The 57,671-nt window shown below is 56.6% G+C and carries 51 protein-coding genes (1 of these 51 running past the window's edge); 25 read left to right on the forward strand and 26 right to left on the reverse strand.

Features of this window, described 5'->3' with window-relative positions; translation table 11 throughout:
• Positions 1–41: 41 nt before the first annotated feature.
• Positions 42–2,747 (reverse strand): HTH-type transcriptional regulator MalT, encoded by a 2,706-nt coding sequence (gene malT / locus C5687_RS12295; protein WP_045285989.1) that lies wholly within the window; start codon positions 2,745–2,747, stop codon positions 42–44.
• A gap of 584 nt (positions 2,748–3,331) precedes the next feature.
• On the opposite strand from malT, the gene malP reads away from it, so the two are divergent.
• Both malP and malQ read left to right on the forward strand, forming a co-directional pair.
• Positions 3,332–5,725, forward strand: a complete 2,394-nt coding sequence (gene malP, locus C5687_RS12300) for a maltodextrin phosphorylase (RefSeq protein WP_045285988.1) — start codon at positions 3,332–3,334, stop codon at positions 5,723–5,725.
• A gap of 9 nt (positions 5,726–5,734) precedes the next feature.
• Positions 5,735–7,816: a 4-alpha-glucanotransferase gene (gene malQ / locus C5687_RS12305; protein ID WP_104557021.1), complete on the forward strand. Its 2,082-nt coding sequence runs from the start codon at positions 5,735–5,737 to the stop codon at positions 7,814–7,816.
• Between the two features lie 86 nt (positions 7,817–7,902).
• On the opposite strand, the gene gntT is transcribed toward malQ, so the two are convergent.
• The 3 genes from gntT to gntX form a co-directional block, all read right to left on the reverse strand.
• Complete coding sequence (gene gntT, locus C5687_RS12310; RefSeq protein WP_024907902.1) at positions 7,903–9,219, reverse strand: gluconate transporter; 1,317 nt, start codon at positions 9,217–9,219, stop codon at positions 7,903–7,905.
• 362 nt (positions 9,220–9,581) lie between these two features.
• On the reverse strand, positions 9,582–10,157 hold the full coding sequence (gene nfuA / locus C5687_RS12315; RefSeq protein ID WP_008503055.1) for a Fe-S biogenesis protein NfuA: 576 nt from the start codon (positions 10,155–10,157) through the stop codon (positions 9,582–9,584).
• 61 nt (positions 10,158–10,218) lie between these two features.
• A complete protein-coding gene (gntX, locus tag C5687_RS12320; protein ID WP_047959620.1) occupies positions 10,219–10,902 on the reverse strand; it encodes a DNA utilization protein GntX in 684 nt (227 codons plus the stop codon).
• 36 nt (positions 10,903–10,938) lie between these two features.
• On the opposite strand from gntX, the gene bioH reads away from it, so the two are divergent.
• Positions 10,939–11,712 carry a pimeloyl-ACP methyl ester esterase BioH gene (gene bioH / locus C5687_RS12325; RefSeq protein WP_045285985.1) on the forward strand — a complete coding sequence of 258 codons (774 nt, stop codon included), beginning with the start codon at positions 10,939–10,941 and terminating at the stop codon, positions 11,710–11,712.
• Positions 11,713–11,823: 111 nt separating this feature from the next.
• On the forward strand, positions 11,824–12,093 hold the full coding sequence (locus tag C5687_RS12330) for a YdgH/BhsA/McbA-like domain containing protein (RefSeq protein ID WP_025758113.1): 270 nt from the start codon (positions 11,824–11,826) through the stop codon (positions 12,091–12,093).
• Between the two features lie 33 nt (positions 12,094–12,126).
• On the opposite strand, the gene feoC is transcribed toward C5687_RS12330, so the two are convergent.
• The 5 genes from feoC to greB form a co-directional block, all read right to left on the reverse strand.
• The gene (gene feoC, locus C5687_RS12335; protein WP_025758111.1) at positions 12,127–12,363 is read right to left on the reverse strand and encodes a [Fe-S]-dependent transcriptional repressor FeoC; all 237 of its coding nucleotides are present in this window, start codon (positions 12,361–12,363) and stop codon (positions 12,127–12,129) included.
• 10 nt (positions 12,364–12,373) lie between these two features.
• Entirely contained in the window at positions 12,374–14,692 is a 2,319-nt protein-coding gene (gene feoB, locus C5687_RS12340) for a Fe(2+) transporter permease subunit FeoB (protein ID WP_045285983.1), read from the reverse strand.
• 31 nt (positions 14,693–14,723) lie between these two features.
• Complete coding sequence (feoA, locus tag C5687_RS12345; RefSeq protein ID WP_008503050.1) at positions 14,724–14,951, reverse strand: ferrous iron transporter A; 228 nt, start codon at positions 14,949–14,951, stop codon at positions 14,724–14,726.
• A gap of 280 nt (positions 14,952–15,231) precedes the next feature.
• The gene (locus C5687_RS12350; protein ID WP_104557022.1) at positions 15,232–17,562 is read right to left on the reverse strand and encodes a Tex family protein; all 2,331 of its coding nucleotides are present in this window, start codon (positions 17,560–17,562) and stop codon (positions 15,232–15,234) included.
• An 86-nt stretch (positions 17,563–17,648) separates the two neighbouring features.
• On the reverse strand, positions 17,649–18,122 hold the full coding sequence (greB, locus tag C5687_RS12355) for a transcription elongation factor GreB (protein WP_045285981.1): 474 nt from the start codon (positions 18,120–18,122) through the stop codon (positions 17,649–17,651).
• Positions 18,123–18,354: 232 nt separating this feature from the next.
• On the opposite strand from greB, the gene ompR reads away from it, so the two are divergent.
• Both ompR and envZ read left to right on the forward strand, forming a co-directional pair.
• Positions 18,355–19,074, forward strand: coding sequence for an osmolarity response regulator transcription factor OmpR (gene ompR, locus C5687_RS12360; protein ID WP_044347751.1), 720 nt, complete (start codon positions 18,355–18,357; stop codon positions 19,072–19,074).
• Positions 19,071–20,417: a two-component system sensor histidine kinase EnvZ gene (gene envZ / locus C5687_RS12365; protein ID WP_029882169.1), complete on the forward strand. Its 1,347-nt coding sequence runs from the start codon at positions 19,071–19,073 to the stop codon at positions 20,415–20,417. Before ompR ends, envZ begins: the two co-directional genes overlap by 4 nt.
• Before the next feature lie 90 nt (positions 20,418–20,507).
• Here envZ and pckA read toward each other — a convergent pair whose 3' ends face one another.
• The 5 genes from pckA to C5687_RS12390 form a co-directional block, all read right to left on the reverse strand.
• Positions 20,508–22,127, reverse strand: a complete 1,620-nt coding sequence (gene pckA, locus C5687_RS12370) for a phosphoenolpyruvate carboxykinase (ATP) (RefSeq protein ID WP_104557023.1) — start codon at positions 22,125–22,127, stop codon at positions 20,508–20,510.
• Between the two features lie 348 nt (positions 22,128–22,475).
• On the reverse strand, positions 22,476–23,354 hold the full coding sequence (hslO, locus tag C5687_RS12375; protein WP_025758104.1) for an Hsp33 family molecular chaperone HslO: 879 nt from the start codon (positions 23,352–23,354) through the stop codon (positions 22,476–22,478).
• 23 nt (positions 23,355–23,377) lie between these two features.
• On the reverse strand, positions 23,378–23,779 hold the full coding sequence (gene hslR, locus C5687_RS12380) for a ribosome-associated heat shock protein Hsp15 (protein WP_094919407.1): 402 nt from the start codon (positions 23,777–23,779) through the stop codon (positions 23,378–23,380).
• Positions 23,760–24,461 carry a GMP/IMP nucleotidase gene (yrfG, locus tag C5687_RS12385; RefSeq protein ID WP_025758101.1) on the reverse strand — a complete coding sequence of 234 codons (702 nt, stop codon included), beginning with the start codon at positions 24,459–24,461 and terminating at the stop codon, positions 23,760–23,762. Before yrfG ends, hslR begins: the two co-directional genes overlap by 20 nt.
• Positions 24,462–24,528: 67 nt before the next feature.
• Positions 24,529–26,664 (reverse strand): intracellular growth attenuator family protein, encoded by a 2,136-nt coding sequence (locus C5687_RS12390; RefSeq protein ID WP_045285980.1) that lies wholly within the window; start codon positions 26,662–26,664, stop codon positions 24,529–24,531.
• A gap of 324 nt (positions 26,665–26,988) precedes the next feature.
• Here C5687_RS12390 and nudE point away from each other — a divergent pair, with 324 nt between their 5' ends.
• The gene (gene nudE / locus C5687_RS12400; RefSeq protein WP_008503041.1) at positions 26,989–27,549 is read left to right on the forward strand and encodes an ADP compounds hydrolase NudE; all 561 of its coding nucleotides are present in this window, start codon (positions 26,989–26,991) and stop codon (positions 27,547–27,549) included.
• A gap of 79 nt (positions 27,550–27,628) precedes the next feature.
• Here nudE and mrcA read toward each other — a convergent pair whose 3' ends face one another.
• Positions 27,629–30,181: a peptidoglycan glycosyltransferase/peptidoglycan DD-transpeptidase MrcA gene (gene mrcA, locus C5687_RS12405; protein WP_045285979.1), complete on the reverse strand. Its 2,553-nt coding sequence runs from the start codon at positions 30,179–30,181 to the stop codon at positions 27,629–27,631.
• Between the two features lie 120 nt (positions 30,182–30,301).
• On the opposite strand from mrcA, the gene C5687_RS12410 reads away from it, so the two are divergent.
• From C5687_RS12410 to trpS, 12 genes are all read left to right on the forward strand, one after another.
• Complete coding sequence (locus tag C5687_RS12410) at positions 30,302–31,078, forward strand: DNA utilization protein HofM (protein ID WP_104557024.1); 777 nt, start codon at positions 30,302–30,304, stop codon at positions 31,076–31,078.
• On the forward strand, positions 31,075–31,560 hold the full coding sequence (locus tag C5687_RS12415) for a PilN domain-containing protein (RefSeq protein ID WP_104557025.1): 486 nt from the start codon (positions 31,075–31,077) through the stop codon (positions 31,558–31,560). Before C5687_RS12410 ends, C5687_RS12415 begins: the two co-directional genes overlap by 4 nt.
• A gap of 3 nt (positions 31,561–31,563) precedes the next feature.
• A complete protein-coding gene (locus C5687_RS12420; protein WP_104557026.1) occupies positions 31,564–32,019 on the forward strand; it encodes a HofO family protein in 456 nt (151 codons plus the stop codon).
• Positions 32,009–32,413 carry a HofP DNA utilization family protein gene (locus C5687_RS12425; protein ID WP_104557027.1) on the forward strand — a complete coding sequence of 135 codons (405 nt, stop codon included), beginning with the start codon at positions 32,009–32,011 and terminating at the stop codon, positions 32,411–32,413. Before C5687_RS12420 ends, C5687_RS12425 begins: the two co-directional genes overlap by 11 nt.
• Entirely contained in the window at positions 32,325–33,563 is a 1,239-nt protein-coding gene (hofQ, locus tag C5687_RS12430) for a DNA uptake porin HofQ (RefSeq protein ID WP_104557028.1), read from the forward strand. Before C5687_RS12425 ends, hofQ begins: the two co-directional genes overlap by 89 nt.
• A gap of 286 nt (positions 33,564–33,849) precedes the next feature.
• Positions 33,850–34,371 carry a shikimate kinase AroK gene (gene aroK, locus C5687_RS12440; RefSeq protein ID WP_003861630.1) on the forward strand — a complete coding sequence of 174 codons (522 nt, stop codon included), beginning with the start codon at positions 33,850–33,852 and terminating at the stop codon, positions 34,369–34,371.
• A 57-nt stretch (positions 34,372–34,428) separates the two neighbouring features.
• Complete coding sequence (gene aroB, locus C5687_RS12445; RefSeq protein ID WP_059386636.1) at positions 34,429–35,517, forward strand: 3-dehydroquinate synthase; 1,089 nt, start codon at positions 34,429–34,431, stop codon at positions 35,515–35,517.
• A gap of 92 nt (positions 35,518–35,609) precedes the next feature.
• Entirely contained in the window at positions 35,610–36,911 is a 1,302-nt protein-coding gene (gene damX / locus C5687_RS12450) for a cell division protein DamX (RefSeq protein ID WP_095452480.1), read from the forward strand.
• Positions 36,912–36,978: 67 nt separating this feature from the next.
• Positions 36,979–37,791 (forward strand): adenine-specific DNA-methyltransferase, encoded by an 813-nt coding sequence (gene dam, locus C5687_RS12455; RefSeq protein WP_025758088.1) that lies wholly within the window; start codon positions 36,979–36,981, stop codon positions 37,789–37,791.
• A gap of 41 nt (positions 37,792–37,832) precedes the next feature.
• Entirely contained in the window at positions 37,833–38,510 is a 678-nt protein-coding gene (rpe, locus tag C5687_RS12460) for a ribulose-phosphate 3-epimerase (RefSeq protein WP_014885523.1), read from the forward strand.
• Entirely contained in the window at positions 38,503–39,264 is a 762-nt protein-coding gene (gph, locus tag C5687_RS12465; RefSeq protein WP_104557029.1) for a phosphoglycolate phosphatase, read from the forward strand. The genes rpe and gph overlap by 8 nt, the downstream gene beginning before the upstream one ends.
• Positions 39,257–40,261 carry a tryptophan--tRNA ligase gene (trpS, locus tag C5687_RS12470; protein WP_020687783.1) on the forward strand — a complete coding sequence of 335 codons (1,005 nt, stop codon included), beginning with the start codon at positions 39,257–39,259 and terminating at the stop codon, positions 40,259–40,261. Before gph ends, trpS begins: the two co-directional genes overlap by 8 nt.
• Positions 40,262–40,358: 97 nt before the next feature.
• Here trpS and C5687_RS12475 read toward each other — a convergent pair whose 3' ends face one another.
• The 4 genes from C5687_RS12475 to nirB all read right to left on the reverse strand — a co-directional run bounded on the left by C5687_RS12475 (position 40,359) and on the right by nirB (position 45,048).
• Entirely contained in the window at positions 40,359–40,529 is a 171-nt protein-coding gene (locus C5687_RS12475) for a YhfL family protein (protein WP_003861638.1), read from the reverse strand.
• 143 nt (positions 40,530–40,672) lie between these two features.
• Complete coding sequence (cysG, locus tag C5687_RS12480; protein WP_047959609.1) at positions 40,673–42,046, reverse strand: siroheme synthase CysG; 1,374 nt, start codon at positions 42,044–42,046, stop codon at positions 40,673–40,675.
• A 135-nt stretch (positions 42,047–42,181) separates the two neighbouring features.
• The gene (nirD, locus tag C5687_RS12485; protein WP_025758081.1) at positions 42,182–42,508 is read right to left on the reverse strand and encodes a nitrite reductase small subunit NirD; all 327 of its coding nucleotides are present in this window, start codon (positions 42,506–42,508) and stop codon (positions 42,182–42,184) included.
• On the reverse strand, positions 42,505–45,048 hold the full coding sequence (gene nirB, locus C5687_RS12490) for a nitrite reductase large subunit NirB (protein WP_045285971.1): 2,544 nt from the start codon (positions 45,046–45,048) through the stop codon (positions 42,505–42,507). The genes nirD and nirB overlap by 4 nt, the downstream gene beginning before the upstream one ends.
• A 238-nt stretch (positions 45,049–45,286) precedes the next feature.
• Between nirB and C5687_RS12495 the strand changes: the two genes are divergently transcribed.
• Positions 45,287–46,588 (forward strand): cytosine deaminase, encoded by a 1,302-nt coding sequence (locus C5687_RS12495; RefSeq protein WP_104557030.1) that lies wholly within the window; start codon positions 45,287–45,289, stop codon positions 46,586–46,588.
• Between the two features lie 17 nt (positions 46,589–46,605).
• Here C5687_RS12495 and tsgA read toward each other — a convergent pair whose 3' ends face one another.
• The gene (gene tsgA / locus C5687_RS12500; protein ID WP_047959606.1) at positions 46,606–47,790 is read right to left on the reverse strand and encodes an MFS transporter TsgA; all 1,185 of its coding nucleotides are present in this window, start codon (positions 47,788–47,790) and stop codon (positions 46,606–46,608) included.
• A 278-nt stretch (positions 47,791–48,068) separates the two neighbouring features.
• On the opposite strand from tsgA, the gene ppiA reads away from it, so the two are divergent.
• The 4 genes from ppiA to argD all read left to right on the forward strand — a co-directional run bounded on the left by ppiA (position 48,069) and on the right by argD (position 51,233).
• Positions 48,069–48,641, forward strand: coding sequence for a peptidylprolyl isomerase A (gene ppiA, locus C5687_RS12505; RefSeq protein WP_025758075.1), 573 nt, complete (start codon positions 48,069–48,071; stop codon positions 48,639–48,641).
• 106 nt (positions 48,642–48,747) lie between these two features.
• The gene (locus tag C5687_RS12510) at positions 48,748–49,332 is read left to right on the forward strand and encodes a putative adenosine monophosphate-protein transferase Fic (protein ID WP_104557031.1); all 585 of its coding nucleotides are present in this window, start codon (positions 48,748–48,750) and stop codon (positions 49,330–49,332) included.
• Between the two features lie 30 nt (positions 49,333–49,362).
• A complete protein-coding gene (gene pabA / locus C5687_RS12515) occupies positions 49,363–49,926 on the forward strand; it encodes an aminodeoxychorismate synthase component 2 (RefSeq protein ID WP_104557032.1) in 564 nt (187 codons plus the stop codon).
• Positions 49,927–50,012: 86 nt separating this feature from the next.
• Complete coding sequence (gene argD, locus C5687_RS12520) at positions 50,013–51,233, forward strand: bifunctional acetylornithine/succinyldiaminopimelate transaminase (protein WP_104557033.1); 1,221 nt, start codon at positions 50,013–50,015, stop codon at positions 51,231–51,233.
• On the opposite strand, the gene C5687_RS12525 is transcribed toward argD, so the two are convergent.
• Together C5687_RS12525 and crp are read right to left on the reverse strand one after the other, a co-directional pair.
• Positions 51,230–53,317: a YccS/YhfK family putative transporter gene (locus C5687_RS12525; RefSeq protein WP_104557034.1), complete on the reverse strand. Its 2,088-nt coding sequence runs from the start codon at positions 53,315–53,317 to the stop codon at positions 51,230–51,232. The genes argD and C5687_RS12525 overlap by 4 nt on opposite strands.
• A gap of 57 nt (positions 53,318–53,374) precedes the next feature.
• Positions 53,375–54,007: a cAMP-activated global transcriptional regulator CRP gene (gene crp, locus C5687_RS12530; RefSeq protein ID WP_000242758.1), complete on the reverse strand. Its 633-nt coding sequence runs from the start codon at positions 54,005–54,007 to the stop codon at positions 53,375–53,377.
• A gap of 311 nt (positions 54,008–54,318) precedes the next feature.
• Here crp and C5687_RS12535 point away from each other — a divergent pair, with 311 nt between their 5' ends.
• On the forward strand, positions 54,319–54,723 hold the full coding sequence (locus C5687_RS12535) for an OsmC family protein (RefSeq protein WP_014885509.1): 405 nt from the start codon (positions 54,319–54,321) through the stop codon (positions 54,721–54,723).
• Positions 54,724–54,789: 66 nt separating this feature from the next.
• On the opposite strand, the gene C5687_RS12540 is transcribed toward C5687_RS12535, so the two are convergent.
• The 4 genes from C5687_RS12540 to C5687_RS12555 all read right to left on the reverse strand — a co-directional run.
• Positions 54,790–55,659: a phosphoribulokinase gene (locus C5687_RS12540; RefSeq protein WP_095452488.1), complete on the reverse strand. Its 870-nt coding sequence runs from the start codon at positions 55,657–55,659 to the stop codon at positions 54,790–54,792.
• A gap of 30 nt (positions 55,660–55,689) precedes the next feature.
• Positions 55,690–55,908: a YheU family protein gene (locus tag C5687_RS12545; protein ID WP_013099053.1), complete on the reverse strand. Its 219-nt coding sequence runs from the start codon at positions 55,906–55,908 to the stop codon at positions 55,690–55,692.
• Positions 55,905–56,927, reverse strand: a complete 1,023-nt coding sequence (locus C5687_RS12550; RefSeq protein WP_045285963.1) for a hydrolase — start codon at positions 56,925–56,927, stop codon at positions 55,905–55,907. The genes C5687_RS12545 and C5687_RS12550 overlap by 4 nt, the downstream gene beginning before the upstream one ends.
• Before the next feature lie 111 nt (positions 56,928–57,038).
• Positions 57,039–57,671, reverse strand: partial view of an ABC transporter ATP-binding protein gene (locus tag C5687_RS12555; RefSeq protein ID WP_059386645.1) — the end only. The gene runs 1,272 nt beyond the window's last position; the window shows 633 of its 1,905 coding nt (coding positions 1,273–1,905); its start codon lies off the right edge, out of view; the stop codon is at positions 57,039–57,041.

The raw sequence follows: 57,671 nt of genomic DNA on the forward strand, positions 1-57,671 counted from the left end.
GTGGGAGAGGGCCGGGGTGAGGGCATCAGACCGCAAAGGACTTATACTCCGTATCCCATCATCTTCAACAATTGCTGCGCATGCTGCACCGCATCCTGACGATGCGCCACCCCCAGCTTCTGATACAGATTGCGGATATGCGTTTTGATGGTGGTCGCCGCCACCGCCAGCTCACCGGCAATCTGCTCATTGCTGTAACCGGAATAGATCAGCCCCAGAACCTGCCATTCGCGCTGAGTCAGCGGGCTGGTACGGATCAGTTCCGGCACTTCCGGGTGGTTCAGCAGACGTTCAACGAAGTTCTCGTCGAAATGGGCAAACTTGTGGCGATGATGCTGGTTAATCTCGCGCAGAATGCGCTGGGCGCGATGCTGATCCAGCTCCGGCAGCGTATTGAGCTGAATCAGCTGACGCAGCTGCTGCGCCATCACTTCACCTTCAATCACAAAGTGGCTGATAAACCCGGTGCGGTTAGCCAGCTGTAGCGCTTCCAGCAGCACGCGCTGCGCATCGTTTTTACGGCCCGCCTGCCAGTAGAGCTGGTTTTGCAGGAGCAGGTTGCGGTTGAGGTCGCTCATCAGACGCAGGCTGCGCGCGTTCTCGTTCAACTCCTCCAGCACAATCTCTGCGGGCTCTAATTCACCAAGCAGGATCTGCGCGCGGGCAATGTTGCGCCACTGACTCTGCAGGAAGTGGTTATTGGCAAATTCCGGTTTTGGCGTCTGGCGTAACCAGTTGGCGGCGGATTTTTTATCGCCGGTCATCTGCCAGTAAATCACCCGGACCTTATCGGCGTTTGAAACCCAGTCGCTATGATACTGACCGTTGCCGAGCAGGTTTTCCAGGCGGTTAAGATGGTTGCGGGCGTTATCGAGATCGCCGCGCGCCAGCGAGCACTGCACCAGCAGCGCCAGACACTGCAGCTGCTGCTGAGGCTGGAAGCTGGAGAGGACGTCCACACCCTGGCGGGCGCAGCTTTCGGCTTCATCCAGACGCGACCATGCCCACAGGAGCTGAGCGCGAATACGCAGCAGGAACTCGTGCATCGGCAGCTGTTCAAGATGCTGTTCACGAATCAGCTGGAACGCTTTTTCCTGGTTTTCCCAGGCGGCCTGCAGGAACCCCTGCGCGAACAAAATTTCGCTTTGCTGGATCAGGCTCCACAGCGCGTAATGCCAGACATCATGGCGACGCGCCATCTGCTCGGTTTGTTGCATTAGCGACAGGGAGCGCGTCAGCTCGCCTTTGCAGTGCAGCACTTCACCGTGTACCGACGTGGCAACAATCCGGCTGTAGAAGTTAGCGAGCGGCAGTTCATCCAGGGCAACCATCGCCAGGCGTTCAGCCTCATCCGGGTCGCCGTCGTTAATTGCTACCTGGGCCCGCAGGGCGTTAAATTCACCGTGCAGGGGCGTATCCATGTTGCTTTCCATCTCCTGCTCCGCGCGGGCCAGTAGGGTGTTCACTTCGCTGTAGCGATGCTGGCTCTGCATCAACCAGGCCTGAAGCAGGACCAGACGCGGGTTCTCCAGCAGGCTTTCCCACGGCAGGGCTTTAAGCGACTCTTCCAGCAGCGTCAGTTCGCTGTGGTTAAACAGGCCCCACGCATGGTTGAGAAGGATATCGCGCAGCATGCTGGCATCACCCGCCGCCAGGGCGTGGTGAATGGCTTCGCTCGGGAAGCCCTGCGCCATCCAGCTTTCGGCGGCGGCGCGGTGAATTTCCGGCAGTTCAACCGCCAGCTCCCACTGGCAACGCTGGCGCAGGAAGCTGCCAAACAGCGGGTGATAGCTAAACCACTCGCCGGGGTCGTCCATGCGGGTCAGGAACAGGCCCTGACGTTCAATCTCTTCAAGCTGTAGCTGACCGTTTTCACACCCCGTCACGCGCACGATTAACGCATCGTTCATGGAGCGTAGCAGCGAGCTTTTCAGCAGGAAATTGCGGGTCGCCGGATCAACGCTGTTCAGCACCTCGTCCACGAGGTAATCCGAAAGGTGGCTGGCGTTGATGCCCGCCAGGCGGCGCGCAGACTGATGTGCCGGGCTGTTGTTTTGTCGGGCTGAGAGGGCGATGAGCTGCAGCGCCGTCGCCCAGCCGGCGACGTCGTCGCACAGGCGGCTGCTTTCGGCGGCCTCAATCGGTGACGTCAGGCGGCAGTCAAAGAACTGTTTTGCTTCCTGGTGGGTAAAGGCCAGCTGCTGGCTGCCCACTTCGAGAAGCTGATCGCGCACGCGCAGGTTTGCAATCCCCAGCTGTGGCAGATTGCGTGACAGCACCACTAAGGTCAGGTTTTCCGGCTGATGGCGCAGGAAGAAACGCATCGATTCATGAATCACCGGGTTGGTAATGAGGTGGTAATCATCAATCACCACGTATAGCGGGCGATGCCATTCGGCCAGCTCGATAAAGAGCTGGGAGAAAAGGGAGGACAGGCTGGCGTACTGGCGCTTTTGCACCATCACCTCGCTGGCGACGCAGTGTCCATTGGTTGCCTGCTGAATAGCGGCAATCAGATAGCTGGCAAAACGCTCTTGCTGGTTATCGCCCTCATCAAGGGAGTACCAGCCAAGATCGCTCTTACCTGCTGCCCATTGCGAAATGAGCGTTGTTTTTCCATAACCTGCAGGGCTCGTAACCAGCGCCAGTCGGAAATTATGTGCGCCGGAAAGTTTAGCCAACAGACGCTCGCGGACCACGGTATGGTCAAGGCGAACCGGGCGACTTAATTTTGACGGAATCAACATAGGTTTCACTTCACTGTGGGGACGAGAGATTTTATTTTTTTTGCGCTTCGTAATTAATAGATATATGGTCGGCCAATAAGTTAACTATTGCAAGTTATGTCTGAATTTGGTGGCTCTGAATTTGCACTCTGTCACAAAACATTCAGGCGGATGGCGGAACTTTCTGGAAAGGGCTTTGATGCCTTGTCAGTGCTGGCTTGTATGGCTGTGCTGCGGCTGCGCTGAAACTGGTTTCAGAAAGGGATAGTGACGGAAAATTTAATATACCCGGTGTAAAGTTAAGGGGGATTAATAATCTCCTTAGTAATGACCTGATTGCAGAAATATTATTCTACGTAAGTAATCATTTCAGCGCGTTTTAATTTCAGCCGAAACCGCATTTCATTTCTTTGACATTCTCCACGGTGACGATTTCCTCTTCCGGGCACACTCGAACTATGCTCTGAGAGTGGCCTCGATCACACTTTTCTGCTCATCCCCGCTACTCCTCCCTGTCTAATCCCCCGCGGGAGGAGGAAGAGGTGAAATGAGCCAGGCACACTAGCGCCAACTTGTGTTTTCTTTCTAAAGGATGCCGATCCCCTATGTCACAGCCTACCTTCAACAAAGCTCAATTCCAGGCTGCCCTGACGCGTCAGTGGCAGCGTTTTGGCCTTCATGCTGCTAACGAAATGACGCCTCACCAGTGGTGGCAGGCAGTGAGCGGTGCGCTCGCAGAGCAGCTGGATGCTCAACCTCTGGCAAAACCGGTAAAAGGTCAGCGCCATGTCAACTACATCTCAATGGAGTTCCTGATTGGCCGTCTGACGGGCAACAACCTGTTGAACCTCGGCTGGTATCAGGAGGTGGGGGACGTGTTGAAAGAGCACGATATTAACCTTACCGACCTGCTGGAAGAAGAGATTGACCCTGCGCTGGGTAACGGTGGCCTGGGGCGTCTGGCGGCCTGTTTCCTGGACTCCATGGCAACCGTCGGCCAGTCGGCGATTGGCTATGGCCTGAACTATCAGTACGGCCTGTTCCGTCAGTCATTTGCCGATGGCCATCAGATGGAAGCGCCGGACGACTGGCACCGTAACACCTATCCGTGGTTCCGCCATAACGCGCAGCTGGATGTGCAGGTCGGGATTGGCGGGAAAGTCACGAAGCAGGGGCGCTGGGAACCGGCGTTCACCATCACCGGCGAAGCCTGGGACCTGCCGGTACTCGGCTACCGTAACGGCGTGGCGCAGCCGCTGCGTCTGTGGCAGGCGAAGCATGCGCATCCGTTTAACCTGACCAAATTCAACGACGGTGATTTCCTGCGCGCCGAGCAGCAGGGCATCGACGCCGAGAAACTGACCAAAGTGCTCTACCCGAACGACAACCACCTGGCGGGTAAAAAACTGCGTCTGATGCAGCAGTATTTCCAGTGCGCCTGCTCTGTGGCGGACATTCTGCGCCGCCATCATCTGGCGGGTCGCAAGCTGGCGCAGCTGCCGGACTTCGAAGTGATTCAGCTCAACGACACGCACCCGACCATTGCCATTCCTGAACTGCTGCGGGTGCTGATCGACGAGCATCAGCTGAGCTGGGATGACGCCTGGGCGATTACCAGCCGTACCTTCGCTTACACCAACCACACCCTGATGCCAGAAGCGCTGGAGTGCTGGGATGAGAAGCTGGTGAAAAACCTTCTGCCGCGCCACATGCAGATCATCAACAAGATTAACGACCAGTTTAAAACGCTGGTGGATAAAACCTGGCCGGGCAACAAAGCGGTCTGGGCGAAGCTGGCGGTGGTCCACGATAAGCAGGTTCGCATGGCGAACATGTGCGTGGTGAGCGGCTTCGCGGTGAACGGCGTGGCGGCGCTGCACTCGGATCTGGTGGTGAAAGACCTCTTCCCGGAATATCACCAGCTGTGGCCGACCAAATTCCATAACGTGACCAACGGCATTACGCCGCGTCGCTGGATCAAGCAGTGCAATCCGCTGCTGGCCGGTCTGCTGGACAAAACCCTGAAGAAAGAGTGGGCCAACGATCTGGACCAGCTCATCAATCTGGAAAAATATGCGGACGACGCAAAATTCCGCGAGCAGTACCGCGCCATTAAGCAGGAGAACAAAGTCCGTCTGGCGGCGTTTGTTAAAGCGCGTACCGGGATTGAGATCAACCCGCATGCTATTTTCGATATCCAGATCAAACGTCTGCACGAGTACAAACGCCAGCACCTGAACCTGCTGCACATTCTGGCGCTGTACAAAGAGATCCGCGAGAACCCGCAGGCCGACCGCGTACCGCGCGTGTTCCTGTTCGGTGCGAAAGCGGCGCCGGGCTACTATCTGGCGAAAAACATCATCCTCGCCATCAACAAAGTGGCGGCGGCGATCAACAACGATCCGAAAGTGGGCGACAAGCTGAAGGTGGTGTTCCTGCCGGACTACTGCGTCTCTGCGGCTGAAATGCTGATCCCGGCGGCGGATATTTCCGAGCAGATCTCGACTGCGGGTAAAGAAGCCTCCGGCACCGGCAACATGAAGCTGGCGCTGAATGGCGCGCTGACCGTCGGTACGCTCGACGGGGCCAACGTCGAAATCGCCGAGAAGGTGGGTGAAGAGAATATCTTTATCTTCGGCCACACCGTGGAAGAGGTGAAAGCCATTAAGGCCAAAGGCTACGATCCGGTGAAGTGGCGCAAGAAAGACAAAGTGCTGGATGCGGTACTGAAAGAGCTGGAAAGCGGTAAATACAGCGACGGCGATAAGCACGCGTTTGACCAGATGCTGCACAGCATGGACAAACACGGCGGTGACCCGTATCTGGTGATGGCCGATTTCACAGCCTATGTGGACGCGCAAAAACAGGTCGACGTGCTGTATCGCGACCAGGAAGCGTGGACCCGGGCGTGCATTCTGAACACTGCCCGCTGCGGTATGTTCAGCTCTGACCGCTCAATCCGTGATTATCAGGCCCGTATCTGGCAGGCAAAACGCTAAGGAAGCGCGATGGAGAGTAAACGTCTGGACAGCGCCGCGCAGGCGGCGGGGATCAGCCTCAGTTACATTAATGCTCACGGCAAACCGCAGTCTATTGGCGCCGACACCAAAAGACGTTTGCTGGATGCCATGCACAAAACCGACGCGAAAGCGTCGGCTGCACCGGTGCCGAACGTGAAGGTTTTCACCTCGGGGAAAAAGATGCTGCTGACGGTGGAGGGGCGCGGCGAGTTTACCTGGCTGCTTACCACCGAAGACGGCCAGCAGCATAAAGGCCACGCCACCGGCGGTAAGACCCTTAACCTTCCGGCAAAGCTGCCGGAGGGTTACCACTCCTTAACGCTCACCCAGGATGACCAGCGCTTCCATTGCCGGGTGATCGTCGCGCCAAAACGCTGCTATGAGCCGCAGGCGTTGCTTGAGGGTAAAAAGCTGTGGGGCGCCTGCGTGCAGCTCTACACCCTGCGTTCAGAGAGCAACTGGGGTATCGGTGATTTTGGCGATCTGAAGAAAATGCTGGCCTCCGTGGGGGAACGCGGCGGCGCGTTTATCGGCCTCAACCCGATCCATGCGCTTTATCCGGCCAACCCGGAGAGCGCCAGCCCGTACAGCCCGTCATCCCGCCGCTGGCTGAACGTGATTTATATCGATGTTAATGCGTTAGACGACTTCAAAAACAGCCAGGAGGCGCAGGCGTGGTGGAAACTCAGCACCACCCAGCAGGCGCTGAAGCAGGCGCGTGACGCGGACTGGGTGGACTATTCTACCGTCACGGCGCTGAAAATGGCCGCGTTGCGTCTGGCGTGGAAAAGCTTTTCGCAGCGCGATGACGAGCAGATGGCGGCCTTCCGTCAGTTTGTCACTCAGGAGGGCGAGAGCCTGTACTGGCAGGCAGCATTTGATGCGCTGCACGCATATCAGGTGAAAGAGGACGAAATGCGCTGGGGCTGGCCGGTGTGGCCGGAAGCGTATCAGTCCGTCGACACGCCGGAAGTGAAAGCCTTCTGTAAAAAACACGCGGATGAAGTGGACTTCTACCTGTGGCTGCAGTGGCTGGCGTACAGCCAGTTTGCCGCCTGCTGGCAGGTGAGCCAGGGCTATAAGATGCCGATCGGCCTGTATCGTGACCTGGCCGTCGGCGTCGCAGAGGGCGGTGCGGAAACCTGGTGCGACCGTGAACTCTACTGCCTGAAAGCCTCCGTCGGCGCGCCACCGGATATCCTTGGCCCGCTCGGCCAGAACTGGGGCCTGCCGCCGATGGATCCGCACGTGATGGCGGCGCGCGCGTACGAGCCGTTTATCGACCTGCTGCGCGCCAACATGCAGAACTGCGGGGCATTGCGTATCGACCACGTGATGTCTGTGCTGCGCCTGTGGTGGATCCCGTACGGTGAAACGGCAGATCACGGGGCCTATGTGCAGTATCCGGTTGACGATCTGCTGTCGATCCTGGCGCTGGAAAGCAAGCGTCACCAGTGCATGGTGATCGGCGAAGATCTTGGCACCGTACCGGTGGAAATTGTCAGCAAACTCCGCGACAGCGGCGTTTACTCCTATAAAGTGCTCTATTTTGAAAACGACCATGAGAAAACCTTCCGCGCGCCGAAAGCGTACCCTGAACAGTCAATGGCAGTCGCGACGACGCATGACCTTCCTACGCTTCGTGGCTATTGGGAAAGCGGCGATCTGACGCTCGGTAAAACGCTGGGTCTCTATCCGGATGAGGATGTGCTTCGCGGCCTGTATCAGGATCGCGAGCTGGCAAAGCAGGGCCTGCTGGATGCGCTGCATAAGCATGGCTGTCTGCCGAAACGTGCCGGGCATAAGGCATCGCTGATGGCGATGACTCCGACGCTCAACCGTGGTCTGCAGCGTTACATTGCCGACAGCAACAGTGCCCTGCTGGGCCTGCAGCCGGAAGACTGGATTGATATGGCGGAACCGGTCAACATCCCGGGCACCAGCTATCAGTACAAGAACTGGCGTCGCAAGCTTTCCACCACGCTTGAGAAGATGTTTGCCGATGACGGGGTGAACAGGCTGATTAAGGATTTGGATAAGCGCAGAAGGGGGGTGGGCAAGAAGCGGTAGTTCCACCCTCACCCTAACCCTCTCCCTGGGGGAGAGGGAATGGAATGTAGGCCGGGTAAGCGTCAGCGCCACCCGGCTTTTTTACATCAAACCACCATATTCAACAGCAGCACCCCGACCAGACCGCACACCGAAATAATGGTTTCCAGCGCGGACCAGGACTTGATGGTTTCACCGATTGTCAGGTTAAAGTACTCCTTGAACAGCCAGAAGCCCGGGTCATTAACGTGAGAGAAAATCACGCTACCGGAACCGACGGCAATAACCATCAGCTCAGGGCTCACGCCCGTGGTCGCAATCAGCGGGGCAACGATACCACCTGCGGTGATCGCCGCAACGGTCGCAGAGCCCAGCGCAATACGCAGAACCGCGGCGATGGACCAGGCCATCAGGAGCGGGGAGACATTGGTTTCATGCATCATTGCGGCGATGTATTTGTCCACGCCGCTGTCGACCAGAACCTGTTTGAACGCACCGCCACCGCCGATGATCAGCAGCATCATGGCAATGATTTTGATGGACGAGGTCAGCGTGTCGTTGATCTGATCCATTGAACGGCCGCGGTTCAGACCGAAGGTGAACATCGCAATCAGGACCGCAATCAGGGTTGCCATCACCGGGTCACCCAGGAATTCGGCCACGGACAGGAATGCATGACCTTTTGGCAGGATCATTTCCGCCACGGCGCGCATCGCCATCAGGATCACCGGTACCAGAGAGGTCCAGACGCTGACGCCAAAGCCAGGCATCTCTTCTTCGGTGAAGGTTTTCGCGCTGTACAGACCTTCCGGAATCGGCTTATCAATGCCTTTCAGGAAGCGGGCATAGACCGGACCGGCCAGAATAACGGTTGGGATCGCCAGAATGGTACCGAACAGCAGGGTTTTACCCATATCCGCGTGGAAGATGGTCGCAATAGCGGTTGGACCCGGGTGCGGCGGCAGGAAGCCGTGGGTAACGGACAGCGCCGCAGCCATTGGCACACCGACATACAGCAGCGGGATGCTCGCCGCAGCCGCGATGGTAAATACCAGCGGCAGCATCAGCACGAAGCCCACTTCATAGAACAGCGCGAAACCGACGGTAAAACCGGTTAACACCACCGCCCACTGGATGTTCTTCTTACCAAATTTGTCGATAAGCGTGGTGGCAATACGCTGGGCGCCCCCGCAGTCCGCCAGCATTTTACCGAGCATAGCGCCGAAGCCCATGATCAACGCCAGGCTGCCGAGCGTGCCGCCAACGCCGGCTTTAATCGAGCTGATGACTTTTACCAGCGGCATCCCCTGCATCAGACCGACTGCAAGCGCCACCAGAACCAGAGCGATAAATCCGTTCATTTTGAAACGGATCATCAAGAGCAGTAATAACACAACACCGATAGCAACGATGACTAATGGCATGATTTACCTGGCCTTTGAATTGTTATGGGTAACGTCATTGTTTCAACGACAAGTTCCGATTGTCCCAACTGGGAACAGAGTGTTTACGGCACTCATACTGATGCCTTCGAAACCATTAAGTTTAGTCGGCTGTTATAGGGATGCTGAGTGCCCACGAGAATGATACGGGTAACATGACGAGATTGAGAATCACCCTGGGAGGCTAAATTTGAATTATGAGACGCAGGTCAACATATAGAGGGGGGCGGGATAACAAAAGCCGGGTGGCGGCTTCGCCGTACCCGGCCTGGGATTCGGATGCAGTAACTGTTTCGTATGCCCGGTAAGCGCAGCGCCACCGGGCAATACGGGCGGGCAAAGAATCAGTAGTATGAGTGCTCGCCGCGCTGGTGTTCAGTCAGGTCGCGCACGCCTTTCAGTTCCGGGAATTCGTTCAGCAGCTGCTTCTCGATCCCTTCTTTCAGGGTCACATCTACCATGGAACAACCGTTACAGCCGCCGCCAAACTGCAGGATGGCGAAGCCTTCATCGGTGATCTCCATCAGGGAGACACGACCGCCGTGGCCAGCCAGCTGTGGGTTGATCTGGGATTGCAGCAGATACTCAACGCGCTCCATCAGCGGGGCATCGTCAGAGACTTTGCGCATTTTCGCGTTTGGCGCTTTCAGGGTCAGCTGAGAACCCAGCTGGTCGGTGACGAAGTCGATCTCCGCATCTTCAAGATACGGTGCGCTCAGCTCATCAACGTAGGCGGTGAGCTGTTCAAATTTCAGGGCGGTGTCGGTGGCTTCCACCGCGTCCGGCGGACAATAAGAAACACCACATTCTGCATTCGGAGTGCCTGGATTAATCACAAACACGCGGATCTGCGTCCCTTCTTCCTGATTTGCCAGCAGTTTGGCAAAGTGCGCTTGTGCAGAATCGGAAATACGGATCATAGCTTTGGCCTAATAGTTGACTAAATTACCTGGGTATAATCATACGCCCATTGAAGAAGGGCTACAAGGTACGGCACAGACACCATACCTGAACCGACGCGGCGCCGCTTTGCAAAAGCAGTCGGGAAAGTTCAGCAACGGTACTGCCTGTGGTGACGACATCATCCACAATCGCGATATGGAGGCCGTCGACCGGCAATTCAAGGCGAAAGGCATTTTTGAGGTTTCTTTTGCGAAGCCGGGCGTTGAGCTGATGCTGGATGGCGGTGGCATGAACACGCGTAAGCGCGCGGGCGTCATACCGACAGCCAAGCCAGCGGGCGAGGGGGCGGCAGATCAGATCGCTCTGGTTATAGCCGCGCCGCCAGTGCCGACGCTGGTATAAGGGCACGTTTACCACCCTGTCGATTTTCGGCAGGGCGCGCTGACGCCGTGCCTGTAAAACCGCCAGCAGTAGCAGGCGGGCCAGGGACGGGGCCAGCGAACTTTGACCGGAAAATTTCAGCGAATGAATAAGCCTGCTTAGCGGCGGAACATAATCATCCACGGCCACCAGCGCGTGCCACGGCGGGGCTTTTTTTAGACAACGACCGCAGGGAAACGCGGGGTTCGTGGCCGGTAAACCGCACTGTGGGCAGGTCGCGATACGCCTTGTGAACGATCGCGTGCAGACAGAACAGATACCCCATCCGCTGAGCGCAAGCGGCATTTGGCATAGCCAGCACAAGCCTGGCACTGTTAGCATGTGCAACCTCCATGTGAAAAAAGAGAACAGTAACTGATGAAGACGCTGTGGTGGCAGACTGCAGGAACAGGAAATTGCCATCTTGTGCTGCTGCACGGATGGGGCCTGAATGCAGAAGTATGGCATTGCATAAGTGAGGAACTTGCCTCGCATTTCACCCTGCATCTGGTGGATCTGCCCGGTTTTGGCCGCAGCCGCGGTTTTGGGGCGATGTCGCTTGATGAGATGGCCCGGCAGGTTCTGGACGCTGCGCCGCAAAACGCCATCTGGCTCGGCTGGAGCCTGGGTGGGCTGGTGGCAAGCCAGATTGCGCTGTCGCAGCCCGAGCGCGTAAAGGCGCTGGTGACCGTGGCCTCGTCGCCCTGCTTTAGCGCGCAAGAGGCGTGGCCAGGTATAAAACCTGACGTGCTGGCGAGCTTCCAGCAACAGCTGAGCGAAGATTTCCAGCGGACCGTTGAGCGCTTCCTCGCCCTGCAGACGATGGGCACAGAAACCGCGCGTCAGGATGCGAGAACGCTGAAGCAGACCGTGCTTTCCCTGCCGATGCCGGAGGTGGAGGTGCTTAATGGCGGGCTGGAGATCCTGAAAACGGTCGACCTGCGCGAGCCGCTGGCTGCGCTGGCCATGCCGCACCTGCGTATCTATGGCTACCTTGACGGCCTGGTGCCGCGTAAAGTGGTTCCGCTTCTGGATGCGCTGTGGCCGGAGAGCGAGTCGCAGGTCATTGCCAAAGCCGCGCACGCCCCGTTTATCTCTCATCCGGCGGAATTTTGTTCAGCGCTCATTGCGTTAAGTCAACGTTTCGACTGATTATTTTCCATCCAGCCTGGAAAAAGTAACACACCGCAACCATACTCCATTTGTCGTTGCGGTTGTTCTGCCTACGATAATCAAAACAACAATCCTATGGAGAGTCAGGCTATGAAACTTGTTACAGGTATTGTCACTTCTCTGGTTATTGGGTCACTTTCATTTGGCGCCTTTGCGGCAAAAGAGCTGGAAAAAGATAAAGTTGCAGGAATGAATCTGACCAAAATTGGTGAGATTTCTACGTCTGACACCACCGCGCCGATGGACGCAAGAAGAGAGCTGTCGAAGAAAGCGGATGAACTGGGTGGAACCTACTACGTTGTCACCAGTGCTGAAAAGCAGACCAAAAACGTACGCGCAACGGCGGACGTCTATAAGTAATACGATAAAGCCGGGCATCACAGCCCGGCTTTATTATCGCAGTGCCCACCACTCCCTGAGGCAGGCTTTACCTTCCGGGCAGCTTTTACAACTGCCGGAGAGGCAACCTTCCGCGTCTTCCTGAATCCGCACGGCTTTCCCCATCGCTTCAAGCCTTTCCAGCATGGCATCGATCATCGGCTGCGGCGTATGCAGGGTGAGGCTTAATTGTCTGGCCTCCATCCGTCCCTGTAGCGCCAGCAGATCACGAACCTGAATCAACGATGCCATGAGGTGCTCCTTAGTGACAGTCGCCCGCCGGGCTATTGCAGCAGGTCGCGGCGGTTTTACGCTTCGCCAGCAGGTCGATATCGACGCGGCTGCGCGCGCGCCGTAACAGGCCGAGCACGATGACGTTAAACAGAACCACCGCGAGGATGCAGACCAGGCTGTAGCGCGGGTGCTGGCTGAAGTTAACGGTCTGATAGAAGAGTGTTGCCAGCGAGTAGGCGATGTTTAACCCCCACAGGATAGAGAAGCCCATCCAGCCGCGGCTGGACTCACGGGCAATTGCCCCCATAACCGAGATGCACGGGATATAGAGCAGAACAAAGATGAGGTAGCTATAGGCCGCGGAGGCGCTGCCAAATTTCTCGCTCATCACGCCCATGGCGCCCGTCGCCATTTCACCGTCGCCTTTGCTGGCTTCAATCGGGTTGGCCAGCACGCTCAGGCTAAAGGTATCTTTCAGGCTCTGCCAGGTTTCCTCTACGGCACCCAGCAGTTCATGGCCGAGATGAAACGCTGCTGGATCAAATTCCTGCTCCTGAATGTTCTCTGCGGTGTAAAGCGTATTCAGGGTGCCGACAACCACCTCTTTCGCCATCGCACCGGTGAACAGCCCGACGGTTGCCTGCCAGTTATCCTCATGCACGCCAATCGGTTTGAAGACCGGGGTGATGACGCGGCTGACGGAGGCAAGAGCCGAGTCGTTGATGTTATCTGCCGCCTGCCCGCTAAGGGTAAAGCTGTTCAGCGCGCTCAGGAAAACACTGACGATGACAATCACCTTACCGGCGCGCAGCACAAAGCCTTTCAGACGCTGCCAGGTCTGAATCACCAGGCTTTTCAGATGCGGCACGTGATAGACCGGCAGCTCCATCACAAACGGTGAGGCTTCACCCCGCATGATGGTGTGTTTCAGCATCAAGCCGGTGAGGATCGCCATCACGATGCCCAGCACATACAGGGAGAAGACCGCCAGCGCGCCCTGCTGGCCAAAGAAGGCGGCGGCAAAGACGGCAAAGATCGCCAGTCGGGCACCGCAGGACATGAACGGCGCCATCATGATGGTCATCAGACGTTCGCGCGGTGCATCAAGCGTGCGCGCCCCCATCACCGACGGGACGTTACAACCAAAGCCGACAATCAGCGGGACGAAGGATTTACCCGGGAGGCCCAGCGCCTGCATCAGGCGATCCATCACGAACGCGGCGCGCGCCATGTAACCGGAGTCTTCCAGGAACGAGAGGAACAGGTACATCATGCCGATCTGCGGCACCAGCGGCAGAACGGTGTTGATACCGCCGCCGATCCCCTGTGCGAGGAAGATGGTTAGCCATTCCGGGAAGTGCAGGGTGTAGCCCACCCACTGAATCCCATGCACGAAGACCGCAACGGAACCGGCATCGAAAATCGGCTGGAGCGCGCCACCGATGTTAATGGCGAGCAGGAACATCACGTACATGACCAGCAGGAAGATGGGCAAGCCGAGGAAGCGGTTAAGCACAACCTTATCCACCGCCGCCGTAAAGCGGCTGGGTTCTGCCGTGAGGGCATTACTGACCACATCGCAGATCGACGCGATGGCCTGGTAACGGGCATCGGCGATGTGCAGCGCCGGGTCGTCCAGCTCGTCGCTCAGACGGGCCATGGTTACGTCGAGTTTATCAGCCGCGTGTCCGGCGTAAGCACGGCTGTAGATATCGCCTTCCAGCATCTGCAGGCCGAGCCACAGCCGCTGTTTCGCCGGCATACTGTTGTCCATCTCCTGCGCCAGCATATGGGCTTCGCGCAGGAGGGGCTTCGCGTAATGCACCAGCTCAACGTCGCGGTTCCCCGCATGGCGATCGATGGCGAGCTTCAGGGAATCAATCCCGCGAGCGCGCGTCGAGACCAGCGGAACCACCGGGCAACCCAGGCGCGCGGAGAGGGCATCGACGTCGATGCGCAGCTTCTGTTTCTCCGCGATGTCGAGCATGTTGAGCGCCACGATGCAGGGGATCCCCAGCTCCAGCAGCTGCAGCGTCAGATAAAGGTTACGCTCGAGATTGGAGGCATCGACCACGTTGATCAGCAGGTCCGCGTCGCCGCCCAGAATATAGTGACAGGCAATTTGCTCATCGAGCGAGGTTTGTGACGAAATGGTGGTTAAAGAGTAGGTGCCGGGAAGGTCAACCAGCGTGACCTGGTTGTCGGTTGTCGTAAACTGACCCTCTTTACGCTCAACCGTTACCCCAGCCCAGTTGCCCACGCGCTGGCGGGCCCCTGTCAGCTGGTTAAAAAGCGTCGTCTTGCCGGAATTAGGATTGCCAATTAAGCCAATAGTTAACTTTTTCATTTTTTTTAGACTCACTGAAACCGCTGGCTTGTTATCGGGATAAGGCTTCGACTTCTATTAATGCGAGGTCTTTCTTACGCAGTACCAGATTCACGCGTCGGGTTTCGATATGAACCGGATCGCCTAACGGGGCCACGCGTACCACCTGGAATGACGAGCCGGGCAGCATGCCCAGTGACAGCAGCTTTTGCCGATAGGCCGGGCTAATTTCGCGGGTAAAACCGGTAATCTTCCATGCACTGTCTGGAGTGAATTGCATAATGCCTGATTCCACGAAAGGTTAAATAATCTACTATGCGATGATAATGAGAATAGTTTTTATCAGCAATATTAAAACTGTGACGGAATGTTGTTTGCGGTATTAATTTACGGCCTGTTTGACCTTGCTCAATATTTGCTGAAATGACGGGAAAACGAAAAGGAGAGTATTTGTTAACGGGGTGATAATTCGCGGTTTAAATATGGATGTGCAATCGGTTTCATCTATTACGGTATAATTTGTCCCCTCTCCCCGTTGGGGAGAGGGTTAGGGTGAGGGGTTAGCGTTTCTTACCCATCGCGGCCGCCAGCGCATCCATCATCGCGCTGTTGCCTGCAGGCTGGGCATCACGTCCGCGCGGTTTCGCGCCTTTAGCGGCCGGGCGCTGCTGCTCGCGACCGCCACCGTTAGCGCCGCGGCGCGCGCTGGTTTCACCTGGCTGCTCGTCCATACGCATGGTCAAGGCGATTCGCTTGCGCTGCAGATCCACTTCCAGCACTTTAACCTTCACGATGTCGCCCGCTTTGACCACGGTATGCGGGTCTTCAACGAACTTGTCGGCAAGAGATGAGATATGCACCAGACCATCCTGATGCACGCCGATATCGACAAATGCGCCAAAGTTGGTGACGTTGGTCACTGCGCCTTCCAGCACCATGCCCGGAAGCAGGTCGTTCATGGTCTCGATACCGTCGGCAAAGGTCGCTGTTTTAAACTCAGGGCGCGGATCGCGGCCCGGCTTTTCCAGCTCTTTGATGATGTCGGTAACGGTAGGCACACCAAACTTGTCGTCAGTGAAATCAGCGGCTTTCAGGTTGCGCAGGGCGCTGCTGTCGCCCATCAGATCTTTCAGCGCCTGCTGGGTGGCGGCCAGAATGCGTTCCACCACCGGGTACGCTTCCGGGTGGACGGTGGAGGCATCCAGCGGGTTATCGCCATGGTTGATGCGCAGGAAGCCCGCGCACTGCTCAAACGCTTTTGGCCCCAGACGGCTTACCTTCAGCAGCTGCTGGCGGTTCTGGAACTGACCGTTCTCATCGCGCCAGGCGACGATGTTCTGCGCCATCATGCGGGTTAAGCCCGCCACGCGCGTCAGCAGAGGAACGGAGGCGGTGTTCAGGTCCACGCCGACGGCGTTAACACAGTCTTCCACCACCGCATCCAGCTTACGCGCCAGCTGAGTCTGGCTCACGTCGTGCTGATACTGGCCCACGCCGATGGATTTCGGATCGATTTTCACCAGCTCAGCCAGCGGATCCTGCAGGCGACGGGCGATCGAGACCGCACCGCGCAGAGAAACGTCCAGGTCCGGGAACTCCTGCGCTGCCAGCTCGGACGCGGAATAGACGGAGGCCCCTGCTTCGCTGACGATCACTTTCTGCGCCGTCACTTTCGGGAACTGCTTCTGCACGTCGAGGTAGAAACGTTCGGTTTCGCGGGACGCCGTACCGTTGCCGATGGCGACCAGCTCCACGTTGTACTTCTCGCACAGCGCGGCCACCACGACGGCCGCTTTGGCGGCCTGGCCGGTGTGCGGATAGATGGTGTCGGTAGCGACCAGTTTACCGGTGCCGTCCACGACGGCCACCTTCACGCCGGTACGCAGCCCCGGATCGAGACCCATGGTGGCACGCAGGCCCGCAGGGGCGGCCATCAGCAGGTCGTGCAGGTTACGGGCGAAGACGTTGATCGCTTCATCTTCGGCGCGCTCGCGCACGGTGCCCATCAGCTCGGTTTCGAGGTGCATCAGCACCTTGATGCGCCAGGTCCAGCTCACCACGCCTTTACGCCAGCTGTCTGCCGGGGCGTTGTTCAGGCGCAGGCCAAGATGGTCGATGATGATCTGCTCACAGTGGCTCTCTTTCGGCGGCTCGTCAAACTGCGGGTCGGCGTTCAGGGAGAGCTGCAGCACGCCTTCGTTGCGGCCACGGAACATCGCCAGCGCACGGTGAGAAGGGGTGGTAGAAATCGGTTCGTGGTGATCGAAGTAGTCGCGGAATTTCGCGCCCTCTTCCTCTTTACCCGCGACGACGGTAGAGACGATGTGTGCATTCTTCCACAGGTAATCACGCACTTTGGCAAGCAGGGCCGCGTCTTCGGCGAAGCGCTCCATCAGAATGTAGCGTGCGCCATCAAGAGCGGCTTTGGTGTCCGCCACGCCTTTATCGGCATCGATAAATTTCGCCGCTTCGGTTTCCGGGTCATGTGACGGCGTGTTCCACAGCAGCTCTGCCAGCGGCTCGAGTCCCGCTTCAATCGCAATCTGCCCGCGCGTGCGGCGCTTCGGCTTGTACGGCAGATAGAGGTCTTCGAGCTCGGTTTTGCTCAGGGTGCCGTTAATGGCGGTTTCCAGCTCGCTGGTCAGTTTGCCCTGTTCGCCGATGGATTTGAGGATCGCCTGACGACGTTCTTCCAGTTCGCGCAGATAACCCAGACGGGTTTCCAGGTTACGCAGCTGCGTGTCATCCAGCCCGCCGGTGACTTCCTTACGATAACGTGCAATAAACGGCACGGTGTTCCCTTCATCAAGCAGGCGAACGGCAGCTTCTACCTGTTCGGCTCTGGCCTGAAGTTCACCCGCAATAATGCGGCAGAGCGAATCTTTCATCATGGCTTTATCATCTTGTGGGTCAAAAATCAGGGGATAGTTATACGGGCTGACACGGCAAAATGCCAGCCGGGGAGGGCGCTCTCGGACTATTTTACGTAGACGATCTCATTGACGTACCAGCTGGCTTCACCGGCGGGTGTCTGCACGACGGCGAGGTCGCCCACCTCTTTTTTCAGCAGCGCGCGGGCCATTGGGGAGTCGATGGAGATGTAATCCTTACGACCAAAAATTTCATCGTAGCCGACAATGCGAAAACGCAGGGTATCACCGTTGTCGTTCTCAATTTCAACCCACGCGCCAAAGAACACTTTGCCCTCCTGCTGCGGGGAGTAATCGACAATTTTAAGGTTCTCAAGGCATTTGGTCAGATAGCGTACCCGGCGGTCGATCTCACGCAGCCGCTTTTTGTTGTACTGGTAGTCAGCGTTTTCGCTGCGATCGCCCAGGCTTGCTGCCCAGGTCACTTTTTTGGTCACTTCAGGGCGCTCTTCGCGCCACAGGGTGTCCATCTCTTTTTTGAGTTTTTCGTACCCTTCGCGGGTGATCAGGGGCGTTTTCATTGGGTGACCTTCAGACTCGACATCATTGCAAACCTTGCGCACATTACGTATCACATCGCATATCTGACAGCGTTAATAATGATTTATGTGATGAAATGTGCAGATAAGCTGCTGTTAAATATGCTTTGTAACAATTTCGACTAGAATTTATACCAGAATTAGCTGGTCGAACACGTGCACTTTTTTAGAATACGCTGTTATTAGACTATCCGAACCTTTGGGAGTACACACAATGCAAGAGAACTACAAAATTCTGGTCGTGGATGACGACATGCGCCTGCGTGCGCTGCTGGAACGTTATCTGACCGAGCAGGGCTTCCAGGTTCGTAGCGTCGCGAACGCTGAGCAGATGGACCGTCTGCTGATCCGTGAATCTTTCCACCTGATGGTTCTCGATCTGATGCTGCCTGGCGAAGACGGGCTCTCGATCTGCCGCCGTCTGCGTAGCCAGAGCAACCCGATGCCGATCATCATGGTGACGGCGAAGGGCGAGGAAGTGGACCGTATCGTGGGCCTCGAAATCGGCGCGGACGACTACATTCCTAAACCGTTTAACCCGCGTGAACTGCTGGCGCGTATTCGTGCCGTGCTGCGTCGTCAGGCGAACGAACTGCCGGGCGCACCGTCGCAGGAAGAAGCCGTCATCGCCTTCGGCAAGTTTAAGCTGAATCTCGGCACGCGCGAGATGTTCCGTGAAGACGAGCCTATGCCGCTCACCAGCGGCGAGTTTGCGGTGCTGAAAGCGCTGGTCAGCCACCCGCGTGAACCGCTCTCCCGTGACAAGCTGATGAACCTCGCGCGTGGTCGTGAATACTCCGCAATGGAACGCTCCATCGACGTGCAGATTTCCCGTCTGCGTCGCATGGTGGAAGAAGATCCAGCGCATCCTCGTTATATTCAGACCGTTTGGGGTCTGGGCTACGTGTTCGTCCCGGACGGCTCTAAAGCATGAGGCGAATGCGCTTCTCACCGCGAAGCTCGTTTGCCCGCACCCTGTTACTGATCGTCACCCTGCTGTTCGTCAGCCTGGTGACGACCTACCTGGTCGTGCTGAACTTTGCAATTTTGCCTAGCCTCCAGCAGTTTAATAAGGTCCTGGCCTATGAAGTCCGTATGCTGATGACCGATAAGCTGCAGCTGGAGGATGGCACGCAACTGGTTGTGCCTCCGGCGTTTCGCCGTGAAATCTACCGTGAGCTGGGCATTTCGCTCTATTCCAATGAAGCGGCGGAAGACGCTGGCCTGCGCTGGGCGCAGCACTACGAATTTCTCAGTCAGCAGATGGCGCAGCAGCTGGGCGGCCCAACGGAAGTGCGCGTTGAGGTAAACAAAAGCTCGCCTGTCGTCTGGCTGAAAACCTGGCTGTCGCCCAACATCTGGGTGCGCGTCCCGCTGACCGAAATCCATCAGGGCGATTTCTCGCCGCTGTTCCGCTACACCCTGGCGATTATGCTGCTGGCGATAGGCGGTGCGTGGCTGTTTATCCGTATACAGAACCGACCGCTGGTCGACCTGGAGCACGCGGCGCTGCAGGTCGGTAAGGGCATTATTCCTCCCCCGCTGCGCGAGTATGGCGCTTCGGAAGTCCGTTCGGTTACGCGTGCGTTTAACCATATGGCGGCAGGCGTGAAGCAGCTGGCGGATGATCGTACGCTGCTGATGGCGGGGGTCAGCCATGACCTGCGCACGCCGCTCACGCGTATCCGTCTGGCGACGGAGATGATGGGAGAAGAAGACGGCTATCTCGCCGAGTCCATCAACAAGGATATCGAAGAGTGTAACGCCATCATCGAGCAGTTCATCGACTACCTGCGCACCGGGCAGGAGATGCCGATGGAGATGGCCGATCTGAACGCGGTGCTGGGTGAAGTGGTGGCAGCGGAAAGTGGCTATGAACGTGAAATTGATACCGACCTTCAGGCGGGTGAAATTCAGGTTCGCATGCACCCGCTCTCCATTAAGCGCGCGGTAGCGAACATGGTGGTCAACGCGGCGCGCTACGGCAATGGCTGGATCAAGGTGAGCAGCGGATCGGAGCTCAACCGCGCCTGGTTCCAGGTCGAAGACGACGGTCCTGGCATTAAGCCGGAGCAGCGTAAGCATCTGTTCCAGCCGTTTGTGCGCGGCGACAGCGCCCGCAGCACCAGCGGTACAGGCCTGGGCCTGGCGATTGTGCAGCGTATTGTGGATAACCATAACGGGTTGCTGGAGATTGGTACCAGCGAGCGGGGCGGTTTAAGCATTCGCGCCTGGTTACCGGTGCCGGTCACGCGGGGGCAGGTGAAAGAGGGATAGTGCGGTCTGATGCCCTCACCCCAGCCCTCTCCCACGGGGAGAGGGAGAAAACATTAAAAAAGGCAACTTTCGTTGCCTTTTTGTTTTTACCTACAGCTTCGGTCCCGCACTCACCAGCGCAGCACCTGCCGGGGTATCGGTATACTTCTCGAAGTTCTCAATAAACAGTTTCGCCAGCGATTCCGCTTTTTCACGCCACTGCTCCGGCGAACCGTACGTATTGCGCGGGTCGAGGATATGCGTATCCACGCCCGGCAGCGACGTTGGGATGGCCAGGTCAAACATCGGCAGCGTGAAGGTTTCGGCGTCGTCCAGAGAACCATCCAGAATGGCGTCGATAATGGCGCGGGTATCTTTGATGGAGATACGCTTGCCGGTGCCGTTCCAGCCGGTGTTTACCAGATATGCCTGTGCCCCGGATGCCTGCATGCGTTTCACCAGCACTTCCGCGTACTGCGTCGGGTGCAGCGACAGGAACGCCGCGCCGAAGCAGGCGGAGAAGGTCGGGGTTGGCTCCGTCACACCGCGCTCGGTACCGGCCAGCTTCGCGGTGAAGCCGGAGAGGAAGTGGTACTGCGTCTGGCTGGCGGTCAGGCGAGAGACCGGAGGCAGCACGCCGAACGCATCCGCCGTCAGGAAAATGACCTTCGTGGCATGACCCGCTTTTGACACCGACTTGACGATATTGTCGATGTGGTAGATCGGATAAGAGACGCGGGTGTTTTCCGTTTTCGACGCATCGTCGAAGTCGATGGAGCCGTCAGCACGCACGGTGACGTTTTCCAGTAGCGCATCGCGACGGATGGCGTGGAAGATATCCGGTTCGGCCTCTTCAGAAAGACGAATGGTCTTCGCGTAGCAGCCGCCTTCAAAGTTGAATACGCCGTCGTCATCCCAGCCGTGTTCGTCATCGCCAATCAGACGACGTTTTGGATCGGTGGACAGCGTGGTTTTCCCGGTGCCGGAAAGACCAAAGAACACCGCCACGTCGCCTTTTTCCCCGACGTTCGCCGAGCAGTGCATGGAGGCAATGCCCCGCAGCGGCAGCAGGTAGTTCATGACGGAGAACATCCCTTTCTTCATTTCGCCACCGTACCAGGTACCGCCAATCAGCTGGATACGCTCGGTCAGGTTGAAGGCAACAAAGTTTTCGGAGTTCAGACCCTGCTCTTTCCACTGTGGGTTGGTGCATTTCGCGCCGTTCATCACGATGAAATCAGGGGTGAAATCCTGCAGCTCTTCGTCGGTTGGACGAATAAACATGTTTTTCACGAAATGCGCCTGCCAGGCCACTTCGGTGATAAAACGTACGGAGAGACGGGTGTCGGCGTTAGCGCCGCAGAAAGCGTCGACAATGAACAGACGCTTGCCGGAAAGTTGATGAGTGACGAGCCCTTTCAGATGCTGCCAGGTTTCCGGAGAGAGCGGTTTGTTATCGTTCTTTCCTTTGCCCTTGTCAGCCCACCACAGCGTATCGCGGGTGGTTTCGTCACGGACGATATACTTATCTTTCGGCGAACGACCGGTAAAGATACCGGTATCGACGGCGATAGCACCAAGATTCGTCAACACACCGCGCTCGTATCCTTCCAGTGCTGGATTGAGCTCTTCCTGATACAGCGTATCGTAGTCGGGGTTGTAGACGATTTCCAGGACGTCGTGAATACCATAAGCCTTGAGATCTTGCGGGGTTAAACCAGTAACACGCATATCACTGCTCCTTAGCCAATATGTACTGCCTAAAATTGTAGGGTTTTTCTGAGGTTGCTAACCGCGACGGGGCTCATAGATTTACGCATCTGGACAAAACCCTTACTAACGGAAAACGCTGCGACTCCAGTCACAGTGCAGGCGGATTATCGCAGGAATCGCTTTTTTGTTGGGGAAAATGTTCCGAAAAGGTTAAACGCTGGTGATTTTATCGGAAGGAATGTGAATGTAATCGCATACACGTAAGAAAATTACGTAAGTGTTACATTATGAAAACGATTCAGCTGGGGGCGGTTTTTTTACCCCCTCACCCTTTGGGGAGAGGGTTAGGGTGAGGGGCAAAGAGTATTAGTGGACCTGCGGATCCGCCGGGGAGGCATTGTTGCGGATCTCAGCGATATCCATTGAATTGAACACGTAGTGCGTACCGCAGTAGTCACAGTGCATATCAATTTCGCCATCTTCCGCCATGATGCTGTCGATCTCTTCATCAGGCAGGGTTTTCAGCGCGCCAGCGCAACGCTCGCGAGAGCAGGTGCACTTAAACTCCACAGTCTGCGGGTCGTAGACGGTCACTTCTTCCTCGTGGTACAGACGCCACAGCACGTCGGTCGCCGACAGGTTAAACAGCTCTTCTGCCTTGATGGTTTCGGTCAGCGTTGCCAGGTGTTCGAAATCATTGGTCTGAGCATCCTGTGCCGGCAGAACCTGCAGCAGCATACCGCCCGCAGCAGGCTGGCCGTCCACTTCACCGGTGCGGATAAACAGACGTGTTGGCAGCTGTTCAGAACGCATGAAGTAATCTTCAAGGCAGGCTGCCAGGGTGTCGCCTTCCAGACCGACCACACCCTGATAGCGCTCACCTTCCTCCGGGGAGATAGTGATCACCAGGTAACCATTACCCACCAGCGTTTTGAGGTCCGCATTTTCAGGCACGTCGCCCTGAACGCGCGCCACGCCACGCATCTGCTGCTGGTTATTGCCGTTGATGACTGCCAGCGACATCGGGCCGTCACCCTGCAGCTGCACGGTGATATCACCGGCAAATTTCAGCGTAGCGGTCAGCAGGCTGGTGGCAACCAGCAGTTCGCCCAACAGGGTTTTCACCGGCAGCGGGTAGGTGTGGTTTTCCAGAATCTGTTTCCAGGTTTCGGATACGGTGACCAGCTCGCCACGCACGGCGAATTGTTCAAACAGATAGCGGTGTAATTGGTCGTGTTGGGCCATAATAGTCTCTCGTGCAGGTGAGGTTACTCGGTCTCACCGTGTTTAAATTTCATCAGATCGCGGCGCTCTTTTTTATCCGGTCGCCGGTCCGGGTGGGGCATGGTCAGCGCGTTCATTTTGCGCGCCAGCGCGGTCTTCTCGCGCTTTTCAATGCTTTCCGCCGTCTCTTCATAAAGCAGTACGGCTTCAGAGGCGGGCCGTCGTTGTTCGGTAATGGCTTTAATCACCACCGTTCGTTCGTCGTTGCCCTGACGCAGCGTTAAGATGGCATTCAGCTCAACCAGCTTGCTCGGTTTGCTGCGCTGACCGTTGTAATGCACTTTACCGCCGTCAATCATCTCGCGGGCAAGGGCGCGTGTTTTATAAAAACGCGCCGCCCACAGCCATTTATCCAGTCTTACCCCGTCAGAGGGTTTTTCTTTCATGTGGCGTCTCCTTCACAGTCAGTGAGGGGATCATCTGGCGATAGTCGTTCAGTCCCGGATGGCGAAGATAGCTTTTTTCAGCCAGGCCAGAGTCAGGATTGGTAACGCCCAGACAATAGCGAATGCCAAACGTCGCGGCGGAATCCAGAATGGGTTCGCTGTCATCAATGAACAGCGTGCGCTCCGGCTGCAAACCCGTCTCTTCCTTCACCGCATGCCACAAACGCTGATCCTCTTTCGGATAACCAAATGTGTGGGTGGAAAGTAATAAATCAAGGTGCGACGCCAGCCCCGTATGTTCCAGCTTCACGGCCAGGTTATGCGGATGCGCGTTGGTCAGCAAGATACGGCGCTTGCCGCTCGCTTTCAGCGCATCCAGGAACGGAACCGTATCCTCGCGCAAAACGGCGCGTGGGCCCTGGGCGGTGGTCATGGCACAAATATCTAAACCGAGGCGCTCGCTCCAGTAGTCAAGACAGTACCAGTTTAGCGTATGTTGCACCGCGCTATATTGCGAACGAATGAATGCCTGCGCTTCTGCCGGGGTGATCCCCTGTTGCTCGCTATAGGTTTCAGGAACCAGCGTTTGCCAGAAATAGTTATCAAAGGCGAGATCGAGCAGCGTGCCGTCCATATCCAGCAGAACGGTATCAACCTCCTGCCAGGCGATATCAAGATGCATAAGGGGGAACTCCAGCCAGAAGAAACGTGCGCGACAGGGTAGCACATCTTGTCGCGCAGCGACGTTATCAGATCAGGCTCTCAGAAGAGGGGATCAGCTTAGGATTGAGGCAGTTTTCGTAATATTGCTGGATCTCGGCAAGCCGGGTTCGCGAGCGCTGGTAGCGGCGCAGGGCCATAACACCGTTCCAGAAAATGGCGGCAAGCATCGCGATCATCAGCAGTGAGGTGCCGATGTAACGCCACAACCCTGCGCTATCCGGCATCCGGTGCAGGCCGACATGGCGGGTGCCATTGGCATCGGTATAAATACTCGTGACGATGCCTTCGGCGCTGAACGGCGTCTGCATCAGCATCTGCGCCAGGCGCTGGAACTGGCTCCACTGTTCCTGCGCCGGGTAGTCATAAAGCGCGACCTGCGGGTAAGGCTGATCGACCAGGTCGCTGCCTTCATCGCTGACAATCACAAACCCGCCGGGAGCCGGGCTGTTCAGCGCCTGCGCCGCACGGGTGGTTTCGCGCATCATGAACGGTGATGTCGAGGTGGCGACCAGGTTATCCAGCGATTCAGCGCTAACCGGGCGCAGCAGCACGTTAACGCCATCCAGGCGTCCCGCTTCGGCACGCTTCACCAGCGAGTCCCAGTCTTTACTGTTCCCCAGGTTGACCAGCGCATTTTTGAGACGTATGCACTCGTCCTGAGAGGCACAGAGATCCTGTGTTTTCAGCACGATGTCACCAAAATCATCCAACAGAACCATGCCCGATTTCTGAATGGCCGAGCGCAGCGCTGGGCTGACACGCGAATCATCGTCCGGTTTCGGGTGCAGCTGGCGGTTGACCGTCTGGGTAAGCGCCGTGGCTTTATTCACCACTTCGGATTCCGGCAGCGGCAGCGGCGGTGCGTCGTTCCAGATAATTTGCGAGCAATCGAACGGCGTGAACGGTGAGTTCTGGCGGGTGTTCCACGCCCCTGGGGTGTGAATATTACACATCCCGGTTCCTTTCAGGCGCAGCGTGTCTCCCACGCGCACACCGGCTTCATCCAGTTGATTGACGCTGGTCGCTTCGATGGTTTGCGCCCCTTTGATCCACGACAGGGTGAATTTGATGGGCATATCCAGCGGCACGAAAAGCAGCAACATGATAAAGACCAGCGCAGCGCCGCCGGCAATGACCGCGCTGCGTAGCCAGTGCTGAAGCGGGAAATTTTTTACTTCATCATGCAGGGATAAGAAGCGTCCCTGGCGCACAACGTGGCGGTCAAGGTAGATATCAATATCGGTTTTCTGACCTAAGTCCTGCGCAATCCACGGTTGCCAGTGACGCGGGTAGATAAGGTCGATAATACCGAGCGAGATATTGTTGAGATGCTCCTGATCGTTTTCACCAAACAGACCCCAGCGCTTGGGCGTACCGCGCAGGCAGTGGATCTCACGCAACGAGGTTTTGGCTGGCGGAGCGAACAGTCCCCACAGCCCGGCTGCCAGCAGCAGCACCGCGCCGCCAGCCAGCCAGGGGACGAACACATCCGGCGTCAGCAGGCAGACAAAAAAGAGCAGGAAGGCGGCGACGATCAGAACGGCCTCACGAATGCCGTCCGGGCGGCTCAGGGCATACTCTTCATGCGTCTCCTGACGAATGTTCAGCAGTTCGATCTGCTCTGTCTCTTCGCCACGGATGGAGGCCTGCGTCGAACTTGCGCGCTCAAGCGCAAAACGCGGGGCTTCCTGAAGGTACTCATTCAGCGTGTGGCCGTTCAGTGAAATAACCAGGGGTAATGAATCGGTATGGATCAGCTCAACGCTGTTTTCGTCATTAATGTATTGCTCCCAGGACGGGGGCAGATGCACTTCGACAGAATCAAGGTAATAGCGCCATTTGTTGGGGTCGTCGGTGGTGATGCCATACCGCGTGATGGAGCGTGTCACGCAAAGCACGGTATCGCTTTGCGCATTAAGTTTTAGCGCAACGGGCGCAGCAGTGGCCCCCGTTGGCCCAGGGGTCAGCTGAGAACGGTTCAGTATTTCAAGATAGTTTTCAACCGCATCGCGCTCGTCTTGCGTGAGCTTACGCGTGCTCGCACCCGCAAAAGCATTCAAAAAGGGCAGACGGTAACGGCGCTGTACGCGACGCCTGTAGATCCATCCTGCAACCAATGCGCCGGCCAGCATAGCAGCGAGAACAATCAAAATGGTGCTCATGCTTTCCCCATCTTACTTATCGTCTTACAGGTGTTGTCTGTAGCACCTTTACATTGAATGAGTTTCTGTGGCTGGCTATCGGCAAGTATGGAGTCGAACTTGAGCATTCTGAAGCGCATCCCAGTGACCGCTGATAATAGCAAAGCCTGATAGGGCGCGATATCAGCAAATTCCTGGAAACATTTCAACCTCTTGACATTTGTTTTGAATTGAGGATTGATCCCTGCTACGTTGCACAAATGTAAATAAAGAGCGATTGACATTGCCGAAACCGTGCAGCGTATCGCACAATAACGCCAGTTCTCACTGCTAAGACCCATCAAGATGAGCAAACCACTACAAAAACCCACCATTCTGAATGTTGAAACTGTCGCTAAATCGCGCCTGTTTAATGTCGAAAGTGTGGACCTGGAGTTCAGCAACGGTGTGCGTCGCGTTTATGAGCGTATGCGCCCCTCGTCGCGCGAAGCGGTGATGATAGTTCCGATTGTCGACGATCATCTGATTTTGATCCGCGAATACGCTGTGGGAACGGAATCTTACGAGCTTGGGTTCTCGAAAGGGCTTATCGATCCGGGCGAAACCGTCTTTGAAGCGGCAAACCGCGAGCTGAAAGAAGAGGTGGGTTTTGGTGCGAATGAGCTGTCGTTCCTGAAAAAACTGAGCATGGCACCGTCTTATTTTTCCAGTAAAATGAATATCGTGGTGGCTGAAGACCTCTACCCTGAATCGCTGGAAGGGGACGAGCCGGAGCCGCTGCCGCAGGTTCGCTGGCCGCTGGCGCATCTGATGGATCTGCTTGAAGACCCTGACTTCAATGAAGCTCGCAACGTGAGCGCGCTGTTCCTGGTCCGGGAGTGGCTGAAGGGGCAGGGGCGACTGTAGTCCATAAAAAAGCCGGGTGGCGGCTTCGCCTGACCCGGCCTGCGATGTTTTGCCCGGTTTTTACCGGGCAATTTTATATTTAGAACAGCTCGTGCGTTTCGCCGTTATCAATAATCTCGGTACCCACCTCATGCACCGCCTGTGTGGTCGGCTGCGTGCCCTCGATGAAATACTCTTCGCGGCTGTTGCCGCCGTTGGCGAGCTGGCCCGTGCTGCGGTCGATATTGACCGTCACCACGCCCGGCGGTGGCGTCAGCGGCTGCTCAGGCACACCTTCAAGGACCGATTTCATGTAGGCATCCCAGGCCGGTTGCGCGCTTTTCGCGCCGCCTTCGTAGCCGGAAATCTGATCTTTAATCGCGCCAGACGCCGTTGTACGACCTAAATCACGGCGGTGATCGTCGAAACCGATCCACACCGAGGTCACCACGCCAGGGCCGTAACCCGAGAACCAGGCATCTTTCGAGCTGTTGGTGGTCCCCGTTTTACCGCCGATATCATGGCGCTGCAAATCACGCCCTGCACGCCAGCCGGTACCCTGCCAGCCGGGTTCACCGAAGATGTTGGTGTTCAGCGCACTTTTGATCAGGAATGACAGCGGGGTATTGATCACATGCGGGGCATATTCCTGCGCACCCGTCTGTGCGACCAGCGCCTGGTTCGCCTGTTCCAGCTGTGGCTGCGGTACAACGCCATTCGGCTGCTCCTGCGACACGGCAGGATCTTCCATGTCCTTATTCTCAAGCACGTCAGATTTCGGTGTATTACCGTAAATCACCGGAATATCGCACTCTGCACAGGCAATTTTCGGCTTCGCCTCAAACAGTACGCCGCCCTGATCGTTCTCAATTTTGCTGATGAAGTACGGGTCAATCAGGAAGCCGCCGTTGGCCATCACGGAATATCCACGCGCCACCTGAAGCGGGGTGAATGACGCAGAGCCTAACGCCAGCGATTCGGTACGCACGATGTTCTGCGCCGGGAAACCGAAGCGTTGCAGATACTCAGCGGCATAGTCGACGCCCATCGCGCGCATGGCTCGCACCATCACCACGTTTTTCGACTGTCCCAGACCCTGACGAAGACGAATAGGGCCGGCATATTCCGCAGGGGAGTTCTTCGGCTGCCAGTCGGAACCTGCTCCGGCATCCCAGCGGGAGATAGGCACGTCGTTAAGGATGCTGGCCAGGGTCAGGCCCTTATCCATTGCCGCCGTGTAGAGGAACGGCTTAATGTTGGAACCCACCTGACGCAGCGCCTGAGTGGCGCGGTTAAATTTGCTCTGGTTGAAATCGAATCCACCGACCAGCGCCAGCACGGCGCCATTCTGCGGGTTGATGGAGACCAGGGCCGAGTTGACGTCCGGCACCTGTGCCAGCCACCAGGCATCGCCCACCTTGCGCACCCAGATTTGTTGCCCGGTCTGGACTGCATCGGTCACTTTACGCGGTGTTGCGCCCTGCAGGGTATCCGAACGGTACGGACGCGCCCAACGAATCCCCTCCATACGCAGGGAGACGGACGTCCCATCCGCGAGCGTTGCCACGGCTTCCTGAGGATCGGCCTGCGTCACCACGGCCGGAAGGAGCGGACCATAGGTCGGCAGCGCTTTCAGCGTACTGGTGATTTTTTTGCTGTCCCACGCGCTTTCGCCCACTTTCCAGAGCACGTTTGACGGGCCGCGATAGCCGTGACGCATGTCGTAGTCCATCACGTTGTTGCGCACCGCGTCCTGAGCCGCCTGCTGCACTTTGCGGGTGACGGTGGTGTAAACGCGGTAGCCATCTTCATAGGCCTTATCACCATAGCGGTTCACCATCTCCTGGCGAACCATTTCGGTCAGATAAGGGGCAGAGAAGGCGATCTCAGGGGCATGGTAGTTGGCGTCAATGACATCGTTGCGCGCCTGCTCGTACTCACTCTGGCTAATGTAGCCTTCGCTCAGCATACGTGACAGGACGACATTGCGACGCGCGGTGGCGCGATCGAGCGAGTAGAGCGGGTTAAAGGTTGACGGCGCTTTTGGCAGACCGGCGATGGTTGCCATTTCGCTTAGGGTGAGCTGCTCAACAGGCTTACCGAAGTACACCTGCGCTGCCGCCCCCACGCCATAGGCACGGTAGCCCAGGTAGATTTTATTGAGGTACAGCTCAAGGATCTCGTCTTTGCTCAGCAACTGCTCAATACGGATCGCAAGGAATACCTCTTTGATCTTACGTATCAGCGTCTTTTCAGGGCTGAGGAAGAAGTTACGCGCCAGCTGCTGCGTAATGGTACTTGCTCCCTGGGAGGCATGGCCAGAGAACAGCGCAATGCTCGCGGCACGGAAAATCCCCACCGGATCGACACCGTGGTGCTCGTAAAAACGGCTGTCCTCTGTGGCGATAAAGGCTTTCACCATCACTGGCGGAATTTGGTTTAAGGTCAGCGGGATACGACGCTTCTCGCCATACTGCGCCATTAATTCGCCATCGGCGCTATAGACCTGCATCGGGATCTGGAGACGCACATCGCGAAGCGTGGCGACATCAGGTAGCTGTGGCTCAATATATTTGTATAAACCGTAAATCGAGCCTGCTCCCAGCAGAATGCAACAGACTGCAAGGATAAATAAATACTTTACGAACTTCACCGGAGATTTCCCATTTGGTTTCACTTGGGCAGTTTCTAAACAATCGCGCGGTAGTATAAAGGCAAGCCTGATTCATTGATATAGCCGTCAAGGCGACGGGCGATAAGGAGATCGTGAAACATGGCTTTTAAAACATGGCAAACGGGCGTTCATATTCAACAGGATAGGGTACTGATCGTCGCGCTGGTACGAGAGAAGTCGGGCTGGTGCCTGCGCCGCTGGTGGGTCGTTCCTCTGGCCGAAGGGATCATTGGTGACGGCAAGATTTATCAGCCAGAACAGCTGATTGATGCGTTACGCGACTGGCGGAAAACGTTGCCGCACTATCATCGGGTTTTTCTCTCTTTTCCGGCAGCACGCACCCTGCAAAGGTCGCTTCCCCGCCCGGCCATTGCGCTGCGCGACAGCGAACAGCTCTCATGGCTTGGCGCGGCGCTGGCGCGAGAGCTGGAAATGTCTGCCGATACGCTCTGTTTCGATTACGCGCAGGACACCTTCAGCAGCACATTTCACGTGACTGCGGCGCAAAACAACGAGGTCGAAACCCTACTGACGCTGGCCAAAACGTTACGTTTGCGGCTGGTGACCATTACCCCGGATGCCAGTGCGCTGAAGAATCTTCTTCCGGCGGTGGCACCGGCGCAGTGTGTCGCCTGGCGGGATGAACGGCAGTGGCTCTGGGCGATGCGCCACCAGTGGGGGCGCCGTATTGCCGCAGAAGCTGACAATGTGGCTGAGCTCTCAGCGCTGCTGGCCGTGGAGCCGGCGGATATCGCGCTGTTTGATAGCCGACGTAACCCATGGGAAACCCTGCAGCGATGCCATGCCCCGTTACCGGAATGCGGCGCGGACTATACCGTTGCGCTGGCGTTAGCCATGAGTGAGGTGCCCGCATGAGCATCACGAATTTTCTGCCGTGGCGGCAGCAGCGGCGCGCGCGATGCCTGCGTTTCTGGGGAGCAACGTTTGTCTGCACGTCGCTGTTGATGGTCACGACCATCGCCTGTTTGCGAATGAACCCGCTTTTGCGGCTTCGCGCCCTGCAAACGGATCTGACGGGGATACAGTCCGTACAGCACGGCCTCGTTGCTCGCCAGAAACTCGCGACACCCGTGCAGAGCCCTGCACGCCAGCGGCGCGCATGGCAGCCGGTGCTGGAGTCGCTGTCAGCCACCCTTCCTGCGCAGGTCTGGCTGACGGAACTGCGCTACCAGCCTCCCGCTCTGATATTTACCGGGTTTGCCACCACCCTCCCGGCCCTGTCTGCGCTACGTGATGCGCTTGGACAACTCCCGGGCTTTACGCCCGGGACAGCGGGTGAGCTTCGGCAGGATAGCCAGGGGCGCTGGTCGTTCACCTTTCATCTTAGCGAGGGGTAACGCGTGAATATCCTGTTGGAACGCTGGTGCGAAAGCCGTCCCTGGATCCGCGGTCTCTGCTGGTGTCTGAGCACTTTCCTGGCAGGGCTCGCTGCGTGGGGCACCCTGCTCAGACCGGTAGAGAGGCAGTGTGCTGAACGAGAAAACCAGCTGATCCAGGAGGCGAGGACCAACGCATCGTTATGGCCTGTCGTCCGCTCGGCGCCGCTTCGCACAGAAACTGCGCAAGCACCAGAAATGAAGCCGTTTTCGCCGCTTGATTTTCAGAGGGATGAGACGACGCTGGTTCACTGGAAGCCGCTGCAGAACGGAGGAGAGCTGACGCTGGAGGCGGAGTGGCAGGCCATTCCGGGGCTTTTTTCCCGGCTGGCGCAGCGGGATGTCGAGGTTGCGGCTTTCGCTATTGCACCTGAAGGTAAGGCGTTACGCCTGCGGCTGGAGCTGGATCATGCGAAATAGCACACGATACTGGCTGGTGTGCTCAGTATTGCTGTTGACCGGCATGCGCGATCCCTTTCGCCCACCGGACGATCCCTGCGCGACGGGTGAACTGACGCAGTGGCGCTATCGCGGCATGGTGGGAGGACGCGATGCTATCGGCATTTTGCAGGATGGGCAAAAGCGCTGGCACCGACTAAAAATGGATGAGCGCTTCCCGGCGGGCTGGCAAATAACCGCCATTACTGAATCGGAACTGGTTGTTGAGGTGGGAGACACCTGTGAACCCGTTCAGTGGATGTGGCAACGAGAAGGAATTGAGAAGAATGAATTTACGGATAACGCTGTTGCTGCTGATGTTCAGCCATCCTCTGTGGGCCGCCGCGCCAAAGCCGGTCACGCTGGTGGTGGATGATGTTCCGGTCGTTCAGGTGTTGCAGGCGCTGGCCACTCAGGAGAGCCGAAATCTGGTGGTATCGCCTGATGTCAGCGGCACGCTTTCGCTCAACCTGACGCATGTCCCCTGGCGGCAGGCGCTACAGACGGTTGTCTCCAGCGCCGGACTCGTTTTGCGCGAGGAAGGGGGCATTTTCTACGTCCATACCGCAGCCTGGCAGCGTGAACAGCGGGAACGTTCAGAACAGGAGAAAACGCGTCGACAGCTTGATGCGCCGCTGGTTTCACATAGCATCCCTTTTTCCTATGCCGATGCCGGAGAACTGCAAAAAGCAGCGGAAAAACTCCTGAGCCCAAAGGGAAGTTTATCTGTCGACAAACGGACCAATCGCCTGCTGATCCGGGATAGCCAGACGGTGGTGGATACGCTGGTGCGCTGGGCCAGTCAGATGGACATTCCCGTCGAGCAGGTAGAGCTGGCGGCGCATATTGTGACCATGACTGAAAAAAGCCTGCGTGAACTGGGGGTGAAGTGGGCGCTCGCCGATGCCACCGACGCGGGGAAGGTGGGACAGCTCACGACGCTTGGCAGCGATCTGTCCGTGGCCAGCGCTACCAGCCACGTGGGGTTTAATATCGGACGGATCAACGGTCGGCTGCTGGATCTGGAACTGTCGGCGCTGGAGCAAAAACAGCAGGTCGATATTATTGCCAGCCCGCGACTGCTGGCCTCGCATATGCAGCCGGCCAGTATCAAACAGGGGAGCGAGATCCCCTATCAGGTCTCCAGCGGGGAAAGCGGCGCCACCTCCGTGGAGTTCAAAGAGGCCGTACTGGGGATGGAAGTGACGCCGGTGGTATTGCCGGGGGGGCGCGTGCGCCTGAAATTGCACATCAGCGAAAATATGCCAGGACAGGTCCTGCAGCAGGCTGACGGCGAAACGCTGGCTATCGACAAACAAGAGATAGAGACGCAGGTTGAGGTAAAAAGTGGAGAAACGCTGGCATTGGGCGGAATTTTTTCGCAGAAGAACAAAACCGGCAGTGACAGTGTGCCGGGGCTGGGGAGCATCCCCTGGCTGGGGGCGCTTTTTCGCCATGACGGGAAAGACCACGAACGACGTGAATTAGTGGTGTTTATTACACCACGTCTGGTCGGTATTCACTGACGGGTAACGATCCCCGCAATGATTTTGCATTCAGTTTGTTGCAGATGTTTGACGTGGGGCATGAATTAGCATACAAGGAGTACCGATTTGAGTTGGACTTACGTCTTATTACCTTATGCGCCCGGCGCGGTGATTTAATCAGTTGCCAAACAAGCCGGAGTATTGAGATAATTTTTAGTCTGACTCTCGCTCTATTGCATATGAGGTTTCAGTTCATGTCCTGCTACGCCGGGTGTCTGCGAAGCGGGGATTACCATTAACGAATAGTCTTAGTAGTACCGATAAAATGGCAGAGAAACGCAATATCTTTCTGGTTGGGCCTATGGGTGCCGGCAAAAGCACTATTGGGCGTCAGTTAGCTCAACAACTCAATATGGAATTTTACGATTCTGATCAAGAGATTGAGAAACGAACCGGAGCTGATGTGGGCTGGGTTTTCGACGTAGAAGGCGAAGAAGGTTTCCGTGACCGAGAAGAAAAAGTGATCAACGAACTCACGGAAAAACAGGGCATCGTACTGGCAACAGGCGGCGGCTCTGTGAAATCTCGCGAAACCCGCAACCGTCTCTCCGCCCGTGGCGTAGTGGTCTATCTTGAGACGACCATTGAGAAACAGCTGGCACGTACGCAGCGCGATAAAAAGCGCCCGCTGCTGCAGGTTGAAACGCCACCACGCGAAGTTCTGGAAGCGTTGGCCGATGAACGCAATCCGCTGTATGAAGAGATTGCCGATGTGACCATTCGTACTGACGATCAGAGCGCTAAAGTGGTTGCAAACCAGATTATTCATATGCTGGAAAGCAACTGATTCTGGCTTTATATACACTCGCCTGCGGGTAAAAGCATTAAAGGTGGATGTCGCGTCATGGAGAGGATTACAGTTACTCTCGGGGAACGTAGTTACCCTATCACCATCGCGGCTGGTTTGTTTAACGACCCAGCTTCCTTTTTACCACTGAAAGCGGGTGATCAGGCGATGCTGGTCACCAATGAGACGCTGGCTCCGCTTTATCTCGACCGTGTACGCCACCTGCTTGAGCAGGCGGGCGTTAAAGTCGACAGTGTGATTCTCCCCGATGGCGAGCAGTATAAAAGCCTGACGGTACTGGATACCGTCTTTACCGCATTGCTGCAAAAACCGCACGGTCGCGATACAACACTGCTTGCCCTGGGCGGCGGTGTTGTGGGCGATCTGACCGGCTTTGCGGCCGCAAGCTATCAGCGTGGTGTTCGCTTTATTCAAATCCCGACCACGTTGCTGTCTCAGGTCGACTCCTCTGTTGGTGGCAAAACGGCCGTTAACCATCCGCTCGGCAAAAACATGATTGGCGCGTTCTACCAGCCTGCCTCGGTGGTGGTGGATCTCGACTGTCTGAAAACCCTGCCGGCGCGCGAGCTGGCTTCTGGTCTGGCGGAAGTGATCAAATACGGCATTATTCTGGATGGCGAGTTCTTTAACTGGCTTGAAGAGAATATGGATGCGCTGCTGCGCCTGGATGAGACTGCACTTGCATACTGCATTCGTCGTTGTTGTGAGCTGAAAGCAGAAGTTGTTGCCGCGGACGAGCGTGAAACGGGCTTACGTGCTTTACTGAATCTTGGGCATACGTTTGGTCACGCGATTGAAGCCGAAATGGGTTACGGCAACTGGCTGCACGGTGAAGCCGTCGCGGCTGGCATGGTGATGGCCGCCCGCACCTCTGAACGTCTTGGCCAGTTCAAACCGCAAGAGACGGCACGTATTGTTGCGCTGCTTGAGCGTGCTGGTTTGCCGGTAACCGGGCCGCAGGAGATGTCGGCACACGCGTATTTACCCCACATGATGCGCGATAAAAAAGTATTGGCAGGCGAGATGCGTCTTGTACTCCCGCTTGCAATAGGGAAGAGTGAAGTACGCGGCGGAGTGCCGCACGATGTCGTTCTTGGCGCTATCGCTGATTGTCAGCAGGCGTAACAACTAGAAAGGTCAGGCCACTGTTGCAGGTGGTCGTTTAGCTTCAGGTGAAATGCAAAGTCGTTGGCATAAGCCTTTGAGTGGGGTGTTAAATGGATGAATTCAAACCAGAAGACGAGCTGAAACCCGATCCCAGCGATCGTCGTACTGGTCGTTCTCGTCAATCTTCAGAACGTGATAACGAGCCGCAGATCAACTTTGACGATGTTGATCTGGATGCAGACGATCGTCGCCCTTCGCGCAGCCGCAACGCGCGTGATGAGCGAGAAGAAGAGGATTATGAGTCCGAAGAAGATTCAATGGACGAAGAGCCTGTAGAGCGTCGCCCGCGTAAACGTAAAAAAGCCGCTGCGCCAAAACCAGCCTCCCGTCAGTACATCATGATGGGCCTTGGCGTTCTGGTGCTGGTGCTGCTGATTGTTGGCATTGGCTCCGCGCTAAAAGCACCTTCATCGAACTCAACCGAGCAAACCGCTTCCGCTGAGAAGAGCATCAACCTTTCCGGTAACGATGCAAGCGATCAGGCGAATGGCGCACAGCCTGCACCGGGAACCACCTCCGCAGAGCAGACGGCAGGCAATACCGCTGCGCCGCAGGATGTTTCTCTGCCACCCGTATCTTCAACCCCCGCTCAGGGTCAGGCACCTGTTACGCCTGAAGGCCAGCAGCGCGTAGAAGTTCAGGGTGACCTGAACAATGCCCTGACGCAGCCGCAGAATCAGCAGCAGGTTGATAACGTCGTGGTTAACTCTACGCTGCCAACTGAACCTGCAACGGTTGCCCCGATTCGCGGTGCTAACGCTCAGCCACAAACGGCGGCGACGGAAACCAAACCGCGTCAGACGCAAACCACCACGCGTCCTGAACGTAAGCAGGCGGTAATTGAGCCTAAGCGTGAAACCAAACCTCAGGCTGTGGTAAAAGCGCCTGAAGTGAAAACCGTACCGGCACAGCCGAAACGCACTGAAACGGCTGCGGTGAGCGAGCCTGCAAAAGCGCCTGTCACGCAGACCGCGCCGAAAGCAACGGCGACCACCACGGCACCGGTCACCACCACGGCTCCAGCCGCGACGGCAACAGCATCCAGCAGCGCGGCAGGTAAAACGGCAGGCAACGTCGGTTCGCTGAAGTCTGCGCCATCCAGCAATTACACGCTGCAGCTGAGCAGTTCGTCTAACTATGACAACCTCAACAGTTGGGCGAAGAAATCCAATCTGAAAAACTATGTGGTTTATCAGACGACCCGTAACGGTCAACCGTGGTATGTGCTGGTCAGCGGTGTGTATTCATCCAAAGATGAAGCAAAACGTGCCGTAGCGGCCCTGCCTGCTGATGTTCAGGCAAAAAACCCATGGGCGAAGCCGATTCATCAGGTTCAGGCCGATCTGAAGTAATGTTTAAAGCGCAGGATGCTGTCGGAGCTTTCTCCACAGCCGGAGAAGGTGTAATCAGTTAGTCAGCATGAAAAAAAATCGCGCTTTTCTGAAATGGGCAGGGGGGAAATACCCCCTGCTCGATGATATTAAAAAGCACCTGCCTGAGGGCGAGTGTCTTATCGAGCCTTTCGTTGGCGCGGGATCGGTGTTCCTGAACACCGATTTTTCGCGTTATATCCTGGCGGATATCAACAGCGACCTTATCAGCCTCTATAACATCGTTAAGCTGCGTACCGAAGAGTATGTCGCAGAGGCGCGCAAACTGTTTACGCCGGAGAACAATAACCCAGACGTTTACTACCAGTTCCGTGCGGAATTTAACCAGAGTCAGGATCCGTTCCGCCGGGCGCTGCTGTTCCTCTATCTCAACCGACATGGTTATAACGGTCTGTGCCGGTATAATCTTCGTGGGGAATTTAACGTGCCGTTTGGCCGTTATAAGCGCCCCTATTTCCCGCAGGACGAGCTGTATCACTTCGCCGAAAAAGCACAGCATGCGGAATTCCACTGCCTCTCGTATGAAGAGTGTATGGAGCTGGCAGGCGTAAACTCGGTGGTTTACTGTGACCCTCCGTACGCGCCGCTGTCTGCGACAGCGAATTTCACCGCCTATCACACCAACAGCTTCAGCCCGGCCGAACAGGCCCGCCTGGCGGAGATGGCGGAAAAGCTGGTCAGCAAAAGAATTCCGGTGTTAATTTCGAATCACGATACCCCTGATACGCGCGAATGGTACAAAGCCGCGACGCATTTTCAGGTTAAAGTGCGGCGTAGCATTAGCAGCAACGGCGGCACACGTAAAAAGGTGGACGAACTCCTGGCTCTTTATCGCCCCTGAGCCGTTTTGCCCGCCGGTAAACACATTTCAAGGAGATGCGGATGAAACAGTTTTTGATTGCCCCCTCAATTCTGTCGGCCGATTTTGCCCGCCTGGGTGAAGACACCGCTAAAGCTCTCGCGGCTGGCGCAGATGTTGTCCATTTCGACGTGATGGATAACCACTACGTTCCCAATCTGACCATTGGCCCAATGGTGCTTAAGGCGCTGCGTAACTACGGCATTACCGCCCCGATTGACGTGCATCTGATGGTGAAACCGGTTGACCGTATCGTGCCGGATTTCGCCGCAGCGGGCGCCAGCATCATCACCTTCCATCCGGAAGCCTCTGAACATGTGGATCGCACCCTGCAGCTCATCAAAGAGAACGGCTGTAAAGCAGGTCTGGTGTTTAACCCGGCAACGCCGCTGAGCTATCTCGACCATGTGATGGATAAGCTGGACGTGATCCTGCTGATGTCCGTTAACCCGGGCTTTGGTGGTCAGTCGTTTATTCCTCACACGCTGGATAAGCTGCGTGAAGTACGCCGTCGTATTGATGAGTCAGGTTACGATATTCGTCTGGAAGTGGACGGCGGGGTGAAAGTCAATAACATTGGTGAAATCGCGGCAGCGGGCGCGGATATGTTCGTTGCAGGTTCGGCGATTTTCGACCAACCGGATTACAAAAAAGTCATTGATGAAATGCGCCGTGAGCTGGCGAAGGTAAGTCATGGATAAATTGCAGGCAATTCGGGGTGTGGCATTCGACCTCGACGGCACGCTGGTCGACAGCGCGCCAGGCTTAACGAGTGCCGTAGACCAGGCGCTGTATGCCCTTGAGCTGCCCGTGGCGGGTGAAGATCTTGTCGTCACGTGGATTGGCAACGGCGCTGATGTCCTGATGGAGCGCGCGCTGACCTGGGCGCGTCAGGAGCGCGCATCGCAGCGTTCTGCACAGGGTAAACCGAGCGTTGACCATGCGGACATTCCACAGGAAGAGCAACTGCGTATTCTGCGCAAACTGTTCGATCTTTTCTATGAAGAGACCGTCGAAGAGGGCAGTTTCCTCTTCCCGGACGTTCTGGAAACGCTGAGCGTGTTGCACGCGAAGGGCATTCCGATGGGGCTGGTCACCAACAAACCGACGCCGTTTGTGGCACCGCTGCTGGAAGCGCTGGATATCGCGAAGTACTTCTCCGTGATTGTGGGCGGTGATGATGTGCAAAACAAAAAACCGCATCCGGAACCGCTGCTGCTGGTGGCAGGAAAATTATCCTTAACACCTGCGGAGCTGCTCTTTGTCGGTGATTCACGCAATGATATTCTGGCTGCCCGAGCGGCTGGATGTCCTTCCGTCGGATTAACCTATGGCTACAACTACGGTGAGGCCATCACGCTAAGTGAGCCGGATGTTGTGTTCGACCACTTCAAAGATTTGTTGCCCGCTCTCGGGCTTTCGCACAGTGAACATCAGGAATTGAATAATGACTAAGCCCATCGTTTTTAGTGGCGCACAGCCTTCAGGTGAATTGACCATTGGTAACTACATGGGTGCGTTACGTCAGTGGGTCAGCATGCAGGATGATTACCATTGCATTTACTGCATCGTGGATCTGCATGCGATTACCGCCCGTCAGGATCCTGAGAAGCTGCGTAAGGCCACGCTGGACACCCTCGCCCTGTATCTGGCCTGTGGGATCGACCCTGAGAAAAGCACCATTTTCGTTCAGTCCCATGTGCCAGAGCACGCGCAGCTGGGCTGGGCGCTGAACTGCTACACCTATTTCGGTGAACTGAGCCGCATGACCCAGTTCAAGGATAAATCCGCGCGCTACTCGGAAAACATCAACGCCGGTCTGTTCGACTATCCGGTGCTGATGGCGGCAGACATTCTGCTGTACCAGACAAACCAGGTGCCGGTGGGTGAAGACCAGAAGCAGCACCTGGAGCTGAGCCGCGATATCGCCCAGCGCTTTAACGCGCTTTATGGCGAGGTGTTCAAAGTTCCAGAGCCGTTTATTCCGAAATCGGGTGCCCGCGTCATGTCGCTTCTGGAGCCGACCAAGAAGATGTCCAAGTCTGACGATAACCGCAACAACGTTATCGGCCTGCTGGAAGACCCAAAATCGGTCGTGAAAAAACTCAAGCGCGCAGTGACCGACTCTGACGAGCCGCCTGTGGTGCGCTACGATGTGCAGAATAAAGCGGGCGTTTCCAACCTGCTGGATATTCTCTCCGGTGTTACCGGCCAGAGCATCCCTGAGCTGGAACAGCACTTCGAAGGCAAGATGTACGGCCACCTGAAAGGCGAAGTGGCCGATGCCGTTTCCGGCATGCTGACCGAGCTGCAGGAGCGTTATCACCGCTACCGCAATGACGAAGCTTTCCTGCAGAAAGTGATGAAAGAGGGTGCGGAAAAAGCCAGCGCCCGCGCGTCCGAAACCCTGAAAGCGGTGTACGAAGCGATTGGGTTTGTTGCGAAGCCTTAAGTCTGCTTTGTCGGGTAAGGCGGAGCCGCCACCCGACAAAAAACCGCACAAACAAAAAAACCGGGGAACCCCCGGTTTTTTTACGCCTGAAAAACGCTTACTGCTGTGCCGCCGGGCCGCAACCACCGATGATCTTCGAAATGGAGATCGCCGGGTGCAGCAGATAATCATAGCTGCAGTTGTTTTTGGTGTTCTGGACGTGACCGGTGCAGGCCGTCAGAGTGGTTAACAGACCGACCAGAACGGCGGCTTTTGCCAGTTTAAACATACGCATTCCTTGTCTTAAAAACGAAAATCAGATGTCACTCAAGGGAATAAAGGGAAAAGTTCCACTTCGGGGCGGTATGTTATCGACAGCGGTAAGAGGGGAGTAGTCCGCTTCAGGACTACTCCGGAAAGGAAGAGTGTGCGTTAGTGATTTGAGAACCAGTTGAGTTTGTCGCGCAGCTCAACCACACGGCCAACCACAATCAGCGCCGGGCTTTCAACCTGCTGCGCCAGTTCGCCTAACTGCGTCAGTACGCCATCCACCACGCGCTGCGTAATGGCGGTTCCGTTTTCGACCAGCGCGACGGGCATATCTGCCGCCATGCCGTGCTCCAGCAGCTTCGCCTGAATGGTGGCGGCCTGGTTTAACCCCATGTAGAACACCAGCGTTTGCTTTTCGGCGGCGAGGTTGTGCCAGTCCAGTTCGCTGCCCGTCTTCAGGTGGCCCGTCACCAGACGCACGCTCTGGGCGTAATCGCGGTGGGTCAGTGGAATACCCGCGTATGCTGAACAGCCGGATGCCGCGGTAATGCCCGGCACCACGGAGAAGGGAATGCCCGCGTTACACAGGGTTTCGAGCTCCTCGCCGCCGCGACCGAAGATAAACGGATCGCCCCCTTTCAGTCGCACCACGCGTTTTCCCTTTTGCGCCTCGCGCAGCAGGATCTGGTTAATCTCCTCCTGCGGTACGCAGTGGTAGCCCGCCCGTTTGCCCACGAAGACGCGGTCAGCGTCGCGGCGTACCAGGTTCATGATGTCATCCGAGACCAGACGGTCATACACCACAATATCCGCCTGCTGGATCTGCTGCAGGCCTTTCAGCGTCAGCAAGCCCGCATCGCCAGGACCTGCACCGACCAGCACCACTTCGCCCCGATGATCCAGCGGCTCAGCGAGTAACTGCGCCGTCGTCTCTTCAACCGCTTTACTGTCCTGATTCGCCAGCGACTGCGCCAGGCGGTCATTCACAAAGAATTTTTCCCAGAAACGACGACGCTCGCCAACGGTCGCGAAGGTTTGCTTCACGCGTGAACGCAGTTGCCCTGCGTAGTGGGCAATCTGACCGAGATGTTGCGGCAACAGGGCTTCCAGTTTTTCCCGCAACAGGCGCGCCAGAACGGGCGAGCGGCCCCCGGATGACACGGCGATCATCAGCGGTGAACGGTCAATAATCGACGGCATGATAAAGCTGGCTTCTTTCGGCGCATCCACCACGTTACAGAAGATACGGCGCGCCTCACAGGCATCGCTGACCCGCTGGTTCACTGCATCGTCATCCGTCGCGGCAATGGTCAGCCAGCAGGTCTCCAGCAGGGATTCATCAAACTCTCCCTGCACCAGCGTCAGCATCCCTTCCTGGGCCCAGACGTTAAACTGGGGGGCGAAGGCAATGGCGTTGACGGTCAGTCGGGCGCCCGCCTCTAACAGCAGGCGCGCTTTGCGCTCAGCCACGTCGCCGCCGCCCACAAGCAGGCAGTCGCGATGGCGTAATTGACAAAAAATCGGCAGGTGATCCACGACATTACCTCACAGCATTCATGGAGGGACAGGAATTGACGTCAGGATAACAGCAGGAATCGCCGAAAATATACGGTTTTTCCTGCCGTTACCCATAAGGGGTCATAAGCTTTTCATATTGAAAAGGCGAGGGAATTAGCCCTGTAGCTGCACCTTGCCGTCCTTCACGCGAACGTCGTAGTGCTTCACCGAGTAGTTTTCATCTTCCATGCACAGTCCGTCACGTAAACGGAAGCGCTGCTTTTTCAGCGGGCTGGCGACCCACAGTTCGCCCTGATGCTCCGCAATCAACCCACGGGAGAGCACGCTGGCCTCGAAGAACGGGTCGATGTTGCTGATGGCAAAGAGCTGTTCATCGTGGCGGGGGCGGAAAATCGCAACCTGCTCGTTGCCCAGCAGCGCGCAGACGCCGGTTGCGGGGAGAATGTCGTTAATATCGCAGATGGTTATCCACTGGCTCATGCGTTTTCCTCCACCAGCGTGACCGGAATACGTTCATACGGTGTCGCCGGACGATGCTGTTCACGCTCTGGCACAACCTGCACATTCGGGTCGCGCTGAGTGCTGTTGATAAAATGTCTGAACCGCGTCTGTGCCGCCGGGGTGTTGACGGTTTCAGTCCACTCGCAAATCACCGCCTCACGCAGTCGTGCCATCTCCGCTTCCAGATGCTCGTTCAGGCCCAGCTTGTCGTCGATAATGACCGATTTCAGGTAGTCGATGCCGCCTTCCAGATTATCAAGCCAGGAGGCGGTACGGGTCAGCTTATCGGCGGTACGGATGTAGAACATCATGAAGCGGTCGAGATACTGAATCAGCGTGTCGTGATCGAGATCCGCGGCCAGCAGGTCCGCGTGGCGTGGTTTCATCCCGCCGTTGCCGCAGACATACAGGTTCCAGCCTTTTTCGGTGGCGATAATCCCTACGTCTTTACCCTGGGCTTCCGCACATTCACGGGTACATCCCGAGACGCCAAACTTCATTTTATGCGGCGTACGGATGCCTTTGTAGCGGTTCTCCAGCTCCACGCCGAAACCGACGCTGTCGCCGACGCCGTAGCGGCACCAGGTGCTGCCCACGCAGGTTTTCGCCATACGCAGCGCTTTAGCGTACGCGTGACCGGTTTCGAAGCCAGCGTCAATCAGCTGACGCCAGATCTCCGGCAGATCGTCTTTCTGCGCACCAAACAGGCCGATACGCTGGGAACCGGTGATTTTGGTGTACAGGTTAAATTCACGCGCGATACGGCCCACCGCCACCAGCCCTTCCGGGGTAATTTCACCACCGGCGGAACGTGGAATCACGGAGTAGGTACCGTCTTTCTGGATGTTGGCCAGGAAGTTGTCGTTGGTATCCTGCAGCGGCGTATGCTCGGGTTTGAGGACATACTCGTTCCAGCAGGAGGCCAGCAGGGAGCCGACGGTGGGTTTACATACCTCACAGCCGTAGCCCTGGCCGTGCTTCGCCAGCAGTTCGTCGAAAGACTTAATGCCTTCCACGCGGATCAGATGGTAGAGCTCCTGGCGAGAATACGCGAAGTGCTCGCACAGGTTGTTGTTCACTTCGATGCCCTGTTTCGCCAGCTCGGCGTTCAGCACCTGGGTGACCAGCGGAATACAACCGCCGCAGCCGGTGCCGGCTTTGGTTTCCGCTTTCAGCGCCGCAACGGTGTGGCAGCCTTTGTTAATGGCAGAGATGAGCATGCCTTTGGTGACGTCAAAGCAGGAGCAGATCTGCGCGCTGTCCGGCAGTTTATCCACGCCGATAGACGGCTTGCCGCTGGAGGCGTGCGCCGGGAGGATCAGTGCGTCCGGGTTTTCCGGCAGTTCGATGGCGTTCAGCACCAGCTGGAGCAGGTTGCCGTAATCACTGGTGTCACCCACCAGTACCGCCCCAAGCAGGGTTTTGTTGTCCTGGCTGACGATCAGGCGCTTATAAACTTCTTTACTCTCATCGAGATAAACGTAGCTGCGGGCACCCGGCGTGCGGCCGTGTGCATCGCCAATACCGCCAACGTCCACGCCCAGCAGCTTCAGCTTGGCGCTCAGGTCCGCGCCTTCGAAGGCGTTTTCGTTGCCGAGGATGTGGTCCACGGCGACCTGCGCCATTTTGTAACCCGGCGCCACCAGACCATACACGCGGTTATTCCAGCTGGCGCATTCGCCAATGGCGTAGATATCCGGATCGGAGGTCTGGCAGGTGTCGTTAATCATGATCCCGCCGCGCTGGGCGACGGCCAGACCGCACTGGGTTGCCAGCTTGTCGCGCGGGCGGATCCCGGTGGAGAAGACGATGAAGTCAACTTCCAGCTCGCTGCCGTCGGCAAAGCGCATGGTTTTGCGCGCTTCAGTGCCTTCCTGCACGATCTCTTTGGTGTTTTTGCTGGTGTGAACCTTCACGCCCATGCTTTCGATTTTGCGACGCAGCTGGTCGCCACCCATGTGGTCGAGCTGTTCGGCCATCAGCATCGGAGCAAATTCGATGACGTGGGTTTCAACGCCGAGGTTTTTTAGCGCGCCCGCGGCTTCCAGGCCCAGCAGGCCACCACCCACCACCGCACCGCGTTTACTGCGACGGGCGCAGGACTCAATGGCGTTGAGATCTTCAATGGTACGATAGACGAAGCAATCCTGCGTTTCAGCGCCTTTAATCGGCGGGATCCACGGATAGGAGCCGGTCGCCATGATCAGCTTGTCGTAAAAAACCGTACGCCCGGCGCTGGAGTGGATCACTTTCTCCTGACGGTTGATGGTGATAGCGCGTTCGCCCACCAGCACCTTTACGCCATGCTTCTCGTAGAACCCTTCACGCACCAGTGAGAGCTCTTCGGCAGTATGATGGGAGAAATAGGAAGATAAGTGCACACGGTCGTACGCCTTGCGGGGTTCTTCACAGAACACGGTAATATCGAACTGAGCGGCATCGGCTTTATCGAGAAGATCCTCAATAAAGCGGTGACCGACCATGCCGTTACCGATGATAGCGAGTCTGAGTTTGCTCATTATTGCCTCGATTTCTTTTCTATTACCGCCTACCTTAACGATTCAGCAGGGGCGCTTATTGATGCAAATCAAATACGTCTTCGCCTACTCCTTAGGTGGTATATGACTGATTTGTCAGGATTTTTATAAGTTATGGAAATCGCAGGCTTTTCGGGTTAGTTGAATTTGTGTACAAATCAGGGGCGGTTTTGCAAAAATCGATACGCCTGTCCAGCAGCTGCGTTTTTAGGGGAAAGATATGTCTACTACACCGTTATGGCTTGTTCAGAATGTTCGTTTACCGGGTCGGGAAGGGCTGTGGCAGCTTGCCATTGAGAACGGGCGATTTGGTGACATCACCCCCATGGATGACACCCATACCGAAAGCTATGAAGTGTTAAATGCGCGCGGTGGATTGGCTATTCCCCCGTTTATTGAGCCGCATATCCATCTTGATACCACCCAGACGGCGGGCGAGCCGAACTGGAACCAGTCCGGAACGCTGTTTGAGGGCATTGAGCGCTGGGCGGAGCGCAAGGCGCTACTCAGCCATGACGACGTGAAAGCGCGGGCGTGGAAAACGCTGAAGTGGCAAATCGCCAACGGGATCCAGTTTGTCCGCACTCATGTGGATGTCTCCGACCCGACGCTCACCGCCCTGAAGGCGATGCTGGAGGTGAAGCAGGAGGTTGCGCCGTGGGTGACGCTGCAAATCGTCGCGTTCCCGCAGGAAGGTATCCTCTCTTACCCGAACGGCGCGGCTCTGCTGGAAGAGGCATTACGGCTGGGCGCGGATGTGGTGGGGGCGATCCCCCACTTTGAGTTCACCCGCGAGTACGGCGTGCAGTCGCTGCATATCGCCTTTGAGCTGGCGAAGAAGTATGACCGTCCGCTGGATATTCATTGCGATGAAATTGATGACGAGCAGTCTCGCTTTGTCGAGACGGTGGCCACGCTGGCGTATGAGGCCGGTATTGGCGCACGGGTAACGGCCAGCCACACCACCGCCATGCACTCCTACAACGGTGCCTATACCTCGCGGCTGTTCCGACTGCTGAAGATGTCGGGGATTAATTTCGTCGCGAACCCGCTGGTCAATATCCACCTGCAGGGGCGCTTCGATGATTATCCGAAGCGTCGCGGCATCACCCGGGTGAAAGAACTACTGGCGGCGGGCATTAACGTCTGCTTTGGCCATGATGATGTCTTTGACCCGTGGTACCCGCTTGGTACCGGCAATATGCTGCAGGTGCTGCATATGGGGCTGCACGTCTGTCAGATGATGGGCTATCCGCAAATCGACAGCGGCCTGAACCTGATCACCCATAACAGTGCCCGAACCTTTGGCCTGAGCGATTACGGAATTGAGACGGGCAACCCGGCGAACCTGATTATTCTGCCTGCGGAGAGCGGGTTTGAAGCGGTACGCTGTCAGGTGCCGGTGCGCTGGTCCATTCGTCAGGGACGAATTATTGCCACCACACAGCTGGCGCAGACCTGGATCCAGATGGATAACGGGGGAGAAGAGGTGAGCTTTGCCAGAAACACCCCCTCTGCGTAGGGCAGAGGGGGACGGGATTAGTGCGTCGCCGCTGCAGCGTTATGCTGGCGGTGGCGGGTCACAAAGCCCAGGATGAAGCACATGATAAACACCACGGCGTACAGACCGTTCGCCGTGTGCAGCGCGGCCAGCGGGCCGCTGTGGGCGACGATTGGGCCGGTGACCACGAAGGTCAGCATGGTGCCGATGGTGCCGCAGGTCAGAACGAAGTTAACCAGCTTCGGCGAGGCCACCCTGGTCTGCAGGGAGCCCAGAGTAATGATCGAGGTGTAGATCGCGCTGGAGAAGAAGCCCAGGGTCAGAATGAACCACGGCATATGTTCCGGTGAACCGTTGATAAAAAGATACATCAGCACGGTTGCCAGGCCCGCCAGTACGGTCAGAATGCGCTGCAGATCGAAGAAGCGCAGGATGAAGCTAAACGCCCACATGCCGAACATGTAAGACATCCAGAAATCGCTCACCAGCTTACCTGCGTCGTTCAGGCTCATGCCCAGGCCTTTGGCGTATTCCGGTACCCAGGAGATAAAGCCCAGCTGGCCGAGGATGTAGCACAGGGCGGCGATGGAGAGGAACAGTACGCCGATCCCCCATTTCTCTTTCGCGACAGGCTCTGCCGTGGTCTGCGCTTTTTTGCCCAGCACCGGGAACTCGCAGCCGAAAGTCAGAATAAAGATCGCCACGTAGACCAGGCCGATGCAGGCATACACCCAGTACCACTCAATGCTGCGCGCCAGCAGAACAGCAGCCACCATCGGGAAAATCATCCCGGCCATACTGAAGAAGGAGTCGGTAAACAGCAGGCGCGCGCCACGCTGACGGCCTTCATACATATGGGTAATCAGGAAGGTCCCGATCGACATGGTAATGCCGCTGACCAGACCGAGTACAAACATGGCGGCGGAGAACAGGGCGATGCTGTGGCTCAGCATCAGACCCGCCACGGCGGCGACCATCAGCACAAAACCAAAACGCAGCTGCGTTTTCAGTGGCACGATTTCCATCAGCCACGCATTCAGGAAGATGGAGATCAGGATCCCGGCGTTGAGGAAGGTGAAGGTGTTACTCATGCTGGAAACGGGCAGATGGAAGTAGTCTGCGATATTTCCCATCACCATCCCGGTGACGATCACCAACGCGCCGGTCAGGGCGTAGGAGAAGAAGCTGATCCATGTGAGCTTGATGCGATTGCTGTTAGTCATGTCTGGCCTGTTCAAAATAAGAAAAGCGCCCATTGGGCGCTGAGAGCGGGCAGATTTTAGACATTAAAGTGATCTATTCATATCTTTTAAGAGAAATTCGAACTTCATTGCAGTTTTTTATGTGATCTTGATCACATAAAAAGCCGCCGGAACCAATCGTTTGCGTGGTTACAACTGTTTCAATTTCGTAAAATTAGGTAAAAGGCTGGTCTCCGTTCATACTGCTCTTTAGAATCAAGCCATTCGCTTTATATACTGCGCTTTGTTAAGGAATTCTCATGCTCAAATCAACACTGGCGGCTGTCGCAGCTGTGTTTGCTCTTTCTGCCGTTTCCCCTGCTGCGCTGGCAGCAAAAGGGGACCCTCACGTTCTGCTGACCACCTCCGCCGGGAATATTGAGCTGGAACTGAATAGCCAGAAAGCTCCGGTTTCTGTGAAAAACTTCCTCGACTATGTGAACAGTGGTTTCTACAACAACACCACCTTCCACCGCGTGATCCCTGGGTTTATGGTGCAGGGCGGTGGTTTTAATGAGCAGATGCAGCAGAAACAGCCGAACCCGCCGATTAAAAACGAAGCAGATAACGGTCTGCTGAACACCCGCGGCACCATTTCTATGGCGCGTACCGCGGATAAAGACAGCGCGACCAGCCAGTTCTTTATCAACGTGGCGGATAACGCCTTCCTCGACCACGGCCAGCGCGATTTCGGTTATGCGGTGTTCGGTAAAGTGGTGAAAGGGATGGACGTGGCGGACAAGATTTCACAGGTTCCTACCCATGACGTTGGCCCGTACCAGAATGTGCCGTCAAAACCTGTCGTGATCCTCTCCGCGAAAGTTCTGCCGTAACCTGTTTCGACACGGGCGATCCTCGCCCGTGTTGTTAGCCCTCCCTGCGAAAGCGCGTTTTGCTGCTTATACTTGTGGCAAACGGACATATTCAGGGAGGCGTTAAGTGAAAAAACTCACCGACAAGCAAAAATCCCGTCTCTGGGAGCAGCAGCGTAACGTCAATTTTCAGGCCAGTTGTCTCCTTGAAAAAGGTCATGGTCCTTCCGATCCCCATATTGAAACGCTGGAGCTTGGGCCTTCCGCTCCTGGCTTGCCCCATCTGTGCCTTATTCACCGCCATCTCTACCGCAGAGAGTTGAAGTACGCGGGCGAGTTGCGTACTGATGATATTTTTAAGGGCGACATTCCTTTCTGCCATTTCGAGTACATCGAGAAGATGGGCAACGAACTGATGGCGGCGCTGGAAAGCGAAAAGTATCTGGTTGGTCTGGAGAAAGCGGCGTTTATAGAACGAATTAGCCATTACTATTGTGAAATCAACATGCTGCACCCTTTTGCCAGCGGTAACGGTATTGCTCAGCGTGTTTTCTTTGAGCAGCTGGCGATCCATGCGGGTTACGCGCTGGACTGGCGCGATATCGATCCCGAAGATTGGGTGGCGGCTAACCGGAGCGGCGCAACGGGCGATCTCAGCGCGTTAAACGCTATCTTTGCCAAAGTAGTGAGCGAAGCGCGGGAATCTGAGTAGAATAGGGCGGCATTTTTTTCGGGAGCCGCCATGATTCTGCTGATTGATAACTACGATTCCTTCACCTGGAACCTTTACCAGTATTTTTGTGAACTGGGTGCAGAGGTGGTTGTCCGCCGCAATGACGAGATTGGCCTTGCCGATATTGAGACGCTGGCTCCGCGAAAAATCGTCATCTCACCTGGCCCCTGCACACCGTCGGAATCGGGCATTTCGCTGGATGTTATCCGGCATTATGCCGGCAAGCTGCCCATTCTGGGGGTTTGCCTGGGTCATCAGGCGATTGCCCAGGCGTTTGGCGCCACCATCGTGCGTGCGGCGAAAGTGATGCACGGCAAAACCTCGCCGGTCACGCACACGGGGACCGGGGTATTCACGGGGCTCAATAATCCATTGACCGTGACGCGCTACCATTCGCTGGTGATTGACCCGACGACGCTGCCTGACTGCTTTGAGGTGACTGCCTGGAGCGAGTCGCAGGAGATCATGGGGATTCGTCACCGCAAATGGGATCTCGAAGGCGTACAATTCCACCCGGAAAGCATCCTCAGCGAACAGGGGCACGCGCTGCTGGCAAATTTCCTCAATCGCTGAATATCTGTTGCCTTACTGTGATTTTTTATGCATATTTTGTGATTATATTTTCACAATCAATGTGACATAAAAGGGATGGGCATGACATGGCAACTGAACAACCAGCAATTACCCGCGCGACATTCGATGAAGTGATTCTGCCGATTTATGCACCGGCTGAGTTTATCCCGGTGAAGGGAAAAGGCAGCCGCGTCTGGGATCAGCAGGGTAAAGAGTATGTGGATTTCGCGGGCGGGATTGCGGTAACGGCGCTGGGTCATTGCCATCCTGCGCTGGTCGAGGCGCTGAAAACCCAAGGCGAAACCCTGTGGCACACCAGCAACGTTTTCACTAACGAACCGGCGCTGCGTCTTGGCCGCAAGATCATTGATGCCACGTTTGCCGAGCGCGTGCTGTTTATGAACTCCGGCACCGAAGCCAACGAAACCGCTTTCAAGCTGGCGCGCTACTATGCCACCACGCGCCACAGCCCATACAAAACCAAAATCATCGCTTTTCACAACGCCTTCCATGGGCGCTCCTTCTTTACCGTCTCCGTTGGTGGTCAGCCGAAGTATTCCGACGGTTTTGGTCCGAAACCGGCTGACATCGTCCACGTGCCGTTTAACGATCTGCATGCGGTAAAAGCGGTGATGGACGATCACACCTGCGCGGTGGTGGTGGAGCCGATTCAGGGCGAAGGCGGCGTGACGGCCGCCACGCCGGAATTCCTGAAAGGGCTGCGCGCGCTGTGCGACGAGCACCAGGCGCTGCTGGTATTTGATGAAGTGCAGTGCGGGATGGGGCGTACCGGCTCCCTGTTTGCCTATATGCACTACGGCGTGACGCCGGATATTCTGACCAGCGCCAAAGCGCTCGGCGGCGGTTTCCCGGTGAGTGCGGTCCTGACCACCCAGGAGATTGCCTCCGCGTTCCATGTGGGGTCGCACGGCTCCACTTACGGCGGTAATCCGCTGGCGAGCGCTGTGGCGGGCGCGGCGTTTGATATTATCAACACGCCTGAGGTTCTCAATGGCGTGGGCGCGAAGCGCGAACTGTTCGTAAAACATCTGCAAAAGATTGATGACCAGTACGACGTGTTCAGCGAGATCCGCGGGATGGGGCTGCTGATCGGTGCCGAGCTGAAACCGCAGTACAAAGGCCGCGCACGCGATTTCCTGCACGCCGCCGCCCACGAAGGGGTGATGGTGCTCAATGCCGGGCCGGACGTGATGCGTTTTGCGCCGTCGCTGGTGGTGGAAGAGAAAGACATTGAAGACGGCTTAACCCGCTTTGCCGCGGCAGTCGCGAAGATCGTAAAAGGTTAATACGCCGTCCGCTTCAGGCGACGGGTTAACCAAATCCCATGATGCGGACGCTGACGCCATGCCACCGATGAAATGGTGTGCATGGTGTTCAGATGCCCCAGAATGCGCTGTAAATGCTGCTCAAGGGTACTCATTGGCCCGTGAGTGAGCGTTTCCGGCGCTTCCAGAATATTTGAATCCCCCGACTCACCCGGCGCGTCATACTCCAGACGCTGCTGGCAGCGCTGCAGGGCAATCTCACACGACTGCAGGTAACGTTGCGCCAGGTCTGGCGTCAGCATGGTATGTTCACGCGCGAGCGTGGTCATGGCGTTGATATGTTCGACGATAAACTGGCTGTGCGTCACCCAGAGCTTCATGTCCGCCAGATAGTGCGAGTTAAAGCCGGGCTCCTGCATCGCCTGGTTGAGCGAGTTGAACAGGGCGTTGTGCGCCTGGTTGACCTTCATCCGCTGATAAGCCAGCGGGGAGGGCTGCGGGTCGCCGCTCAGAATCAGGCGGATAGCCTCCTGGTCAGCCTCCAGCGCGTCGTGGGCGTTCTGCCTGAGCAGCCCACTCTGCCACTGCGGCCACAGCCAGACCATGCCCCCAAAGGCAATCAGACAGCCGATGAGGGTATCGATCAGCCTGGCGACAATAAACTGTTCGCCATTAAGCGTGAGCAACTGCAGGGTATATACCGCCGTCACCGTAAAACCAACCATCGCCCAGCCGTAGTTTTTGCGAATAATCAGGTAACTCACCAGCGTAATCACCAGCATCCCTGCCAGGGTATAGCCTTCCGGCACGTGGAAGTGCAGCGTCACGCCCGCAATAATCAGCCCCGCCATCGTTCCGCCAGCTCGATGAAGAATACGTACCCGCGTGGCACCGTAGCCATTCTGGGTGACAAACAGCACGGTCATTAAGATCCAGTAGGGTTTCGGCAGATGCAGCGCCATGCCCATCAGGCTGGCGACACTGAGCATGACGCTAATCCGTGCGGCATTGCGCAGGGCGGACGATTTAAGCGACAGATAACTTCTGAGCGCGGGCAACAGCGGAAGCCGTTTTTGTTTGTCCGCCATCAGATCGCGGGAATAAAGCGGGCGCTGGGTACGCAGCACGCGGGCGATGCGGCTGAAGTGCCAGGCGGCAAACTGACCGACCGGGTTATCCGGATGCTGACGGGCGATTTTCTCCAGCGCGCCGAGCTGTTTGTCCATGTTAAAGCGCGTGGGGTAGCGGTGATAGAGAATATCGTCGGCCAGGATCCGCAGGCGCGCGGAGACGGTCTGTGCGTTCCAGCGGATCACCGCTTCAGCGTGGCTGCGCTCTACCAGTTTTTGCACCTCTTGCGGGTGGTGAAGACTTACGGAGATATGCTCCTGCAGATCCAGCCCCACCTGGAAAGTGCGCAGCAGCCGTTTATATTCGTGATTCTGGTTGGCGGCGAGCATATGCAGTTGCTGGTAGCACTGGCTTATCAGATCCACCACCTTTTGCTGACGGGTCAGCAGCGGGGGCAGCGATCTTTCCGGATCGGTATGCTGGGTGAGCAGGGTGTATTTGGCTTCACAATACTCCGCCAGCTGCACATAGAGCAGGCTCAGGGATTCACGCAGCGGTTGTTCGCGCCACAGCCAGAACCAGAACCAGTTAAACAGCCCGTACCATAATGTCCCCAGCGCGTAGATCAGCAGCGGCTCCCACACCGGCATATTTCCGGCGAGGCTCAGCGTGAAAATGGCCGCAATCAGCGAGGCGGGAAGTAGACGGGCGTGCAGCGAGCTGATTTCGGCGGTGACACCCAGGGTCATCGCCAGCACGGTCAGGATCAGCGGCAGCGGAATATCGCGCGCCAGCAGAAGCTGCACGGCGAGACTACAGCCGGCAAACAGTGAACCGCCAATGATGAGTCGTTTGAAAAAGCGCTTATGCGGCGTGTCCAGACCGGCAATGTTGCAGCAGGCGGGCACCAGAGAAAAGAGCAGACCTTGCTGAAGATGTCCGAGGAGCAGGCCCACGGCCACAGGAAGACATAACACCAGCGTTTGTCGCAGTGCGTAATTAACTTCCGGGTGATAGATCAGCCTGCGCCACATGGGGAGTAGAGACAAAAACGGCGTGACACCTTGCGGTGACACGCCGTTTGAGCGGAATTAACGCGTTCCGTAAACCACGATGGTTTTACCGTGGGCGGAGATCAGGTTTTGATCTTCCAGCATTTTCAGGATACGACCTACGGTTTCACGGGAGCAACCGACGATCTGACCAATTTCCTGACGGGTAATTTTAATTTGCATGCCGTCCGGGTGGGTCATGGCGTCTGGCTGTTTCGCCAGGTTCAGCAGCGTCTGTGCAATACGGCCCGTCACGTCCAGGAAGGCGAGGTTGCCCACTTTCTCAGAGGTGACCTGCAGACGGCGCGCCATCTGGGAAGAAAGACGCATCAGGATGTCAGGGTTAACCTGAATCAGCTGACGGAATTTCTTGTAAGAAATTTCAGCCACTTCACATGCTGTCTTTGCACGAACCCAGGCGCTACGTTCCTGGCCCTCTTCAAACAGGCCCAGTTCACCGATGAAATCGCCCTGGTTCAGATAAGAAAGGATCATCTCTTTCCCTTCTTCATCTTTGATCAGCACTGCCACCGAGCCTTTAACGATGTAATACAACGTTTCCGCCTTTTCACCCTGGTGAATCAGCGTGCTCTTCGATGGGTACTTATGAATGTGGCAATGAGACAAGAACCATTCGAGAGTCGGGTCTGTTTGCGGTTTGCCAAGCACCATGCGCTGTTATCCTCTGTTATAAGCTGTCACCAGAGTCATCAGATGCATCCGGACTCTGGGGTTGCAATCGAATTCTTACCCATACCCTGGGAAGTCGGCTACCGTAACGTTTCGCAGCCAGTAAAGTTTGATGTCCTCTGCATACACGTGTAACGTCAATGTATTACTGTAGCATCCTGAGTGTTTTAGCATAGCTTTCGCCGCGTGTCTCCTGGTGTCTCGCTTCAGCATGATGCAGGTCGCCTTCCATTGCGAGAAATGTAACGCACGCGTAATCTGTCACCAAAAATGCAACGTTGGAGTTTAAGAATATGCAAGCGCGCGTGAAATGGGTTGAAGGTTTAACGTTCCTGGGCGAGTCCGCTTCCGGACACCAGATTTTGATGGATGGCAACTCCGGCGATAAAGCGCCAAGCCCAATGGAGATGGTGCTGATGGCGGCAGGGGGATGCAGCGCCATTGACGTGGTGTCGATTCTGCAGAAAGGCCGTCATGACGTGACGGATTGCGAAGTTAAACTGACCTCAGAACGTCGTGAAGAGGCGCCACGCCTGTTCACCCACATTAATCTGCACTTTGTTGTGACCGGCAAAGCGTTGAAAGACGCGGCGGTATCACGCGCGGTGGACCTGTCGGCGGAGAAGTACTGCTCTGTGGCGTTAATGCTGGAGAAAGCAGTAAAAATCACCCATTCGTATGAAGTGATTGAGGCGTGATTGATTGGGCATCGTGCGTGTTGATGCCCTCACCCTAACCCTCTCCCACAGGGAGAGGGAATATGATTATGCGATCTGCTTCCCTTCCATCAACCGCTCCACCAGCGGCGTCATGATTAATTCCATTGCCAGTCCCATTTTTCCGCCCGGCACCACTAACGTATTCATGTGAGAAATGAACGAGCCCTGCAGCATCGCCAGCAGCCACGGATAATCAATGCCTTCGAGATTGCGGAAATGGATCACCACAAAGCTCTCATCCAGCGACGGGATACTTTTGGCGGCAAACGGGTTGGAGGTGTCCACCGTCGGCACGCGCTGGAAGTTGATATGGGTGCGGGAAAACTGCGGCGTCAGGTAGTTGATGTAATCTTCCATGGAGCGCACCACCGAATCCATCACTGCCTCGCGCGAGTGGCCGCGCTCGCTCATGTCACGCGTCAGCTTCTGGATCCACTCCAGGTTAACAATAGGCACCACGCCGACCAGCAGATCCACATGGCGCGCCACGTCATGCTGCGGCGTGACCACGCCGCCGTGTAATCCTTCGTAGAACAGGACGTCGGTAGGTTCCGGCAGCGGCTGCCAGGGAGTAAAGGTACCCGGCACCTGATTCCAGGGAACGGCTTCATCATAGGTATGCAGATACTTGCGGGACTGCCCTTTGCCGCTCTGTCCGTACTCAATAAAGGTTTGCTCCAGCAGGCCGAAGTCATTGGCCTCCGGGCCGAAGTAACTGATGTGTTTACCCAGATCGCGCGCCTTACGGATGGCCATATCCATCTCCGGACGCGTGTAGCGGTGAAAGCTGTCACCTTCGACCTCCGCCGCACGGAGATTCAGCTGGGCGAAAATCTTGCGAAAGGCGAGGCTGGTGGTGGTGGTTCCCGCACCACTCGACCCCGTAACGGCAATAATCGGATGTCTGGCAGACATAACAACTCCCTGACTGAAAAGGGTGGAAGATCAGCCGTGAAACGCGTTGCGGGGCATGATATTGACCGTCTCATGCAGTTCTGACCACACCAGCACCACGTCGCCGCTTTTCAGCTGGCGCTTTACATCGTTGACCTTTTGCTCAAGCGAGCGTTCATGTTCACCATAATCGGTGCCTTCGCGCAATACAAAGCTTTCAATCAGATTATCGAGCGTTTCGGGAGCCAGATCCTGCCAGGGAATAATCATTTTGCACCGTCCAGATAAGGGGTTAGCCAGTCAGGGATACGCGTCTCAAGCCACATTTTCGGGCGGCGCAGCGTGCCACCGATAAACCCGACGTGGCCGCCATGCTCGGTCAACTGATAGTGAACGTTGTCGGGCAGAAACTCCTGTGCGGGGATCGAGTGGTGATCCATAAAGGGGTCATCTTTGGCATGAATGATCAGCGTCGGTTGCGTGATCTTGCTGAGCAGCGGCATGGCGCTGCACTGACGATAGTAATCAATCGCATCGGCGAAGCCGTGAATTTTGGCGGTGATCAGATCGTCGAACTCGCGAATTCGGCGCACCTTTTTCAGCTGGCGCAGGCTGACCGGCAGCGTATCCGGGTAAGCCTTCAGCTTACGCGCCGCGTTGGCTTTCAGCAGGTTGAGCAGATAGCGCTGATAGACGCGGGAAAAGCCTTTATCCATATGGTAGCTGCACTGCTCCAGCATAAACGGGGCGGAGACAATGACGGCCGCATTCAGCGGTACGCTTTCGCCCTCTTTGGCCAGCAGACAGGCCAGCATATTGCCGCCCAGCGAGTAGCCCACGGCGGCGGTTGGCACGTTGCCAAAATTATCCCGCAGCCAGTGCAAAAACCACGTACCGTCTTCGGTTTCACCCGAGTGATAAATGCGTTTCTGACGATTGGGTTCGCCGCTACAGCCGCGAAAATGCATCACCACGCCGAGCCAGCCGCGCGCTTTTGCCGCCTCAATTAACCCATGCGCATAAGGGCTGTGCAGGCTGCCTTCCAGACCGTGAAAGACCACCAGGCGCGGCTTATGGCGGGCCTGCTCCGGTGCTTCGCTCCAGGCGAGATCCAGAAAGTCACCGTCCGGCAGGTCAAGCCGTTGCCAGTGCGGGGTGAACTGAACCTTGCGGCGGATCAGTCGCGGCAGCATGGTCTGCAAATGGCGATTGGCCACGCCGCGCATAGGCACGAACTCAGTGCTGTCTTCGGCCGCAATGTCGAAGTCTGATGGAATGATTTGGGTCATAAGCGCGATGCTGATTCTTGTCGGAAATTTACGATACTTTCCGAATTGTACCCCGTTTAGCCAGGATTTCCGAACCAGGGACGGATCCTGTTCGCAAAACGGGGCAAATACTCAGTCGGCCTGCAGCATCGCTTCCAGCTGTTCCTGGGCGTCGAGCCAGGCCATTTCACACTCTTCGAGGTTCGATTTGGTCTTCGCCTGGGTTTGCAGGCAGTCCGTCAGCTCCGCTTTACGGCTCTGGTCATACAGACCGCTGTCGCCAAGCTTCTCTTCAACGGCAGCAAGCGTGGCGTTGAGCTTTTCCATCTCTTTTTCGAGACGGGCAATCTCTTTACGCAGCGGCTGCGTCTGGGTGCGCAGCTCCGCTTCCCGGCGTTTCTGGTCTTTACGCGCCTGGGCGCTGTTGGCGTTCTCTTTCGTTGGCTCTTCCGGCTGGTTTTCCTGCTTCTGCACGTCCGTCAGCCACTGCTGGTAGTCTTCCAGATCGCCGTCGAACGGCTCGACTTTGCCGTCGTGCACTAAGTAGAGATCGTCCGTGGTGGAGCGGATCAGGTGGCGGTCGTGCGAAACCACAACCAGTGCGCCTTCGAACTCAATCAGCGCTTCGGTCAGTGCCTGACGCATGTCGAGATCGAGGTGGTTGGTCGGTTCATCGAGCAGCAGCAGGTTCGGGCGCTGCCAGACGATCAGCGCCAGCACCAGACGAGCTTTTTCGCCGCCGGAGAAACGTTCGGTGTTTTCGGT

The organism is Enterobacter sichuanensis (assembly GCF_002939185.1).
Taxonomy (GTDB): domain Bacteria; phylum Pseudomonadota; class Gammaproteobacteria; order Enterobacterales; family Enterobacteriaceae; genus Enterobacter; species Enterobacter sichuanensis.

Bases quoted from the DNA above. Each gene is read 5' to 3' on its own strand.
- malT (WP_045285989.1), bottom strand. From the start codon at position 2,747: ATGTTGATTCCGTCAAAATTAAGTCGCCCGGTTCGCCTTGACCATACC.
- malP (WP_045285988.1), top strand. From the start codon at position 3,332: ATGTCACAGCCTACCTTCAACAAAGCTCAATTCCAGGCTGCCCTGACG.
- malQ (WP_104557021.1), top strand. From the start codon at position 5,735: ATGGAGAGTAAACGTCTGGACAGCGCCGCGCAGGCGGCGGGGATCAGC.
- gntT (WP_024907902.1), bottom strand. From the start codon at position 9,219: ATGCCATTAGTCATCGTTGCTATCGGTGTTGTGTTATTACTGCTCTTG.
- nfuA (WP_008503055.1), bottom strand. From the start codon at position 10,157: ATGATCCGTATTTCCGATTCTGCACAAGCGCACTTTGCCAAACTGCTG.
- gntX (WP_047959620.1), bottom strand. From the start codon at position 10,902: ATGCTAACAGTGCCAGGCTTGTGCTGGCTATGCCAAATGCCGCTTGCG.
- bioH (WP_045285985.1), top strand. From the start codon at position 10,939: ATGAAGACGCTGTGGTGGCAGACTGCAGGAACAGGAAATTGCCATCTT.
- C5687_RS12330 (WP_025758113.1), top strand. From the start codon at position 11,824: ATGAAACTTGTTACAGGTATTGTCACTTCTCTGGTTATTGGGTCACTT.
- feoC (WP_025758111.1), bottom strand. From the start codon at position 12,363: ATGGCATCGTTGATTCAGGTTCGTGATCTGCTGGCGCTACAGGGACGG.
- feoB (WP_045285983.1), bottom strand. From the start codon at position 14,692: ATGAAAAAGTTAACTATTGGCTTAATTGGCAATCCTAATTCCGGCAAG.
- feoA (WP_008503050.1), bottom strand. From the start codon at position 14,951: ATGCAATTCACTCCAGACAGTGCATGGAAGATTACCGGTTTTACCCGC.
- C5687_RS12350 (WP_104557022.1), bottom strand. From the start codon at position 17,562: ATGATGAAAGATTCGCTCTGCCGCATTATTGCGGGTGAACTTCAGGCC.
- greB (WP_045285981.1), bottom strand. From the start codon at position 18,122: ATGAAAACGCCCCTGATCACCCGCGAAGGGTACGAAAAACTCAAAAAA.
- ompR (WP_044347751.1), top strand. From the start codon at position 18,355: ATGCAAGAGAACTACAAAATTCTGGTCGTGGATGACGACATGCGCCTG.
- envZ (WP_029882169.1), top strand. From the start codon at position 19,071: ATGAGGCGAATGCGCTTCTCACCGCGAAGCTCGTTTGCCCGCACCCTG.
- pckA (WP_104557023.1), bottom strand. From the start codon at position 22,127: ATGCGTGTTACTGGTTTAACCCCGCAAGATCTCAAGGCTTATGGTATT.
- hslO (WP_025758104.1), bottom strand. From the start codon at position 23,354: ATGGCCCAACACGACCAATTACACCGCTATCTGTTTGAACAATTCGCC.
- hslR (WP_094919407.1), bottom strand. From the start codon at position 23,779: ATGAAAGAAAAACCCTCTGACGGGGTAAGACTGGATAAATGGCTGTGG.
- yrfG (WP_025758101.1), bottom strand. From the start codon at position 24,461: ATGCATCTTGATATCGCCTGGCAGGAGGTTGATACCGTTCTGCTGGAT.
- C5687_RS12390 (WP_045285980.1), bottom strand. From the start codon at position 26,664: ATGAGCACCATTTTGATTGTTCTCGCTGCTATGCTGGCCGGCGCATTG.
- nudE (WP_008503041.1), top strand. From the start codon at position 26,989: ATGAGCAAACCACTACAAAAACCCACCATTCTGAATGTTGAAACTGTC.
- C5687_RS12410 (WP_104557024.1), top strand. From the start codon at position 30,302: ATGGCTTTTAAAACATGGCAAACGGGCGTTCATATTCAACAGGATAGG.
- C5687_RS12415 (WP_104557025.1), top strand. From the start codon at position 31,075: ATGAGCATCACGAATTTTCTGCCGTGGCGGCAGCAGCGGCGCGCGCGA.
- C5687_RS12425 (WP_104557027.1), top strand. From the start codon at position 32,009: ATGCGAAATAGCACACGATACTGGCTGGTGTGCTCAGTATTGCTGTTG.
- hofQ (WP_104557028.1), top strand. From the start codon at position 32,325: ATGAATTTACGGATAACGCTGTTGCTGCTGATGTTCAGCCATCCTCTG.
- aroK (WP_003861630.1), top strand. From the start codon at position 33,850: ATGGCAGAGAAACGCAATATCTTTCTGGTTGGGCCTATGGGTGCCGGC.
- aroB (WP_059386636.1), top strand. From the start codon at position 34,429: ATGGAGAGGATTACAGTTACTCTCGGGGAACGTAGTTACCCTATCACC.
- damX (WP_095452480.1), top strand. From the start codon at position 35,610: ATGGATGAATTCAAACCAGAAGACGAGCTGAAACCCGATCCCAGCGAT.
- dam (WP_025758088.1), top strand. From the start codon at position 36,979: ATGAAAAAAAATCGCGCTTTTCTGAAATGGGCAGGGGGGAAATACCCC.
- rpe (WP_014885523.1), top strand. From the start codon at position 37,833: ATGAAACAGTTTTTGATTGCCCCCTCAATTCTGTCGGCCGATTTTGCC.
- gph (WP_104557029.1), top strand. From the start codon at position 38,503: ATGGATAAATTGCAGGCAATTCGGGGTGTGGCATTCGACCTCGACGGC.
- trpS (WP_020687783.1), top strand. From the start codon at position 39,257: ATGACTAAGCCCATCGTTTTTAGTGGCGCACAGCCTTCAGGTGAATTG.
- C5687_RS12475 (WP_003861638.1), bottom strand. From the start codon at position 40,529: ATGTTTAAACTGGCAAAAGCCGCCGTTCTGGTCGGTCTGTTAACCACT.
- nirD (WP_025758081.1), bottom strand. From the start codon at position 42,508: ATGAGCCAGTGGATAACCATCTGCGATATTAACGACATTCTCCCCGCA.
- nirB (WP_045285971.1), bottom strand. From the start codon at position 45,048: ATGAGCAAACTCAGACTCGCTATCATCGGTAACGGCATGGTCGGTCAC.
- C5687_RS12495 (WP_104557030.1), top strand. From the start codon at position 45,287: ATGTCTACTACACCGTTATGGCTTGTTCAGAATGTTCGTTTACCGGGT.
- tsgA (WP_047959606.1), bottom strand. From the start codon at position 47,790: ATGACTAACAGCAATCGCATCAAGCTCACATGGATCAGCTTCTTCTCC.
- ppiA (WP_025758075.1), top strand. From the start codon at position 48,069: ATGCTCAAATCAACACTGGCGGCTGTCGCAGCTGTGTTTGCTCTTTCT.
- pabA (WP_104557032.1), top strand. From the start codon at position 49,363: ATGATTCTGCTGATTGATAACTACGATTCCTTCACCTGGAACCTTTAC.
- argD (WP_104557033.1), top strand. From the start codon at position 50,013: ATGGCAACTGAACAACCAGCAATTACCCGCGCGACATTCGATGAAGTG.
- C5687_RS12525 (WP_104557034.1), bottom strand. From the start codon at position 53,317: ATGTGGCGCAGGCTGATCTATCACCCGGAAGTTAATTACGCACTGCGA.
- crp (WP_000242758.1), bottom strand. From the start codon at position 54,007: ATGGTGCTTGGCAAACCGCAAACAGACCCGACTCTCGAATGGTTCTTG.
- C5687_RS12535 (WP_014885509.1), top strand. From the start codon at position 54,319: ATGCAAGCGCGCGTGAAATGGGTTGAAGGTTTAACGTTCCTGGGCGAG.
- C5687_RS12540 (WP_095452488.1), bottom strand. From the start codon at position 55,659: ATGTCTGCCAGACATCCGATTATTGCCGTTACGGGGTCGAGTGGTGCG.
- C5687_RS12545 (WP_013099053.1), bottom strand. From the start codon at position 55,908: ATGATTATTCCCTGGCAGGATCTGGCTCCCGAAACGCTCGATAATCTG.
- C5687_RS12550 (WP_045285963.1), bottom strand. From the start codon at position 56,927: ATGACCCAAATCATTCCATCAGACTTCGACATTGCGGCCGAAGACAGC.